General features: G+C 70.1%; 50 protein-coding genes (1 of these 50 cut by a window edge). 26 read left to right on the top strand and 24 right to left on the bottom strand.

What is annotated here, in order from left to right; translation table 11 throughout:
- Window positions 1-316 carry the 3' portion of an AmmeMemoRadiSam system protein B gene (gene amrB / locus IPJ17_03125; protein ID QQR74598.1) on the top strand. Its footprint begins 1,271 nt before the window's first position, so the window shows 316 of its 1,587 coding nt (coding positions 1,272-1,587); its start codon lies off the left edge, out of view; its stop codon occupies window positions 314-316.
- A 68-nt stretch (window positions 317-384) separates the two neighbouring features.
- Entirely contained in the window at window positions 385-2,565 is a 2,181-nt protein-coding gene (locus IPJ17_03120; protein QQR74597.1) for a hypothetical protein, read from the top strand.
- Between the two features lie 28 nt (window positions 2,566-2,593).
- Here IPJ17_03120 and IPJ17_03115 read toward each other — a convergent pair whose 3' ends face one another.
- Entirely contained in the window at window positions 2,594-3,454 is an 861-nt protein-coding gene (locus IPJ17_03115; protein ID QQR74596.1) for a hypothetical protein, read from the bottom strand.
- Between the two features lie 75 nt (window positions 3,455-3,529).
- On the opposite strand from IPJ17_03115, the gene IPJ17_03110 reads away from it, so the two are divergent.
- Complete coding sequence (locus IPJ17_03110) at window positions 3,530-4,039, top strand: heme-binding domain-containing protein (GenBank protein ID QQR74595.1); 510 nt, start codon at window positions 3,530-3,532, stop codon at window positions 4,037-4,039.
- Between the two features lie 21 nt (window positions 4,040-4,060).
- On the opposite strand, the gene IPJ17_03105 is transcribed toward IPJ17_03110, so the two are convergent.
- Window positions 4,061-4,978, bottom strand: a complete 918-nt coding sequence (locus IPJ17_03105) for a pirin family protein (protein QQR74594.1) — start codon at window positions 4,976-4,978, stop codon at window positions 4,061-4,063.
- On the opposite strand from IPJ17_03105, the gene IPJ17_03100 reads away from it, so the two are divergent.
- The 4 genes from IPJ17_03100 (at window position 4,971) to IPJ17_03085 (ending at window position 7,811) form a co-directional block, all read left to right on the top strand.
- The gene (locus IPJ17_03100) at window positions 4,971-5,438 is read left to right on the top strand and encodes a prolyl oligopeptidase family serine peptidase (GenBank protein QQR74593.1); all 468 of its coding nucleotides are present in this window, start codon (window positions 4,971-4,973) and stop codon (window positions 5,436-5,438) included. The two genes, IPJ17_03105 and IPJ17_03100, sit on opposite strands and share 8 nt — an antisense overlap.
- A 151-nt stretch (window positions 5,439-5,589) precedes the next feature.
- The gene (locus tag IPJ17_03095; GenBank protein ID QQR74592.1) at window positions 5,590-6,297 is read left to right on the top strand and encodes a methyltransferase domain-containing protein; all 708 of its coding nucleotides are present in this window, start codon (window positions 5,590-5,592) and stop codon (window positions 6,295-6,297) included.
- 111 nt (window positions 6,298-6,408) lie between these two features.
- Entirely contained in the window at window positions 6,409-6,990 is a 582-nt protein-coding gene (locus IPJ17_03090; protein QQR74591.1) for a metal-dependent hydrolase, read from the top strand.
- Window positions 6,991-7,244: 254 nt separating this feature from the next.
- Complete coding sequence (locus IPJ17_03085) at window positions 7,245-7,811, top strand: hypothetical protein (protein QQR74590.1); 567 nt, start codon at window positions 7,245-7,247, stop codon at window positions 7,809-7,811.
- Window positions 7,812-7,945: 134 nt separating this feature from the next.
- Here IPJ17_03085 and cydB read toward each other — a convergent pair whose 3' ends face one another.
- From cydB to IPJ17_03060, 5 genes are all read right to left on the bottom strand, one after another.
- Entirely contained in the window at window positions 7,946-8,992 is a 1,047-nt protein-coding gene (gene cydB / locus IPJ17_03080) for a cytochrome d ubiquinol oxidase subunit II (GenBank protein QQR74589.1), read from the bottom strand.
- 10 nt (window positions 8,993-9,002) lie between these two features.
- The gene (locus IPJ17_03075; GenBank protein ID QQR74588.1) at window positions 9,003-10,358 is read right to left on the bottom strand and encodes a cytochrome ubiquinol oxidase subunit I; all 1,356 of its coding nucleotides are present in this window, start codon (window positions 10,356-10,358) and stop codon (window positions 9,003-9,005) included.
- Window positions 10,359-10,642: 284 nt separating this feature from the next.
- Window positions 10,643-12,043, bottom strand: a complete 1,401-nt coding sequence (locus tag IPJ17_03070; GenBank protein ID QQR74587.1) for a hypothetical protein — start codon at window positions 12,041-12,043, stop codon at window positions 10,643-10,645.
- Between the two features lie 416 nt (window positions 12,044-12,459).
- The gene (locus tag IPJ17_03065; protein QQR74586.1) at window positions 12,460-13,785 is read right to left on the bottom strand and encodes an amidohydrolase; all 1,326 of its coding nucleotides are present in this window, start codon (window positions 13,783-13,785) and stop codon (window positions 12,460-12,462) included.
- A 444-nt stretch (window positions 13,786-14,229) separates the two neighbouring features.
- Window positions 14,230-15,498 carry a hypothetical protein gene (locus IPJ17_03060; GenBank protein ID QQR74585.1) on the bottom strand — a complete coding sequence of 423 codons (1,269 nt, stop codon included), beginning with the start codon at window positions 15,496-15,498 and terminating at the stop codon, window positions 14,230-14,232.
- Window positions 15,499-15,694: 196 nt separating this feature from the next.
- Between IPJ17_03060 and IPJ17_03055 the strand changes: the two genes are divergently transcribed.
- The 3 genes from IPJ17_03055 to IPJ17_03045 all read left to right on the top strand — a co-directional run bounded on the left by IPJ17_03055 (window position 15,695) and on the right by IPJ17_03045 (window position 19,108).
- Window positions 15,695-16,216 (top strand): hypothetical protein, encoded by a 522-nt coding sequence (locus tag IPJ17_03055; GenBank protein ID QQR74584.1) that lies wholly within the window; start codon window positions 15,695-15,697, stop codon window positions 16,214-16,216.
- A gap of 2 nt (window positions 16,217-16,218) precedes the next feature.
- Window positions 16,219-17,547 carry a PhoH family protein gene (locus IPJ17_03050; protein QQR74583.1) on the top strand — a complete coding sequence of 443 codons (1,329 nt, stop codon included), beginning with the start codon at window positions 16,219-16,221 and terminating at the stop codon, window positions 17,545-17,547.
- 82 nt (window positions 17,548-17,629) lie between these two features.
- On the top strand, window positions 17,630-19,108 hold the full coding sequence (locus tag IPJ17_03045) for a CSLREA domain-containing protein (GenBank protein ID QQR74582.1): 1,479 nt from the start codon (window positions 17,630-17,632) through the stop codon (window positions 19,106-19,108).
- 16 nt (window positions 19,109-19,124) lie between these two features.
- On the opposite strand, the gene IPJ17_03040 is transcribed toward IPJ17_03045, so the two are convergent.
- Window positions 19,125-23,603: a hypothetical protein gene (locus IPJ17_03040; GenBank protein ID QQR74581.1), complete on the bottom strand. Its 4,479-nt coding sequence runs from the start codon at window positions 23,601-23,603 to the stop codon at window positions 19,125-19,127.
- A 157-nt stretch (window positions 23,604-23,760) separates the two neighbouring features.
- On the opposite strand from IPJ17_03040, the gene IPJ17_03035 reads away from it, so the two are divergent.
- Window positions 23,761-24,381, top strand: a complete 621-nt coding sequence (locus IPJ17_03035; protein QQR74580.1) for a sigma-70 family RNA polymerase sigma factor — start codon at window positions 23,761-23,763, stop codon at window positions 24,379-24,381.
- Window positions 24,382-24,487: 106 nt separating this feature from the next.
- Here the strand turns inward: IPJ17_03035 and IPJ17_03030 are convergent, their stop codons facing one another.
- The 9 genes from IPJ17_03030 to IPJ17_02990 form a co-directional block, all read right to left on the bottom strand.
- The gene (locus IPJ17_03030; protein QQR74579.1) at window positions 24,488-24,814 is read right to left on the bottom strand and encodes a hypothetical protein; all 327 of its coding nucleotides are present in this window, start codon (window positions 24,812-24,814) and stop codon (window positions 24,488-24,490) included.
- 130 nt (window positions 24,815-24,944) lie between these two features.
- Window positions 24,945-26,978: a hypothetical protein gene (locus IPJ17_03025; GenBank protein ID QQR74578.1), complete on the bottom strand. Its 2,034-nt coding sequence runs from the start codon at window positions 26,976-26,978 to the stop codon at window positions 24,945-24,947.
- Between the two features lie 189 nt (window positions 26,979-27,167).
- Window positions 27,168-27,791 carry a hypothetical protein gene (locus tag IPJ17_03020; protein ID QQR74577.1) on the bottom strand — a complete coding sequence of 208 codons (624 nt, stop codon included), beginning with the start codon at window positions 27,789-27,791 and terminating at the stop codon, window positions 27,168-27,170.
- A gap of 166 nt (window positions 27,792-27,957) precedes the next feature.
- Window positions 27,958-29,052 (bottom strand): macro domain-containing protein, encoded by a 1,095-nt coding sequence (locus IPJ17_03015; GenBank protein QQR74576.1) that lies wholly within the window; start codon window positions 29,050-29,052, stop codon window positions 27,958-27,960.
- Window positions 29,049-29,702 carry a DUF4433 domain-containing protein gene (locus IPJ17_03010; protein ID QQR74575.1) on the bottom strand — a complete coding sequence of 218 codons (654 nt, stop codon included), beginning with the start codon at window positions 29,700-29,702 and terminating at the stop codon, window positions 29,049-29,051. Before IPJ17_03010 ends, IPJ17_03015 begins: the two co-directional genes overlap by 4 nt.
- Window positions 29,703-29,957: 255 nt before the next feature.
- A complete protein-coding gene (locus IPJ17_03005) occupies window positions 29,958-30,863 on the bottom strand; it encodes an IPTL-CTERM sorting domain-containing protein (protein ID QQR74574.1) in 906 nt (301 codons plus the stop codon).
- Window positions 30,864-30,973: 110 nt separating this feature from the next.
- Window positions 30,974-34,258 (bottom strand): hypothetical protein, encoded by a 3,285-nt coding sequence (locus IPJ17_03000; GenBank protein QQR74573.1) that lies wholly within the window; start codon window positions 34,256-34,258, stop codon window positions 30,974-30,976.
- A gap of 127 nt (window positions 34,259-34,385) precedes the next feature.
- A complete protein-coding gene (locus tag IPJ17_02995; GenBank protein ID QQR74572.1) occupies window positions 34,386-34,676 on the bottom strand; it encodes a DUF433 domain-containing protein in 291 nt (96 codons plus the stop codon).
- A 125-nt stretch (window positions 34,677-34,801) separates the two neighbouring features.
- Entirely contained in the window at window positions 34,802-35,203 is a 402-nt protein-coding gene (locus IPJ17_02990) for a hypothetical protein (protein QQR74571.1), read from the bottom strand.
- 179 nt (window positions 35,204-35,382) lie between these two features.
- Between IPJ17_02990 and IPJ17_02985 the strand changes: the two genes are divergently transcribed.
- Both IPJ17_02985 and IPJ17_02980 read left to right on the top strand, forming a co-directional pair.
- Window positions 35,383-37,674, top strand: coding sequence for a M20/M25/M40 family metallo-hydrolase (locus IPJ17_02985; GenBank protein ID QQR74570.1), 2,292 nt, complete (start codon window positions 35,383-35,385; stop codon window positions 37,672-37,674).
- Between the two features lie 288 nt (window positions 37,675-37,962).
- Entirely contained in the window at window positions 37,963-39,333 is a 1,371-nt protein-coding gene (locus IPJ17_02980; GenBank protein QQR74569.1) for a right-handed parallel beta-helix repeat-containing protein, read from the top strand.
- Window positions 39,334-39,400: 67 nt separating this feature from the next.
- Here IPJ17_02980 and IPJ17_02975 read toward each other — a convergent pair whose 3' ends face one another.
- The 4 genes from IPJ17_02975 to IPJ17_02960 all read right to left on the bottom strand — a co-directional run bounded on the left by IPJ17_02975 (window position 39,401) and on the right by IPJ17_02960 (window position 42,930).
- Complete coding sequence (locus IPJ17_02975; GenBank protein QQR76075.1) at window positions 39,401-40,615, bottom strand: VCBS repeat-containing protein; 1,215 nt, start codon at window positions 40,613-40,615, stop codon at window positions 39,401-39,403.
- Window positions 40,616-40,758: 143 nt separating this feature from the next.
- Window positions 40,759-41,178, bottom strand: coding sequence for an ACT domain-containing protein (locus IPJ17_02970; GenBank protein ID QQR74568.1), 420 nt, complete (start codon window positions 41,176-41,178; stop codon window positions 40,759-40,761).
- Window positions 41,179-41,191: 13 nt separating this feature from the next.
- The gene (gene idi, locus IPJ17_02965; protein QQR74567.1) at window positions 41,192-41,788 is read right to left on the bottom strand and encodes an isopentenyl-diphosphate Delta-isomerase; all 597 of its coding nucleotides are present in this window, start codon (window positions 41,786-41,788) and stop codon (window positions 41,192-41,194) included.
- Between the two features lie 29 nt (window positions 41,789-41,817).
- Entirely contained in the window at window positions 41,818-42,930 is a 1,113-nt protein-coding gene (locus IPJ17_02960) for a DUF2891 domain-containing protein (protein QQR74566.1), read from the bottom strand.
- Window positions 42,931-43,377: 447 nt separating this feature from the next.
- Between IPJ17_02960 and IPJ17_02955 the strand changes: the two genes are divergently transcribed.
- Window positions 43,378-43,680, top strand: a complete 303-nt coding sequence (locus IPJ17_02955) for a hypothetical protein (protein QQR74565.1) — start codon at window positions 43,378-43,380, stop codon at window positions 43,678-43,680.
- Between the two features lie 348 nt (window positions 43,681-44,028).
- The gene (locus IPJ17_02950) at window positions 44,029-45,075 is read left to right on the top strand and encodes a 7-cyano-7-deazaguanine synthase (GenBank protein ID QQR74564.1); all 1,047 of its coding nucleotides are present in this window, start codon (window positions 44,029-44,031) and stop codon (window positions 45,073-45,075) included.
- A 381-nt stretch (window positions 45,076-45,456) separates the two neighbouring features.
- On the opposite strand, the gene IPJ17_02945 is transcribed toward IPJ17_02950, so the two are convergent.
- Entirely contained in the window at window positions 45,457-46,608 is a 1,152-nt protein-coding gene (locus IPJ17_02945) for an IS110 family transposase (protein ID QQR74563.1), read from the bottom strand.
- Between the two features lie 689 nt (window positions 46,609-47,297).
- Between IPJ17_02945 and IPJ17_02940 the strand changes: the two genes are divergently transcribed.
- Window positions 47,298-48,014: a dienelactone hydrolase family protein gene (locus tag IPJ17_02940; GenBank protein QQR74562.1), complete on the top strand. Its 717-nt coding sequence runs from the start codon at window positions 47,298-47,300 to the stop codon at window positions 48,012-48,014.
- Window positions 48,015-48,298: 284 nt separating this feature from the next.
- On the opposite strand, the gene IPJ17_02935 is transcribed toward IPJ17_02940, so the two are convergent.
- Window positions 48,299-48,442 carry a hypothetical protein gene (locus IPJ17_02935; protein ID QQR74561.1) on the bottom strand — a complete coding sequence of 48 codons (144 nt, stop codon included), beginning with the start codon at window positions 48,440-48,442 and terminating at the stop codon, window positions 48,299-48,301.
- Between the two features lie 218 nt (window positions 48,443-48,660).
- On the opposite strand from IPJ17_02935, the gene IPJ17_02930 reads away from it, so the two are divergent.
- Both IPJ17_02930 and IPJ17_02925 read left to right on the top strand, forming a co-directional pair.
- Window positions 48,661-49,446, top strand: a complete 786-nt coding sequence (locus tag IPJ17_02930; GenBank protein QQR74560.1) for a PhzF family phenazine biosynthesis protein — start codon at window positions 48,661-48,663, stop codon at window positions 49,444-49,446.
- A gap of 51 nt (window positions 49,447-49,497) precedes the next feature.
- On the top strand, window positions 49,498-49,974 hold the full coding sequence (locus IPJ17_02925; protein QQR74559.1) for a hypothetical protein: 477 nt from the start codon (window positions 49,498-49,500) through the stop codon (window positions 49,972-49,974).
- Between the two features lie 209 nt (window positions 49,975-50,183).
- Here IPJ17_02925 and IPJ17_02920 read toward each other — a convergent pair whose 3' ends face one another.
- On the bottom strand, window positions 50,184-50,525 hold the full coding sequence (locus tag IPJ17_02920; GenBank protein QQR74558.1) for a hypothetical protein: 342 nt from the start codon (window positions 50,523-50,525) through the stop codon (window positions 50,184-50,186).
- A 319-nt stretch (window positions 50,526-50,844) separates the two neighbouring features.
- Here IPJ17_02920 and IPJ17_02915 point away from each other — a divergent pair, with 319 nt between their 5' ends.
- The 8 genes from IPJ17_02915 (at window position 50,845) to IPJ17_02880 (ending at window position 56,250) form a co-directional block, all read left to right on the top strand.
- The gene (locus IPJ17_02915; GenBank protein ID QQR74557.1) at window positions 50,845-51,210 is read left to right on the top strand and encodes a winged helix-turn-helix transcriptional regulator; all 366 of its coding nucleotides are present in this window, start codon (window positions 50,845-50,847) and stop codon (window positions 51,208-51,210) included.
- On the top strand, window positions 51,188-51,685 hold the full coding sequence (locus tag IPJ17_02910; GenBank protein ID QQR74556.1) for an SRPBCC domain-containing protein: 498 nt from the start codon (window positions 51,188-51,190) through the stop codon (window positions 51,683-51,685). Before IPJ17_02915 ends, IPJ17_02910 begins: the two co-directional genes overlap by 23 nt.
- A 178-nt stretch (window positions 51,686-51,863) precedes the next feature.
- Window positions 51,864-52,322, top strand: coding sequence for a hypothetical protein (locus tag IPJ17_02905; GenBank protein ID QQR74555.1), 459 nt, complete (start codon window positions 51,864-51,866; stop codon window positions 52,320-52,322).
- Between the two features lie 478 nt (window positions 52,323-52,800).
- A complete protein-coding gene (locus tag IPJ17_02900) occupies window positions 52,801-53,199 on the top strand; it encodes a RidA family protein (protein ID QQR74554.1) in 399 nt (132 codons plus the stop codon).
- A gap of 87 nt (window positions 53,200-53,286) precedes the next feature.
- Window positions 53,287-53,832 carry a DUF4256 domain-containing protein gene (locus tag IPJ17_02895; protein QQR74553.1) on the top strand — a complete coding sequence of 182 codons (546 nt, stop codon included), beginning with the start codon at window positions 53,287-53,289 and terminating at the stop codon, window positions 53,830-53,832.
- Between the two features lie 171 nt (window positions 53,833-54,003).
- Window positions 54,004-54,684 (top strand): DUF4386 domain-containing protein, encoded by a 681-nt coding sequence (locus tag IPJ17_02890; protein QQR74552.1) that lies wholly within the window; start codon window positions 54,004-54,006, stop codon window positions 54,682-54,684.
- Between the two features lie 68 nt (window positions 54,685-54,752).
- Window positions 54,753-55,706, top strand: a complete 954-nt coding sequence (locus IPJ17_02885) for a GNAT family N-acetyltransferase (GenBank protein ID QQR76074.1) — start codon at window positions 54,753-54,755, stop codon at window positions 55,704-55,706.
- Between the two features lie 172 nt (window positions 55,707-55,878).
- On the top strand, window positions 55,879-56,250 hold the full coding sequence (locus IPJ17_02880; protein ID QQR74551.1) for a VOC family protein: 372 nt from the start codon (window positions 55,879-55,881) through the stop codon (window positions 56,248-56,250).
- The last annotated feature ends 34 nt before the right edge of the window (window positions 56,251-56,284 follow it).

Raw genomic sequence — 56,284 nt, 5'->3', positions numbered from 1 at the left:
GCTCGAGGATCACCGCTTCCCGCCGGTTCGACCGGACGAGCTCGCCGGGCTCGAGCTCGAGATCTCGGTGCTCTCGCCGTTCACGCCGATCCCCGGCCCGGGAGCGATCGTCGTCGGCCGCGACGGCGTGATGCTCGACCTGGACGGGCATCGCGCGGTCTTCCTGCCGCAGGTCGCCCCGGAGCAGGGGTGGGAGCGCGACGAGATGCTCGGCCACCTCTGCGCGAAGGCGGGTCTGGCGAGCAACTGCTGGCGCCAGGGCGCCAAGCTCTCGACCTTCCGCGCGGAGGTCTTCGGCGAGAAGGGGCCGGGCTGAGCGTCCTCCCGCCAGGCCCGCCGCCGAAGCGCGGCGAAACCGTCGTCGCACTCTTCGCGGTCGGCCTCGTGACGCTGCTCGGCCAGGTCGTCCTGCTGCGCGAGCTGCTCGTCGCTTCGTTCGGCAGCGAGCTGGTGGCGTTGCTTGCCCTGGCGGTGCTGCTCGGCGGCTCGGCCCTCGGGTCGTTCGCCGGCCGGAGATGCGGAGCGGCGCGGGGGGCACACCTGCGGGTCGCCTTCCTCGCCTTCGCGGTCGCGCTGCCTGCCGCGTTGACGCTGGCGCGGCGGTTGCGCCGGCTCTTCGGCGGCACGCCCGGGGCCTACCTGCCGTTCGGCGAGCAGCTCGCCGGCCTCGCCCTCGTGCTGCTCCCGGTCGGCGCACTCGGCGGCCTGCTCTTCGAACGAGCGGCGCGGCTCCATCTTGCCGGTGGGAGCGAGGGAGCACCACCGCGCACGCTCGCCGCGGCCTACGCCGTCGAGAGCGCCGGCGGGCTCGGTGGCGGCGCGCTCGCCACGCTGCTCCTCGCCGCCGGCGCGAGCAATCTCACGACGGCCCTCTTCGCCGCCCTCCTCGCGCTCGTCGCGGTCGGGCTCTCGCCGCGCTCGCCACCGCCTCGCCCGGCGCCCCGGCGAGGCGCGTGGGTCGCGGCCACCGTGCCGCTCGCGGTCGCGCTTCTCGCGGCGCTCGCCCAGTCCGGCGCGCTCGACCGCACCCTCACCGGTTGGAACCATCCGGCGCTCGTCGCGACGCGCGACACGCCGTACGGCCGCGTGAGCGTCACCGCCGCCGGCGGCCAGGTGGTGGTCTACGTCAACGATGCCCTCGCTGGGGAGAGCGAGAGCGTCGCGGCCGAGGAGCTGGCCCATCTCGCCGCGCTCGAGGTGGCGCGGCCCGAGCGCATCCTCCTCTTCGGCGGGGTGGTCGAGGGGTTGGTGCCCGAGCTTCTCGCCCACCATCCACGCGAGCTCCGGGTCGTCGAGGTCGACACCGCGTTGCTCGCCGAGGTGCTGCCGCTCCTGCCGCCGCGAACGCGTGACGCGCTCGCCGACCCAGCCGTGCGTCTCACCCACGCCGATCCGCGCACTGCGCTAGCCGGCCTGGCGGAGGCGGGCGAGCGTTTCGACCTCCTCGTCGTGGCGATGCCGGAGCCCGACTCGGCACAGGCCAACCGCGTCTACACCCGCGAGTTCTTCGCCGCGTGCAACCTTCGCCTCGGCGACGCCGGGGTGCTGGCGCTCCGCCTGCGCGGCAGCGAGAACCTGCTCACCCCGGCGCTCGCGCGGCGCACGGCGAGCATCCGTCGTGCCCTCGCCGCGGTCTTCCCCTCGGTCCTGGCGCTCCCGGGGACGACGACCGTGCTGCTCGCCTCGCGCACCCCCCTCTCGCTCGACCCGGAGCGGCTCGCCTCACGCCTCGCCGAGCGCGGCGTCGCGCCGCGTCTGGTCACGCCTCCCTACCTGCGCTACCTCGTCACCAACGACCGTCGCGAGAGTCTGGAGCGCGAGCTCGCGACGAACCGCGCGCCGGAGAACCGCGACGGGCGGCCGATCTGCTACTCGTACACGCTGCTGCTCTGGCTGGCGCGCTTCGACCCGGCGCTCGCCTGGCTCGAATGGCCCGCCGGGGCAGGCGCGGGGGCGAGCGCGGCGCCGCTCCTCGCGGTCGCCGTCCTGGGGTTGTTCGCGGCAGGGGCCATCCTCTGGGCGCGGCGGCGCGACCGCCGGCGGCGGATGCTCCTCGCCGCGGCCGCCGGCGCTCTCGGCATGCTCCTCGAAGGGGTGCTGATCCTCGCCTACCAGGTCCGTCATGGCGTGCTCTATCAGGATCTCGGCCTTCTCCTCACCGCCTTCATGGCCGGCCTCGCCGTGGGAGCGGCGGGCGTCGCTCGTGCTCGACGCCGGCGCGGGCGGGTCGCGGGATGGGGGCTGATCGCCGGTCTCGTCGTCACCTCGCTTCTCGCCGGGCAGACGCTCTCGCTGCCGACCTGGACGGGTCTGCCGCTCGCCCTCCTGCTGCTCGCCGTCGCGGGTGCAGGAACGGGCGGGCTCTTCGCTTGCGCGAGCGGTGGAAGCGAAGCGGCGGCGGGGGAGATCGGCTCGATCTACGCCGCGGACCTCGGGGGCGGCGCCTGCGGCGCGCTCGCCGGAACGCTCGTCCTCGTGCCGCTCTTCGGTCTCGCGGCGACCGGGCTCCTGCTCGCCGCCGCTGCGCTCGCGCTCGGCCCGCTCCTGGCGGGCTCGGAGGGTTGACGTCGCCCCCGAAGGATGTCGCGACGGCTCAGGTCGCGTGCGGGTCGACCGTCGTCGCGTAACGGTTGTAGACCGCCGTCAGGCCGCAGATGAAGAGCGCCGAGGCGAGGCCGATGGCGGCGTTGAGGTACGGCGGCGCGGTGAGCGCCAGGCGCAGGAAGACGGTCGCCGCCGCGAAGCCGGAGTTGCGGAAGACGACCGGGTAGGTCGAGCTGTAGCGCAGCGAGACGAGCACCAGCAGGATGTCGCTGAAGATCAGCAGGGTGTAGAAGGCGACGAAGAAGTTGTAGCCCTCACCGCCGGTGAGCACGTCGCGCAGATCGTCGGCGGCGATCGCGGCGAAGCAGCCGAGCAGCAGCAACGCCAGCCCCTTCTTCGTCGCCACGAAGTGCTCCCGTTCGTGGGCGTCGGCAGTGATCGGCCGGTGGCGCTGGATGCGGTAGAAGAGCCAGAGCAGGGCGAAGACGGCCAGTGCCCCGAAGGCGTCGGAGGCCATCCGTCCGATCGACGTGCGCACCTCGTCCCAGCCCACCGGCTCGGTGAAGGTGGTGAGCTCCTTGAAGGTCTGGCGCAAGAGGATCAGCGAGAAGATCTCGAACTGCTTGCCGACCGATTCGGACACCGAGTGGGCGAGCGAGAAGACGACGCCGATCACCTCGAAGAGCAGCAGCAAGGTGAAGGCGAGCGAGACGGCGTGGAAGTGGCTTGCCGGGAGCTGGGCGGCGAGCGCGTCGGGCAGCCAGCCCTGGCGGCGTGCCTCGATCGCCGCGAGCGCGGCGGCGAAGGAGGCGACGAGCAGGGAGCCGACGAGGCGCTGCTGGCGCGGGTCGTCCCAGCGCCGTTGCAGGCGATCGAAGAGCGCCACGACGCTCCCTGGAACGAGGTCCATCGCCCTTCAGGATAGCCGCGTTGCGGCGGAATGCAATCGCCGGCACCGGCGCGCCGTCCGATAGGATGGCCGGCCATGAGCAAGCGCACCGCTCTCGTCCTGCTCGGCGCCGTCGCCGCCGCGCTCGTCGCCCTGCAGCTCCTCCCGGTCGACCGCTCGAATCCTCCCGCCAGCGAGACAGTGTCGGCGCCCCCGGCGGTGATGTCGATCCTGCGGCGCGCCTGCTTCGACTGCCATTCGCACGAGACGGTCTGGCCGTCGTACAGCGCCGTCGCGCCGATCTCCTTCCTCGTGGCGCACGACGTCGCCGAGGGGCGCGAGCATCTGAACTTCTCCGCCTGGGATCGCTACGACGAACAGGATCGCGCCAAGCTCCGCCGCAAGGCCTGGAAGGAGGCGGCGCGCGGCGACATGCCGCTCCCCATCTACCTGCCGCTGCACTCGGAGGCGCGGTTGAGCCCCGCCGACGTCGAGCAGCTCCGCCTCTGGGCCGAGGCCGCGCCGTCCGGCGGGGCGGCGGGTGCGAGCGCCGCTGGCGCCGAGCACGACTCCGGAGAGCAGCGCGAGCACGACCGGCACGACTGAGCGCCGGCGCGCCCGCGCCCGTCAGCCGCGCTTGAGGAAGGTCCCCGCCTGCAGCTCGGCGAACGCCGTCTCGAGCTCGGCGCGCGTGTTCATCACGATCGGCCCGTACCAGGCGACCGGCTCCTCGATCGGCTTGCCGGAGACGAGCAGGAAGCGAATCCCTTCCTCGCCTGCCCGCACGACGACCTCGTCGCCGCGGTCGAAGATTACCAGGCTGCGGTTGTCGGCCTCGTCGGCGAGCGCGCGCCCTTCGCCGGCGACGGGCTCACCGACGGCCTCCGTGCGCACCGGGCGCGGCGGCGAGGCGTCGCGGAAGCTGCCGGAGCCGGCGAAGACGTAGGCGAAGGCGTGCAGACCGACGTCGACCGCCAGCCGCTTCGTCCGCCCCGGCGGCACGAAGATGTCGAGATAGCGCGGATCGGCGGCGATGCCGTCGACCGGTCCGGTCTTGCCCCAGAAGGAGCCGCAGAGGATGCGCGCCGTCGTGCCGTCGTCGTCGACGACTTCGGGGATGTCGCCGGCGGCGACGTCCTGGTAGCGCGGCGTCGTCATCTTGAGCGCCGACGGCAGGTTCGCCCAGAGCTGGAAGCCGTGCATCCGTCCGACCGGGTCGCCCTGCGGCATCTCCTGGTGCACGATGCCGCTCCCGGCGGTCATCCACTGCACGTCGCCCGCGCCGATCGCCCCGCGGTTGCCGAGGCTGTCGCCGTGCTCGACGGTGCCGGCGAGCACGTAGGTGATGGTCTCGATCCCGCGATGCGGATGCCACGGAAAGCCGGCGCGATAGCGCTCCGGATCGTCGTTGCGGAAGTCGTCGAAGAGCAGGAACGGATCCGTCTCCGCCGTATCCCCGAACCCGAACGCCCGCCGCAGGTGCACCCCAGCCCCCTCCCGCGTCGGAGTCGCTTGAACCAACCGCTTGACCGGTCGAATGGACATGGAAGACCTCCCGTTGTCGGCTGGCGCCGAGTCTAGGGGGGACGGGGGAGGATGGCTAGGGTGGGAGTGGTGGCAATCTCCGAGTCGGGGTGTCGCGTGTGCGAGGGATAGCCGACCGCGACGATGCGGGTGGCGAATTGAGGAAGCTGCTGCTTCATTCTTGTCGCAGTGCTCGGCCTTGCCGCTGGCACCGGAAGCCTGCTCGCAAGTGAATTCGTCCGGCAGACTCGCGCGAACCTCCCTCACCTTCCTCCTGCACGCCGAAGACGATCCCGTCGACCCGGTTGAGAACTTGCTCGTCTACGATGCGGCGCTCCGCAAGGCCGGCGTTCCCGCGGAGATGCACGTCTTCGTCAATGGTGGACACGCCTTCGGCCTGCGAGCGACCGATGCGCCGATCACGCACTGGACGGGGCTCGTGGAACGGTGGCTCGAGAGCGCGGGCGTATTGTCGAAGTAGAGTGCGACGCAGCGGAACCATCGTCGTCGCGCCCAGCTCTGCCGGTGCATCCTCGGGACATCGGGGACGGCGCGAGGCCCGTCGCGGAGCCTCTGCGGGGCCGGCGTCGGTTCGCTTGAGCTGAAGACGTCTGGCGAAGGAGGAAGGCACGATGCCCGCCGACACGCCCCTCTACTTCCGCCTGTTGTCGCGGTTGCTGCGACCCTTTCCGGACTTCGATTTCGGATTCATCAAGCCAGTCCGGGCACGGGCGGTGGACGCCCTTCATCTTCGCGCCGGCGACCGCGCCCTCGACCTCGGTTGCGGCCCCGGGGGGAGTTTGCCGTTCCTGCGTGCGGCCGTGGGGCCGAGTGGCGAGGCGATCGGAGTGGAGATCAGCGCCCGGGTCGCCGCCCTCGCCACCCGCCGGATCGAGCGCCACGGCTGGACCAATGTGCGAGTGGTGGTGGCGCCTGCCGAGCGGGCGGAGCTTGCGGGAGTGTTCGACGGCGCCCTGATGTTTGCGGCCCCCGACGTCTACGCTTCGGACGCCGCGTGGGCGAACCTGCGACCGGTGCTCCGTCCCGGTGCGCGCGTCGCCTTGTTCGGAGCGAAGACGTCGCGCCGACGCGGTGGCTGGGTGCTGAATGGACTGCTCCGAACGATGATGCCGCGCCTGTCGTTCGCGTCGACCCCTGTTCCCACCGATGCGCCGTGGTCGGCGGTCGCGACCGAGCTCCGCGACATCGAAGTCCGCGAGTACTTCTTCGGCTGGATGTTCCTGGCGACGGGGACGTGGGTGCCGGAAGGGCCCGTCGACGCTGCGAGCGAGTCGCGGCGGCCGGAAGGCGACAGGACCGTCTCCACGGCGAGCGAGTAGCGGGCAGAGCAAGAAGCGAAACGCGAGCGGGCTTCGTAGAACTTGAAGCCGGGAAGGCCGCGCGGCGCTTGGGCCGCCGGCCCGCGGGCCGTCCGAATCCGGCGCGCCGCCGTGAATCCCATCACCCACCTCCTCGCGTCCTGGTCACTCGCCGAAGCCTCGGCTCTCGACGAGCGAGACCGCGCCGTGGTCGCGTGGGTCGGTGCGGCTCCCGACCTCGACGGGCTCGGAGCGCTCGGCGACACGGCTTGTCACCTTCTTGGATGGGCCGATCCCGCGTACTACGGCCGCTTTCACCACGTCGTGCTTCACGGTCTGCCTGCGGCGCTCCTGTTCCCCGTCCTCGGCCTCGCCTTCGCGCGGCGTCGCGTGCGCGCCTTCCTCTGGAGCCTTGCAGTAGTTCACCTGCATCTGGTTGCCGATCTCCTCGGCTCGCGCGGGCCGACAGCCGACGACATCTGGCCGATCCACTACCTCGGACTCTTCTCCGAGGCAGTCACCGTTTCGTGGTCCGGACAATGGGCCCTCAATGCGTGGCCGAATCTCGCCCTCACCTTCGGTCTTCTCGTCTTGGCCTTCGTGCGAGCGACAACGGTCGCACACTCGCCGGTCAGCCTCTTCAGTGACCGGGCGCACAGAGCCTTCGTCGCGGCCGTTCGTGGGCGGTGGCGGCAGATCCAGCGTCGGGTCTAGCGTTGTGCGGGCAGCGCCTCGGTCTGTCGTCCGCTCGGCGGCCGCTGCTTGCCGGAAGTGAGCGATGCTCGTAGGCTCCCCGCGGATTCCCGTTTCCAAAGAGCCGCGCTCCCCTCCGCGACGGCATCGTCACTCCGGATGCCGGGCGAGTCGAAGGGGAAGCGACTCTCCGTGTTGCAGCGGCCCCCTGGGGCGGCCTTCGGTGGCGCCCCTGGACGGCTCACGACGGATGCTTGCCGCCAGGAGAATCGGCCGTGGCTGACGATGCGAAGCTCGAGGCTCTCCTCCACGAGAGCGCCAATCTTCACGAGGCCATCCAGCGTCTCTACGGGGCGATCTACGCTGGCTTCGGCACGGTGATGCCGGCCGCCATCGGTGTCTTCATGGTGGTGACGACACGAGAGCGCGAAACGACCGTCGACCCCGCGGCCGTGAGTCTCATCTTCCTGGCGGCCTACGCGCTGGGTTCCCTTTGGTTGCAGAGTCTCTGGATGGAGCTCTTGGAGCATCTCCGTTACCGCTACCAGGTGCTCTACCCGCTCATCTACGAAGCCAGCGGGCAGCAACACCGACCCAACTTCCTCGCCACCATCACGCCGCGCAGCCTGCGCAGCTGGTTCCCATCCATGCTCTTCCAGGTCGCCGGCTTGGTGTTCGTCATCTGGGTTTGGCACCACTACCTCACCGACCAGCCGACGCCGGCTCGCGTGATCGGGCTGGCGTTCATCGGCCTCGCGGTCGCTGGTGGCGTTGCGGTGCACCTGCACTATGACGCTCTGCAACGGGCGATCGTCAGTGCAGGCACGAAGCCGTCGCGCTGAAGAGCGGCGGACGACCTCCCGCTCGACAGCCGGCGTCGACTGCGAGCCGTTCGACAACCTCTCGCGTCGCTCCCTCACCTCACGCGTGAGAGCCTCCAGGCCGCGATTCGTCTTGGTGCCGAAGCGCCCCCGCCTCAGTAGCCCTCCCCCTCCGCTGCGGCCTGCACGCGGCCGCGGTGGATGCGGAGAAGGATGGCGAAATAGGCGATCGCCAGCAGCAGGCCGACCGGCCACCAGAGGAGACCGAGGGCCAGCGCCCGGGGCGGGGACGAGGCGTTCTGCGCGGTGAGCGAGAAGGCCGGGTCGAGGGTCGAGCGCAGCCAGGTCGGGTAGAGCGAGACGGCGGTCGCGGCGAGCAGGCCGAGGAGGAAGGCGGCCGAGCCGAGGAAGGCGGTGAGGTCGCTCCCCTGGCGCCGTGCCATGGCGCTCGTCGCCAGACCGCCGAGGAAGATCGCCGTGCAGACCCAGGCGAGCGGTCGCGCGGCGAAACCGGTGACGAGCGCCGGGGCGACCGTCGCGGTGGCGATCGAGCTGGCGAGCCAGAGGACGAGCGTCGCCGGGAAGAGCCGGGCGGCGAGCGCGCGGCTGCGCGCGGCCACCGCGGCGTCGCACTTCCAGGCGAGAAAGAGCGCGCCGTGATGGGTGATTGCGGCGAGCGCGGTCACCCCGGCGAGCAGGGTGTACCAGTCGAGGATGCCGAGAGCGCCGCGGGGCGAGAAGGAGTCGAAGAGCGGCAGCGCGAAGTAGCCGTCGGCACCGAGCGGCACGCCACGCAGCACGTTGCCGAGCGCGGCGCCGAGGAGTACCGGGGCGAGCGTCGAGGCGAGCGCGAAGGCGCCGTCCCAGAACGAGCGCCACATCCGGTCGTCGACGTGCGAGCGGAGCTCGATGGCGATGCCGCGCAGGATGAGCGTCCAGAGCAGGAGGAAGATCGCGAGGTAGAAGCCGGAGAGCCCCGAGGCGAGGACCTTGGGGAAGGCGAGGAAGAGCACGCCGCCGCCGGCGAGCAGCCAGACCTCGTTGCCGTCCCAGAACGGGCCGATCGCGGCGAGCACCTGCCGTCGCTCGCGGTCGTCACGGGCGACGAAGAGATGCGCCGCGCCGGCTCCGAAGTCGAAGCCGTCGAGGACGACGTAGAGGGTGAGCGTCAGCGCGGCGAAGGCGAACCAGAGCGCTTGCATGGCGAGCTCCTCAGCTCTGGCCCGGCGCCGGAGCGTCGAGGGCGTGCGGACGGTGAGGGCCGTGGCCGACCTCGCGGGCAACGAGCGAGAGGAAGAGCAGCCCGAGCACGAGGTAGAGACCGGCGAAGCCCAGCGTGGTGAAGAGCGTCGTGCCGCCGTGCACCGTCGGCGAGCCGCCCTCGGCGGTGCGCATCAGTCCGTAGACCAGCCAGGGCTGTCGGCCGAGCTCGGCGGTGAGCCAGCCGGCCGTGTTGGCGATGAAGGGGAACGGGAAGGTGAAGGCGAGGATCCAGAGGAGCCACCGGTTCGTTGCCAGTCGACCGCGCCAGAGCAGGAGTGTGGCAAGCCCGGAGAGCGCGATGAGGAGGGTCCCCAGCCCGACCATGATGTGGAAGGCGTAGTAGAGCAGCTCGATGTTCGTCGGCCAGTCGCCTTCGGGGAAGGCGTCGAGCCCGCGCACGTTCGCCGAGAAGTCGCCGTAGGCGATGAAGGAGAGGACCGACGGCAGCTCGATCGGGTTGTCGAGCTTGCGCGCCGCGAGATTCGGCTGGCCGATCATGGCGAGCGGCGCGTGCGTCCCGCTGGCGAAGCGGCCCTCCATCGCGGCGAGGGTCACTGGCTGGTGAGCGGCGACGAGGCGACCCTGCTCGTGTCCGGTCGGCATCGCTACCAGAAGCGAGGCGACGAGCGCCGCGCCGACACCGGTGGCGAGCGAGACGCGAGCGACCGCCGCGTGCTCGCCGCGCAGTGTCCAATAGGCGCCGAGAGCGGCCATGACGAAGGCGCCGGTGGCGGTGGCGCCCATCATCGTGTGCGCGTACTGCGCGAGCCCCCAGGGGTTGAGCAGATAGGCGCCGAGATCGGCGATGGCGAAGGTGCCGTCGGGGCCCACCGCGTAGCCGACCGGGTGCTGCATGAAGGCGTTGGTGGTGACGATGAAATAGCCGGAGAGCCAGCTTCCCACCCACAACGCCACGGCGGCGAGGAAGTGCCGCCGGCGGCCGAGGCGGCGCTCCCCCCAGACCAGCAGGGCAAGGAAGCTCGACTCGAGGAAGAAGGCGAAGATCCCCTCCATCGCCAGCGTCTGTCCGATCACGGCGCCGGTCCTGGCCGAGAAGCCAGCCCAGTTCGTGCCGAACTGGAACTCCATCGGAATCCCGGTCACCACCCCCATGGCGAAGGAGAGACCGAAGATGCGGATCCAGAAGCGCGCGGCGTCGTCCCACACCGGCTTGCCGGTGCGCAGGCCGATCGACTTCAAGACGACGATGAGCAGCGCGAGCCCCATCGAGAGTTGCGGGAAGAGGTAGTGATACGTGATGGTGAAGCCGAACTGCAGGCGATGCCAGAACAGTGGGTCGCTCAACGCGAAGACCTCCGGGCAGCGACGGCTGCCGCGAGGTCATTCTCCTCCCGATCGTGTCGGAGCGCGCGACCGATCCTCGAGAACGGATCCGCGACCCCGTCCCTCGTGCGGTACCGGTCGTGCCTCCTTCGCGCCGGCGAGGCCGCCGGCAGCGCAAATATTGCGGGCGCTGGAGAAGGCGTGCAAGCCGAAGACAGTTTCGACCTTCTGTTCAGCAACGACACCTTCCCGCGGTATCCGCCGTTGCCGGTCGACGCGCGATCGCCTCGAGCGGCCGGAAGATCTCACCAGGCGTCGGTCGAGCCGCTCTCGAACGCATCGGAGAAGATCCTGTTGAGCTTGAGGCGGATCGCCGCGAGCGCGGTGCCTTGGTCGTTCTCGGCGACGCCGCCGACGAGCAGGCGTCCGTCCCCGATGAACGCCGCCCTCTGACCGAGGTCGTCCCGCTGAGCGTCCGTGGAGCCGAGATCGAACGGCACGAGGAGCGATCCCCCCGTGCCGAAGCTCGGATCGAGCGGGTCGATTCCGGTCGGGAGGACGCGTGCCACCAGAAGGTCGGTGTGCGACCGGTTGGGCGCCGCCATGCTTCCGACCAGCAGAACGGTGCGATCACCGAGCACCTGCATTGCGGTGAGGTGCTTCTCGGCGGCCACGTCACCCAGGCTCATCGCGGTTTCGCCGTTGACGCCGAAGTCCGGATCGTTGAACCCGTCGGGCAGCATGCGCCGAAAGTAGAAATCGAAGGCCGCTGCGGCCTGTTGTCGTCCGAAGCCCGCCAGGACGCTTCCGTCCGCGAACGTCGCCAGTTGGGTGCTTCCCTTCGGGTAGGCGTCTGGAAGGGCAGTGAAGCCCGTGAGATGAAAGCCGAGATCGAGAGCTCCGCCAGCGAGGAAGCGCGAGATGGTGGGCGTGCCGGTCAGAGCATCGAACCGGCGGCCGGAAACGAGGATGCGATCCTGGAGATCGATCGCGAGATCGTCGGCCCAATCCGGCTGGCCGACTCCTCCGAACGGCGGGTCGAACAGCACCCCGCCACCGCCAGCGAACGTCGGATCGAGGACGCCCGCCGCCGTGAAGCGCTGCACCAGGAGGTCGCGCCCGTTCCCGCTGCCGTAGGTCGACAGGACGACCACCTTGCCGTCCGACTGGTAGGCGACCGCCGCCGGTGTGACCGGCTGAGCGAAATCGAGAATGAGCGGCGCGCCGCCGTTCCAGGTCGGGTCGGGGGTGCAGTCCGGCAGGTAGCGGAGAACGAGGCCCTGGTACTCCGCGTTGCCGAGCGGGCCATCGCGGTAGCCCACGATCGTCGGCTTGCCGCCCGGTCCCATGGCGAGGTCGGTGACGAATTCGTTGTACGGGCTGGCGCCGTCGAGCGGCGGGATCGGGCACTCGACGCCCGGTCCGGAGTCTGGAACGGAGCGCAAGAAGATGTCGAAATCGTCGCCGGCCAACGAGTAGGAGTAGGCGATGAAGGTCCGCTCCGGTGCGGCGGCATGACCGATCCCGCCGACCAGAAACTCCTCGGGGTCGTTCGACAGCGTCAGACTGTAGCGGCCCGCGCTCTGGAAGGCGGGGTCGAGCGATCCATCGGCTGTGACGTCGGTCGCCGCCGCGATCAGTCCGATGGCAAAGAGGGCGAGGGCGGCCGACGAGCGGCGGCCGAAGCAGAACAGACGAGGAACCATGGCGAGCACCTCCGCGGATTCCTGGCGGGAAGCCGTGTCGAGATCGGCTCGGCCGAAGCCGAGAGCGGTGAGCTGAACGCCGGGAACACCCGCGGCGTCGTGGCCCTCCGGGTGGGTGCGGGGGCCACGCTTCTCGAGTAGCGGTCAGAAGAAGCGCTCGATCATCCAAACGCGCACGGCGCGGCGAAGCGAACAACGCTTTTCAACGCCGGATCGATCTCCGAGCGGTCGCCGTCTTCAGCGGGATCGCCCGGGAGCCGAAGCAACGCCTCTGCTGTGGCCACGGAGCGCTCGGCTCGGTCGCCTGCCCGACGACGCCCGCGGCCTCGCCGTCGAAGGGATGGCTGCGGTCGGCGGGTGCGCTCCGCTTGCGCAGCGCGACTCGCCGGGCCGGGCCGCGGCGGTCCGGCCCGTGGCTACTTGCGCGCCGCGGCGTTCGCGCCGCTGAGATAGTCCGCAGCCAGGTGCGCCAGGGCGCGCACGCCAGTGGGGAGGGCGGCCTCGTCGACGAAGAAGCGCGGCGAGTGGTTGCTCGCGGCGCCCTTGACGTCGGCGGCGGGGGTGACGCCGAGATCGAGGAAGAGGCCGGGGACGTGGCGGGCGAAGAAGGAGAAGTCCTCGGCGGCCATGATCTTCAGGTTCTCGCCGACGTGTCCGGGGGCGACGCGATCGAGCGTCGGTCGCATACGTGCCGCGAGGGCGGGGTCGTTCACGGTCACGGGGTAGCCGGGCTCGATCGTCACCTTGGCGGTGGCGCCGTGCGCGGCGGCGATGTTCGTCGCGAGAAGCGTGAGGTCGGCGTGGACCTGGGTGCGCATCCCCTCGTCGAAGGTGCGGATCGTGCCGACGAGCCGCGCGCGGTCGGGAATGATGTTGTTGCGCACGCCCGACTCGAACTGACCGACCGTCACCACGGCCGGCTCGCGCCGCAGGTCGAGACGGCGGGAGACGAGCGTCTGCAATGCGGTGACGATCTCGCTGCCGGTGACGATCGGGTCGATGCTGTCCCACGGCATCGACCCGTGCGCCTGGCGGCCTTCGACGACGATCTCGAAACGATCGGCCGCGGCCAGCATCGGTCCGGAGCGGTAGAGCAGCTCGCCGGTCGGCACGCCGGCGAAGACGTGCAACCCGAAGATCGCCTCGACCTTCGGCTCGTCGAGGACCCCCTCGCGCAGCATCAGCTCGGCGCCGGCCGGCGCGCGATCGGCGGGAACGCCCTCCTCGGCAGGCTGGAAGAGGAGGACGACCTTGCCCGGGAGCCGCGAACGCAGCCCGGCGAGCACTTCGGCGACGCCGAGCAGCATGGCGGTGTGGGCGTCGTGGCCGCAGGCGTGCATCACCGGCACGCTCTTGCCTTCGTAGTTGCTGATCACGCGGCTGGCGAAAGGGAGGTCGACCTCTTCCTTCACCGGCAGCGCGTCCATGTCGGCGCGCAGCGCGACGACCGGGCCGGGCAGCGCCCCTGCGATCACCGCGACGACGCCGTGGCGCGCCACACCGGTGCGTGGCGAGAGTCCCATCTCGCGGAGGCGCGCGGCGACGAACGCCGCGGTCTCGACCTCCTGGTCGGAGAGCTCGGGGTGCGCGTGCAGGTAGCGGCGCCACTCGACGACGCGTGCCTCGACCGCGGCGGCGCGCTGGTCGATCGCGGTGCCGAGCGGAGAGGGCTCGAGGGCGTGAATGCTCCCGGTGAGGAGGAACGGAGCGGAACAGAGCAGCGTGGCGAGCGTTCGGCGCATGCGAAGGTCTCCTCGGGTGGGGTCGCATTGTACCGGTCGCCGCGACGACTCCCCCGCCGCGGGTCCTGTCCGGCCGGCTTCCCGTCTCCGTGCTCGCCCGGGACAACGTTCCATGAGTCGGCCGCAGTTCCCGATCCGTGCTGCGCGCGGGGACGGGAGCCCTCCGTCCGGCCACCCGCGGCCCCCCGCCCGATGGAGCCCTCGAGCAGCGACGGTGGGGGCAGGGTCGGAGGTGTCTTCTCCGGAGCGGGTGGCGCATCTCCGGAGGGGCCCATCGACCATCGGGGGTTGGGCGGGGAGCCCGTCGATGGGACGGCCGGAAAAGCGACGGGTCCCGAGGAGGAGAAGACATCGCCGACCCGGGCGGGCGCGCCCCCGTGGGTCCCGTTCAGCAGACTTCCCGCTTCCGTGCTCGCCCGGGATGACCTCTCGCCGAGTTTGGAATCAGAAGGTGAAACGAAGCTCCGACCGCAGCGAGCGACCGGAAGGTTCCGGTGCGCCGACCCGCGCGGCGGCGGGGCGCTCGGCCTCAAGGTCGAGGACCTCCACGGCCACTCGCCAGCGCTCGCCGAGTCGCACGAGCGCGGCGGCGGTCCAGCCGGAGCCGTGCTCGCGGTTGTCGTCGAGCGGGAGGCGGTCTTCGTCGCGAACGGTGAAGCGGTCGTAGCGGACCGTACAGCGCGTCGGTCCCCACTCGCGCGTCAGGAGCGCATAGAAGGCCGTGAAGGCGATGTCGACCTGCGCGCGCGCCACGCCGGAAGGGGCGCCCATGCGGCTCGTGCCGTGGCCCCACTCCGTCACCAGACGAAGGCCGCCGGGCAGACCGGCGTCGAGGCCGAGCCAGTCGAATCCCGTGTCCCACGCGTACTCGTCGCCGTGCAGCGCGCGGTCGCCGCGATTGCGCCAGGAGGTCGCCTGGAGTCGCAGCCCGCCGGCTCCGAGGTCGGGTGCCGACCAGACTGCGCGGCCGGCAAACCCCGGTCGGCCGTCGAGGTCGCGTTGGAACGGCTGCGTGCCGTGCCGGCTCTGGCTCGGGAAGCGCTCGGCCGCTCCGGGAAAGGGTGGCAGCGGGAGATACCTGGCGAACGGGGTGGGGCGATCGTGGAGCGCGAAGCCGCGCCAGGCGAGGAGCACTCCCGCGGTGTCGTTGCCTTCGAAGAGCGTCGCGCCGAAGGCGACGCGGTGATCGTCGGCGAAGGTCCGCGACCAGATGGCGTCGAGCCCGAGCGGGCGCACCTCCTCGCCGATCCAAGTGTTGAGCGCCGAGAGCGTCAACGTGTACGGCGAGCTCCAGAGCGGCTCGACGTTCTCGCGCGAAGCGGGAAGGAAGAACTCTCCGGCCCGCAGCGCGAGCTCGTGGCCTTCGCCGAAACCGCGGTGGAGCTCGGCGAACGCTTCGAGCAGCCCGGATCCCGCCGAGCTCGCGCCGGCGTCGCCGGTGTGGGCCACGCCGTGGACGAAGAGTCGCCATCCGACCGCCGGCTCGAAGTCGAGAGCGAGCCGTCCCTCGGCGAGGGCGGACGGGTCGCTGGTCCCGGTGGGTCGTCGGCCCCCGCCGAGCTTGCCGAAGCCGGAGTCCAGCCACGAGGGCGTGGCATCGAACGAGCGACCTTCGAGACGCACGAAGCCGAGCAGGCGCGGAGCCTCGGCACGGGCACCGACGGCGACGAGGAGGAGGACGGCGGAGACGATCGAGCGACGGAGGATGGGCAAGGGAGCGCTCCTGTCGCGCAGCACACTATCGCGGAGGGTTCGCGCCGTTAGAATGAGCCCGTGCCCCTCCGCCCCCGGACCGTGCGCGCGACCACTCTCGAAGCGTGTGACGACGCGACCTGCGACCGGGCTTTCTGGGAGACCGTGCCGCCCGCCGAGCGGGTGGCCTGGGTCTTCGAACTCTCTCGCCGTGTCCATGAGCTCGCCGGAAAGCTCCCCCCTCCCGGACAGGGACGCCCTCGATCTGCTGCGTGCCTTCGCGGCGCGTGAGGTGCGCTACCTGCTCGTCGGTGCGCACGCTCACGCCTACTACGGCCCGCCGCGCGCCACGGCGGATCTCGACCTCTTCATCGAGCCGTCGCCGGAGAACGCGGCGCGCATCGCCATGGCGCTCGCCGACTTCGGCCTGCCGACCGGCGAGCTCGACCTCACGCTCCTCGCCGTGCCCGGCGCCCTGCTGCAGATGGGCGAGCCGCCCTGGCGCATCGATCTCAACACCGAGCTCACCGGGATCACCTTCGCCGAAGGCTGGGAAGGCCATCCCACGGTGCGGCTCGCCGACGTCGACGTGCCGGTCATCGCCTGGGAGGCGCTGGTGAAGAACAAGCGCGCCACCGGGCGGCCGAAGGACCTTCTCGACCTCGCGCTCCTCGGCGTGCCGGTGGGCGCCGCGAGCGACCTCGAGGTCGATTCCGCAGACCCTTCTCTCCAGGGGTGAGCATGAGCGCCGATTCGCGCAAGATCTTCGTCCTCGACACCTCGGTCATCCTCTACGACGCCACGGCGATCTACAACTTCGAAGAGCACGACGTGGCGGTGCCGATCACCGTGCTCGAGGAGCTCGACCACTTCAAGAAGGGCGACAACGTCGTCAACCTGCAGGCGCGCGAGTTCATCCGCCAGCTCGACAAGATCTCCGAGAGCGACATGCTCTCGCGCTGGGTGCCGCTCGACGGCTCCGAGATGGGCCGCTTCCGCGTCCTCGCCGAGGAGAAGGCGACGCTCGACGCGCGCAGCGTCTTCGGCTCCGGCAAGAACGACCACCGCATCCTCAACGCGACCTTGGCGCTGCTCGAGGCCGAGCCGGGGCGCGAGGTCATCCTGGTCTCGAAGGACATGAACCTGAGGGTCAAGGCCCGGTCGCTCAACCTGCGCGCCGAGGACTACGAGAGCGTCGGCGTCGACGACCTCGAGCACCTCTACCGCGGACGCACCGAGCTCGAGCTCGACGACGCCTCGGCGATCCAGAGCCTCTTCGAGCACGGCGCGATCTCCGCCGAGAGCGCCGGCATCGCCGCCCCGGTGGCGAACCACTACTACATCCTGCGCAGCGCCCAGAGCTCGGCGCTCGCCTGCTACAACCCGGCCACCGAGCGCCTCGAGCGGGTGCTCAAGGCGAGCGCCTACGGCATCAAGCCGCGCAACGCCGAACAGACCTTCGCGCTGCACGCCATCATGAGCCCGGACGTGCCGCTGGTCACCCTCACCGGCAAGGCGGGAACGGGCAAGACCCTGCTCGCCCTCGCCGGGGCGCTCGAGCAGCGGCGGCGCTTCCGCCAGATCTACCTCGCTCGCCCGCTCGTGCCGCTGTCGAACCGCGACATCGGCTACCTGCCCGGCGACATCAAGTCGAAGATCAGTCCCTACATGCAGCCGTTGTGGGACAACCTCAACGTCATCAAGCATCAGTACGACGAGAAGTCGGCCGAGTTCAAGAAGCTCGACGAGCTCGTCGAGTCGGAGAAGCTCCACATCACCCCGCTCGCCTACATCCGCGGGCGGAGCTTCTCCAACATCATGTTCATCGTCGACGAGGCCCAGAACCTGACGCCGCACGAGGTGCGGACGATCATCACCCGCGCCGGCGAGGGGACGAAGATGGTCTTCGCCGGCGACATCTTCCAGATCGACACCCCCTACCTCGACGCCCGCTCGAACGGCCTCTCCTTCCTCATCGACCGGATCCAGGGCCAGCACCTTTACGCCCACGTGAACCTCGACAAGGGCGAGCGCTCCGAGCTCGCCAACCTGGCGAGCAAGCTGCTCTAGGGGCGTCGCCCCCAACCGCCGCGCGGGACGATGTCCGCTGCGGCGCCGTGATGGCGCCATCCGGGGCAGGAGGATCTGCCCGATGAGCCCTGTGTTCGCCCGGAGTGCGCTCCCACGACCCTTCCGCCCGAGACTGATCGGCCGCCTTGTGGCGGCCCTGATCGGGATGCTCGCCGCGCCGCTCGCCGGCGCGACGATCCCGGTGACCCTCGCCGCGGACACCGACGTCGACGACGGCCAGTGCACGCTGCGCGAGGCCATCCTTGCCGCCAACACCGACGCCGCCTACCATGGCTGCCCGGCGGGAGCCGGGCCGGATCGGATCGTGTTTTCGGTCGCTACGCCGGCGACGATCGCTCTCTCGGCAGGCCTTCCGTTCGTCCTCGACACCCTTCTGCTTCGCGGCCCCGGGGCGGACCTGCTGACCATCGACGGTCAGGGGAGCTTCCGTCTGCTCGCCTTCGAGCCGGTGTCGCCGAACGGCTGGCTCGGGGTCGAAGACCTGACGCTCGCGCACGGGCTCGCGGAGTCCGGCGGCGCGGTCGACCTCGGCCACGGCGGCAGCGGCCGCTTCGCTCGAGTCGTCTTCCTCGAGAACACCTCGAGCAACTCAGGGGGCGCGCTCCGAGTAGCCGGGGCGACACGCGCCGAGCTGGACGACTGTTGGCTCTCCGGGAACATCGCGCTCGGGCCGGCCGGGGGCGGCGGGGTGCTGGTGCATGCAGGCGCCGAGCTCGCGGTCGACCGCTCGGCGCTGACGGACAACGTGGCGGCGCACGTCAACGGTTCCGGCGGCGGCCTGATGATCAACAACGCGAAGCTCACCCTCACTCGTAGCACCGTGGCGCGGAACTCGGCGTACGCCCGCGGCGGAGGGCTCTCTCTGTACACCCCCTTGACGCTCGGGTCCTTCGCGGAGGCGGTGGTTCACGATTCGACGATCGCGCGCAACACCGCCGACATCGATGCGACGGGCTCGAGCGACGATGGCGGCGGCATCGCCTTCTCCGGCGACAGCTGCGGCAACCCGGTCTGCAGCCGCCTCGAGCTACGCAACTCGATCGTCGCCGACAACGCCGACAACGGGGCCATCGTTCTGCCTGACTTCGCCGTCCTGGCGGGAGAGCCCGAGATCGCGACGGTCAGCCTTGGCTTCAACCTGATCGGCTCGAACGCCGGCGTCACCACCCGCTTCGTCCCCGGCTCGCCGAACCTCGCCGCAGACTACGTCGGCACCGAAGCCGCGCCCCTTGCCCCGGCCCTCAACTCCCTGGCCCTCTATGGCGGCGCGACGCCGAGCCTGCGACCTCGCCTCGACCCGCCGTCGCCGGCGATCGACCACGGCTACTGCCCGGGGTCTCCTGGCGACCAGCGGGACGCGGGAAGCGCGGCCACCCGGCTCCGCCCGTTCGACGTCGATACCGTCGTCGATGGGCCGGGGAGCGACGGCTGCGACATCGGCGCCCACGAGCGGAGCGCCGACGCCGCGGTGGAGAACGCGCTGTTCGGCAATGGCTTCGAGGTCGCCGCCACGCTCCTCTGGAGCGCCGAATCGCCCTGAGGCCGACGGCCAGCCGCTACTCCGCGCGCACCGAGCAATCGGCCGGCAGCTCGAATCGCGCCTGTCCGTACTCGAGCTCCCAGGCGCCGGACGGGAGCCGGCGCACTCGGACGACCGGCTCCGGCACGGCCTCGGTGGTCGCCACCGCGGTGCGGCACCAGGTGTCGCGGCCGAGCGACAGTCGCACCCGCAGCGAGCCGATCGCTCCACCCCGTCCGAGCGCCAGGCGGGCGATCTCGGCGCCATCCGATTCGGCGAGGAGGGCGACCGACGAGGTTCCCTGGGTCGCCGGCGCTTCGCCGAAGAGGTCGACCGGCGCGTAGACCGCCTCGCCGATCCCGTCGCTCACCCAGCCGGGAAGCGGCAGAGCGAGCGAGGAGCGGGCGCCGAGCGCGTCGAGCGCGCTGTCGTCGAGCTCCGGGAGCGCTTCGAGCGCGCCGCGGCCGGCGTCCCAGCCGGAGAGGTCGCCGGACTCGAAGCCGTCCTCGGAGATCTGCAACGCGTCGTCGTCGGTGATCGTGCCGGTCCCGAGGGCATCGGTGATCGTCGCGTTGGTCGGCGACGAAAGGTTGAGCGTGAAGGTCTCGTTCGCCTCCTCGAGGGTGTCGCCGGCGACGGCGACGTTGACGACCTGGGACGTTTGGCCGGCGGTGAAGGTCAGCGTCGCCGCGGCGAGGGCCGAGTAGTCACCGGGGGCGGTCGCCGTGCCGTTGGCGGTCGTTCGCGAGACGGTGACGCTCTGTCCGGAAGCCACGGAGAGCGAGACGGTGAAGGCACAGTTGACCGTGCCGGAGTTGCCCTCGGTGACGGTGCAGTCGGAGACGGAGAGCGTCGGTGCTGCGTCGTCGTCGGTGATCGTGCCGACTCCCGTGCCGTCGAGGATCGTGGCGTTGACGGGCGTCGAGAGGTTCAGCGTGAAGGTCTCGTTCGGCTCGTCGAGCGTGTCGCCGGCGACCGCGACGTTGACCACCTTCGAGGTCTCGCCGGGATTGAAAGTGATCGTCGCCGCGGCGAGGGCCGTGTAGTCGCCGGGGGCGACGGCGGTGCCGTTGGCGGTGGCACGCGAGACGGTCACCGTCTGACCCGAAGCCGCCGAGAGCGAGACGGTGAAGGCACAGTTGACCGTGCCGAAGTTGCCCTCGGTGACGGTGCAGTCGGAGACGGAGAGGGTCGGTGCTGCGTCGTCGTCGGTGATCGTGCCGACTCCCGTGCCGTCGAGGATCGTGGCGTTGACGGGCGTCGAGAGGTTCAGCGTGAAGGTCTCGTTCGGCTCGTCGAGCGTGTCGCCGGCGACGGCGACGTTGACGACCTGGGACGTTTGGCCGGCGGTGAAGGTCAGCGTCGCCGCGGCGAGGGCCGTGTAGTCACCGGGGGCGACGGCGGTGCCGTTGGCGGTGGCACGCGAGACGGTCACCGTCTGTCCCGAAGCCGCCGAGAGCGAGACGGTGAAGGCACAGTTGACCGTGCCGGAGTTGCCCTCGGTGACGGTGCAGTCGGAGACGGAGAGGGTCGGCGTCGCGTCGTCGTCGGTGATCGTCCCGATGCCCGTTCCGTCGGCGATCGTGGCGTTGACGGGCGACGAGAGGTTCAGCGTGAAGGTCTCGTTCGGCTCGTCGAGCGTGTCGCCGGCGACGGCGACGTTGACCACCTTCGAGGTCTCGCCGGGATTGAAAGTGATCGTCGCCGCGGCGAGGGCCGTGTAGTCGCCGGGGGCGGTCGCCGTGCCGTTGGCGGTCGTTCGCGAGACGGTGACGCTCTGTCCGGAAGCCGCCGAGAGCGAGACGGTGAAGGCACAGTTGACCGTGCCGGAGTTGCCCTCGGTGACGGTGCAGTCGGAGACGGAGAGGGTCGGCGTCGCGTCGTCGTCGGTGATCGTCCCGATGCCCGTTCCGTCGGCGATCGTGGCGTTGACGGGCGACGAGAGGTTGAGCGAGAAGGTCTCGTTGGCTTCGTCCAGCGTGTCGCCGACGACGGCGACGTTGACGACCTTCGCGGTCTCGCCGGGGTTGAAGGTGAGCGTCGCCGCGGCGAGCGCGGTGTAGTCGCCGGGGGCGACGGCCGTGCCGTTGGCCGTGGCGCGAGAGACCGTGATCGTCTGGGCAGAACTGGCCGACAGGCTCACGGAGAAGGCGCAGTTGACGGTCCCGGCATTGCCTTCGGTCACCGTGCAGTTCGAGACGGAGAGCGTCGGGGCCGCATCGTCGTCGAGGATCGTGGCCTGCCCCTGGCTGTCGGCCACGGTGGCGCCGACGACGCTCGAGACGTTGAGCAGGAAGGTCTCGTTGGCCTCGTCGAGGGTGTCGCCGACGACGTTGACCTCGATCGTGCCGCTGGTCTGTCCGGCTCCGATCCAGGCGCCGGTGCCGCTGCTGGCCTCGTAGTCCGCCGGCGTGGTCGCGGTGCCGTTGGCGGTGGCCCAGGAGTAGGTGACGTCTCCGAGCGGGGCGGCGCTCAGCGTGACCGGGAAGCTTGCGACGGTCGTTCCCGCGTTCCCCTCGGTCACCGAGACGTTGCCCACCGAGAGTGCCGGCGTGCCGTCGACCACCTTGGCGGCGAAGCCATTGCTGCCACCGGTGATGCAGGCCTGGAAGGCGCCCGGCGTCGAGGGGAAGAACTCGCCGGAGAGGCTGCGGCCGACGACGTAGGCCGCGCCCGTGGAATCGACACGGACCGCCTGGCCCGAGTCCTCGTAGCCGGTGTTGCCAAGATGGACCGAATAGATGATCGAGGTGAAGGTGTTGGCGATCTTCAGGAGAAAGACGTCCGCCGACCCGCCGCCATCCGTGCCCGTGATGTAGACCTCTCCCTGCGGTCCCAGGGCCACGCCTTCGGCGTCGATCAGGTAGTCGGCTCCCAGGTAAGTCGAAGCGACGAACGACGCCGAGCCGGCCGAGTCGAGGATGGTGAGAAACCCGTCCCAGTACCCTCCCCAGGTCGGGAAGATGGCATTGCCGGTGACTGGAAAGTCCCCGGATTGGGAGGTGCCGACGAGGTAGGCGCGGCTGCCGGCGTCGACGGCGAGATCGAATCCGTAGTCGGCGCCGCTGCCGCCGAACGTCCGGCTGTAGACGACGCTCGAGGCGGCGGCGTTGAGCTTCGTGACGAAGGCATCCCCGGCCCAGTCGTTGTCGTCCGAGCGCCCACCGACGTAGATCGCGTTGTTCGGCCCGAGCGCCACGGCGTAGGCCTGCTGGTCGCGCGGTCCACCGAGGTAGGTGGAAGAGAGGAGGGTGCCGGTCGACGAGTAGCGGCGCACGAACGCGTCGTTCATGCCACCGATGGTGGGCTGCACCGCATTGAGCACCGGGAAGTCGCTGGACCCGGTCGTGCCGACCACGACCGCGTTGCCGCTGGTGTCGATCGCCACTTCGGCGCCCCGGTCGTGGTAGCTGCCACCGAAGATGCTGGAGAAGGCGAATCCGCCGGTGGCACTGAGCTTCATGAGGTAGGCCTGACAGGGCGAGTAGTCCGCCGGGCAGGTCGAGCCGGTGACGAACGCCTCGCCCGCGGAGCTCACTGCCACCCCGGAAGCAGACTGATGGTCGGCGTTGTTGCCGGCGTAGGTGGAGTAGACGAGATCGCTCCCGTCGGCGTTGAGCTTCGAAACGAAGACCTCCTCCCCGCCGCCGTACCCGTGGATCGGGTTGCGCGTCGGAAAGTCGGCCGAGGTCGTCGTGCCGACGACGTAGATCGCGCCGGTCGCGTCGACGGCCAGGTCGTAGGCGGCGTCGTCGGCGGTGCCGGCCAGGCAGGTCGAGTAGGAGAAGACCGGGTCGATGACCAGCGGCAGAGCCGGGTCGTGGTCGCCGAGGACGAACGTGGCGCGCCCGCCCGGCAGCATTCGATAGTCGGCGGTCACCGTTCGCCGCCCCGCCGCCGCTTCCTGGAACGCCACCGGCGGCTGGAAGACCACCTCGGTGCCGCAGACGCCGATGCGCAGCTCGCCCGCGCTGCCGACCGAGAGGTCGCTCGCCCCGTCGAGCTCGAGCACCGGTGGCGTGGCGCTCTGGCCAGGTGCGAGCTCGAGGTCGTATTCGAGCTGACCTTCGCGGCCGTAGAAGAGCAGGTCGACGCCGTCGAGCAGGTCGGTGTAGCGCACACGCCCGAAGTGGTCGGCCTCGCCACTGGTGCGCGGCGAGCCGTCGAGGTGGATGTAGCGACTCTTGCCGGCGAGCAACTGCTCGCCGAAAGCCGGGGCGAACGGCTGTGCACCTTCGAAGCGCATGGTCAACGCGCAGGTGCCGCGATCGCCGGCGCCCTGGAAGGCGAAGACCGCTTCACCCCCGGCGAGAAAGAGGGTGTAGCCCGGCCCACGGGCCAGGAAGTCGACCTCGGGCGCGCTCTGCCCCAGGTTCCGCTCGAAGGCGAGCGGCAGCTCGAGATGCCGCGCGGACGTCGCCGGAGCGGCTCCCGCCGGCGGCGAGAGAGCGAAGGCGGCGACAAGGCCGGTCAGGGCCTGGACGGCGGAACGACGGATGGCACGCGAGAACGACATGACGGCTCCCCTTGCGAGGTCCGTCGTGCCGGGCGACCCATCCACCGGTCCGCGAACCCCTCCCTGACCAGGAAACGCGCAGGAACCGGGCGGAACCCCTCATGTCGTCCGGTCGGGTTCGGGGGTCCGCGCGGTGCGCTGCTAGGATTTCCGGCCCGTGACGACCGACAGCGCTCCTCCGGGAGCCGACTCCGGCGAGGTCACCGGCCTGCTCCAGGAGTGGAGCGCCGGCGATGCCGCCGCGCTCGAGCAACTGGCGCCGCTGATCTACGCCGAGCTGCGGCGCCTGGCGCGGCGCGCCATGGGGCGCGAGCGCCAGGACCACACCCTCGAGGCGACCGCGCTCGCCCACGAGGCGTTCGTGCGCCTGCTGCCGCAGCAGGCGATCACCTGGCAGAATCGCGCCCACTTCTTCGCCATCGCGGCGCGCATGATGCACCGCGTGCTCACCGACTACGCGCGGCAGCGTTCGGCCCAGCGCCGCCCGCCGCCGTCGGCCAAGGTCAGCCTGACCGGCGTCGCCGGGGATTTCGGCGCCGGCCCCGATGTCGAAGCGCTGGCGGTGCACCAGGTGCTCGAGCAATTGGCGGCGCTCGACGCGCGCCAGGCCGAGATCGTCCAACTGCGCTTCTTCGGCGGCCTCACCAACGAGGAGATCGCCCACGTGCTCGAGCTTTCGGTGGCGACCGTCGAGCGCGATTGGCGCTTCGCCCGAGCCTGGATGCGGCGCGAGCTGGCGCGGCGCCCGGGCGGCACCGAGCCTCCGGGCCAGCGATAGGGCGACCGCTCGGCGCTCGCCCGGTGGGCGCGTCAGCCGGATCCGGGACGCGAAGAGAGTCGGGGACGGGCGGAGCTCGGGCGATCCGTCCCCGAAGCGGGTCCGGTCAGGGACGTCTCGCCGACCTCGGCGAAAGGTCGCCGCCGTCGAAGCCGTCGGACAAGATGCCACAGGCGGAGGTGGGTGTCGGTCTGCCGCCGACGACGAGATCGACGCCGGAGGCCTTCGCGCCGCCGCGTGCGTCGAGACCGCTGGCGTAGCAGAGCGCCGAGGTCGCCGTCGTCGCGTCGATGCGGAGTGCGTCGAGCACCGCGTCGGTGGCCGCACCGCGGACCGAGACGGAGCCGGCGATCGTCGTGCTGGCCGGCGCGCGCGGCGCGGTCGGAGCGGTCGAGCCGTCATTCCCCTCCGCTGCCTGCCAGCGGCGGAGCACGTCGAGCGCCTCGGCGACCTCCTCCGCCGCTGCCCGCCGCGCCAGAGGCGGCGGACAGGACCAAGGGAAACAGGATGAGCAGCGGCGCGGGGAAGCGAGCGGACGATCTCGAGGTCGTCGGGCCGGGCTCCTACAGCACCCACCCCGCCAGCGTTCCGCTCTCGAAGCCGTCGGAGAAGAGCACCGCGTCGACGATGGTGAAGTTCGCGTTGGAGAGGTCGAAGAAGATGTTGCCGTTGCAGGCGACCTTGATCCGGGCGGTCGTCGTGTCGGGGACGGTGACGTTCACGGTCGCGTTGCCGTCGTTCGGCGTCGCGGTCGCCAAGGTCCACGGGAAGGTGAGCCCGCCGTCGGTCGAGAGCAGGATGTCGACCGCGCTGCAGTTCACCGGAGCGGTGTCCGTGCCGGCGACGTTCCAGCCCACGTTGTGGGGGCCGACGCCGCTCCAGGTGATCGCCGTGTTCGGGTCGGTGACGAGGAAGGGCCCGGAGGCGGCGATGGTGATCGCCATGAAGTCGCTGGCGAAGGCACCGGCGGGGTTGGCGTTGTCGCGCACGGTGAGGCGGAAGTCGAGCTGCGGCCGTCCGGAGAACGGCAGGAGCTCGCCGATCGTCGAGGTGTTGTTCACCAGGTCCGAGACCTTGGGGAAGATCCGCGTCGGGCTGCTCGTCGGCTCGAACGAACGGAGGATCGGCGCGTCGCCCACCGGGCTCGCCGGCACGCCGGCGGCGCCGAGATCCCACTCCTCCCAGTCGTAGGTGAGCGGATCGCCGTTGGTGTCGGTGCCGCTGCCGGTGAGAGCGAACGGAGTTCCATAGGGGATCGTGTAGTCGGCCCCGGCGTTGGCCGTCGGCAGCTCGTTGACGGCGGTGATCGGCACGGCGCAGGTGTTGCCGCTGCTGGTGCGGCTGAACGAGACGATCTCGTCGAGGCTCACGGCGTGGAAGTAGGCGTCGCTGTGCGGCTGCAGGTCGCTCGAGGCGCCGCAGATGCCGGCGTAGGCCATGATCGTCGACCCGCTCCCCGGCTCGTAGGCGGTCGTCGCGTTGCGGTTGCCGCCGCCGCAGTTGCTGGTGTTGCCGTTGAAGGTGTGGTTGCCGCCCCACTGGTGACCCATCTCGTGGGCGACGTAGTCGATGTAGAACGGGTCCCCGAGCGGGCTGGGCAGTCCGGTCACGCCGCGTGCCTTGTTGCTGCCGCACGGGCCGCGCAGCGTGGCGATGCCGCCGCCGCCGGTGGAGAAGACATGGCCGATGTCGAAGTTGGCGTTGCCGAGGACGGTGTTGAGGTTGTTCGCGTTCTGCACCAGCATCGTCGAGCCGTTGTTGTTGGTGTAGGGGTCGCTGGTGCCGTCGAGGTAGATCACCAGGTCGTTGTTGGCAACGAGGATCATGCGGATGGCGACCTCGTCCTCGTAGACCTGATTGACGCGGTTCATCGCGGTGACCATCTCGGCGAGCACGCACGGCTTGGTCGGGCCGGCGCCGCAGACGGCGACCGAGTACTCGCCGGTGGAGGCGAGCGCCAGGCGATAGGTGCGCAGGTTCGGACCGGCCGCTTCCGGGCTCGCGGGCGAGGCGACGAGCGGCGATGCGTCCTCGTCCCCGCGCACGCCGCAGGTCCACGTTTCGCCCGTGGGTCGCACGAGGTCGGCCTTGCGATACACCCGATAGTCCTCGAGGTCGCCGCGCTCCAGGGGGTCGACGAAGAACGTCCCGCGTGCCGTGCGCACCATGGCGTGGAAGCCGTGCGGCGTCCAGTCAGCGCGTCCGGTGAGGGCGTCCCCGCCGGCGCCGATCAACCGGAAGGTGCGGATCTCGGGATAGCGGGCGGCGAGCTCGGGGGCCATCACCGGCGAGTCGACGACGCGAAAGCGCAGTATCCCGCCGTCGGGGTCGGGGATCGGCAGCTCGAGCTCGGCGAGGCCGCGCGGGGCGTCCATCTCCGCGGGCGCGGCGGCGAGCAGAGCGGTGAGCGCGGCGCGATCGAGCCGCACGACGCGCGCCGCGCGCGGCTGCGCCTCCCGCTCTCCGGCCGCGGTGCTCACGGCCGAGGGCAGGTCCTCCCAGAGGTCCGGCGCGGCGGCGCGCGCGGAGCCGGCTCCTCCGACGAAAGCGAACAGCGTGATCAGTGACAGCGCGAGTGGCATCCGTCGGTTCGACATGGTCGATGTCTTTCCCGCCGCCAGGGCGGTGGCGACGACGTGCTGTCGCGGCCCGCGGCGTGGTCGTCAGTGGAACGGGCAGATGGACGGAGCGGTCGCAGACTGCCCGACGGCGAGGTCGATCGAGAGGGTCGATCTCGAATCTCTGCGAGCGATGCTAGCCCAACCCGCGACCGGCGGATGCCGGGGCTACTCGGCGTGCGGCGGCGGGGCGACCGGAGCGAGCTGAGACTTCCAGTCGAGCTCGTAGTCGGGGGGGATGCTCGTGCCGGCCAGCCGCGCCAGGGCGCGACCGGCGATGCCGATCGCTGCGCGACGACGAAAGTCGGGCTCGCCCGCGTCGACGGTGACGATCATCAGGAAGCGCCCGGCGTGGGCGTGGAGCTGCGACACCGAGCCGCCGGCCCAGACGGCGCCCTCGCCGAGTCCCGGAATCGCCTCGACCGGTCGCCGGGCGAGACGGCTCAAGAAATCGAGGCTGGCGGCGAAGAGCGCCGCGCCACGCTCCGGCGACTCCTGCCGCCGCAGCTCGAGCGAGACGACGAGCGTCGGGTTCGCCTCGCCGTAAGCGTAGACGCAGCGCGCGAACTCGGGAGACGGCGAGTCGATCGCCGCCTGCGCCGGCTGCACGGCGAGGCCGCCGAGCACGTGCTGCACCTCGGCAAGCGGCGCGAGATCGCACGGCTCCAGCGTGCCCGGCCGCACCGGCGCCGGCGTCGCCGCAGCCTTCGCCGGCACCCGCAAAGGCTCCCGGCAGGCCCCGGTGGCGAGAAGGAAGAAGGCGGCGGCGAGGAGGAGCTTCGATTCGCGCATGAACCGGATGCTATCGCGGCGGCTGAGAGCGATCGGCAACAGAACTACGAGAGAGATGGTCCGATGACCTGCCTCCCTCCGTTCCGGAATCACAATCAGCGCTCGTCAGCGGGAACCGAAGCGGCAAGGACCGGTGCCGCAAGTCCGCGACCAGTGGCTCGCGGCCTCAGGCCAGAAACGCCTGGGGAGACGTCGGCTCGGTGGCCAGGAGTCGTTCGAGCGCGAGGCGGAGCGAACGGTCGTCGAAGATCCTGAGCTTGCGCGCTCCCGCAGCCTTGCCGCCGGGCCAGGCAGCCAATCCATCTCTCAGGTCGCCGACCTCGGGACGCCGCCCTTCGCGGTGAAGCAGCCAGTCCACCGTGGCCAGGAGCTCCATTCCAAATGGTGATTCGAAGCCCTCGATCCGCTTCGCGGTCCGCTCCAGCGCCAGCCGGTACGAGGCGGCTTCGGTATTCAAGTAGAGCGCGACGCGGTCCCGGCGCGACTCGTCGAAAGCGATCGTGTCCAAAGGACTGGCATCGGCGAGGCGCACCTCGCAGTGAAGGTAGCTGCCGTCCAAACCGTTGAGGAGGTGGCGGAGGCGGTCGGCATAGGGCCCGTAGAGGTTGGCCTTGAACTCGAGCCTCAGCGGATCGGCGAGACCAGCGGCCCGGGTTTCTCGCCCGAGGAACCAGGCGAGCTTCTGGATCTCCAGGACCGAGCAAGGGAACCCGAGCACCCAGTACCGGCGCACCAGCTCGGCCACCAACGCACGCGCCGGAGTGAGCTGTTCGAGACCCTTGCGTTTCGCGACGTTCTGGTAGTCGCTGGTCGGCTCGTGAACGATGATGTCGACGCCCGGAAGATCCCCCAGCGCAACCTCGATTCGAGGGCGCACCTCCGACCAGTCGAGGCCGCCGTTGCCGCAGCCGAGTGGCGGAAGAGCGATCGAACGGACCTTGAGGTCGGCGATGACTCGGCGCAAGTCCGTCAACCCGCTCTCGATCCACTCGAGCCGTGACCGACCGCGCCAGTGCTCCTTGGTCGGGAAGTTGACGATCCACCGGGGGCCGTCGCCGAGGCGGGGGCGCTCCGTAACGAACATTCTGCCGGTCACGACCCCACCGTTTCGCACCGCCAGTTGGTAGGCGCGGAAGTTCTCGGGGAAGGCTTCTTTGAACATCAAAGCGATTCCCTTGCCCATCACGCCGGCAGTATTGACGGTGTTGACCAGTGCCTCGGCATCGGTCTCGATGAGATTCCCTTGAGCGAATCGGATCATTCGAAGTACCAGTCGGGGCGGACCGCGACTGTCAGCGCCGTCCTCGCTTCCGCGACGAGCCGGTCCACATCCTGTTTCGTGGCCTCAGTGTAGCAGGCGAGCCCGAGGAGGCCGCTGAGGGGAAGAGCCTCATGGACGAGAGCCTCGGCCTGGTATCGGTCGAATCTGCCTGGGTCGTCCGGGTCTTTCCTGAAGTCGCGGGTCTTCAGGAGATCGAAGTCGACCCGGGACAGATCGGCGAGGTCCGAGTAGAAGCGCGCACCCTCCCGAAGCGCGTGGATGTCCGAGAACACAGCCTGGCCACCTACCTCCTGAACTCTCGAAAGCGACGAAACGAGGAAGAGGATCTCGTCGCGATTCCTCTTCGGCACGCCCCTTCCCGTGATGATGTTGAAGAGCATGACCGACCAAGGAGTGAAGTAGAACGGGATGTAGTCCGCGAGGACGCCTCCGGGAGCGGTCGTCACGGTCTTGGAGCGCCTTCTGCCGATGACGTCGGGATTCCCGATGCTCACCCACGCCACACCACCTTCGGCGCGGTTCGGGCAGACGAGGCCCTGTCGGAGGATCGCCGGGAAGTTGTCCCGGTGCACGATCCGGAAGATCCTCGCCTTCCACGGGTCTAGCAGCTCGGCAGGAGGAACAGGCATAGGTCTGGCTCGACTCTCCTTGAGTCCGAACGAGAGAGTCTAGCTCTGTGATGTGCCCCCAAGGCCTTCCTCGAGTGCAGACCCTCTCCTCCGAGAACGCCAGGCACCAGGAGACCGACTCCCGAGATCGGTTCTCTGTTCCACGGTAGGGCGTGCTCAACCGCCAGACGCGAGGGCCGAGACGAAGCACCCCGCCGGCACCGGCGACGCAAGGTCGACGCCCAGCGGGTCGAGCACAAGCGGCGAAGAAACGGTTCAGCGGCGCCGCAGCAGGGCGACGGCGGCGCCGCCGAGGAGGGCGGTGAGCAGGGCGAGCCCGACCTCTGAGACGGTGGGGATCTCGAGCACCGACGGGGCGGGCCCGGCGGGCGCGAAGGCGAGGCCGCTCAGGGCCGGCGCGCCGGTCCCGCTGCCGATCGGCGTCGCGAGGCCGGTCGTGCGGCTGACGGCGACCAGCGGGGCTCCCCCGCCGCCTTCGCCCGGGGCGCTGCTGGCGCCGCCGTAGAGCACGCCGTCGGGGCCGAGCTCGATCCCGCCGAGGGGGATGCCGGTCGGGCCGATCGGCGTCGTGGCGCCCGTGGCGAGATCGACGGTGAACAGCTCGTCGCTTCCCGAAACACCGTCCGGTGGCAGCGTGGTCGTCGAACCCACGCCGTACATCGTCCCGGTGCCGGCGTCCCAGGCAAGGCCACGCACCGGGCTGTAGCCCATCGCGCCGAGGATGGCGAGCGCGCCCGTCGTCTGGTTCACGGTCACGAGATAGGTCGGAGGAATACCCTCGCCGCCGCCGGTCGAGAAGAAGGCGCCGTAGAGCACGTTGCCGACGAACTCGAGGCCGTTGACCGCTCCGGGGTCATGGTGGCCGACGAGCGTTTCCGCGCAGCCGTCCGGGTTGATCTGGATGATGTTGGCGGAACCCTGGCCGGTGGCGCCGAAGAGTGCACCATCCGCCCGGTACTCGATTTCGGTGACGGGACCGAGGCTACCCAGCGCGCAGCGCGGCGTGCCACCGCCCGTCCCCGGGTCGATGGAGATCAGCGAGTTTCCCTGATTGCCGGTCGAACCGAGCAGGGAGCCGGGGGCGACCGGCTGAGCGTAGACAGCGGGAGCGGCGAAGAGAAAAGGCAGCACGAGCTGCCGAGCGAGACGCGCGATCGACATCGAGTCCTCCAGGAACGGCGATTGGTTGGGCAGCGCACGCTACCACAGCCACTCGCGAACGGAGCGCCGACTCGGGGGGTCGGTTAAGCGCGCGGGATCGCTCGAGGTCCTTAACCCTCCGGCCCCGCAAACACGAACCCCGGCTCGTCGAGGTAGCCCTGCTCCTTGACCTCTTCGCCCTGGAAGAGGGCGAAGGAGGGGAGGCCGGGGGTGTAGGCCTTGGTCATCTCGTGGAGCGCGAAGGCGGAGTTGCCGGCGAAGACGTAGACGAGGCGGTCCTTGGCGAAGGGGCTCGGCAGGGCGAAGAAGAGCCCTTCGTCGGAGCGACCGTGCAGCGTGCCGCGGTAGCGGAACCAGCCGTCTCCGAGCTCGACGGGGGCCCGACCTCCAGCTTGGCTGCCGAGCGCGGCGAGCGTGCGGGCGACGAGCGCGTTGTCGCGCGGGCCGCCGAGCAGCACGAGATCGCGGCTGGCGAGCTGCGCTTCGCTCACCTCGGCCTCGGAGACGACCGGCACGAGCTGCTCGGTGAAGGCGTCGGCAAGCGTCGTCTGGAAGCGCAAGGCGAGCGTGCGCTGCGCCTCGTCGGCGCGCGAGGTGCCATGGACGACGAGCGTCTCGCCCCAGCGCTCGGTGATGTGCGGCCAAGCGGCCCAGCGCTGACGCGCCACCGGGATGTCGGCGCCGGGATCGAAGACGACGCGCACCGGTCTTTCCGGCACCGTGAACGTCGCCGTCGAGTGCACACCGTCGAGGTGCAGCGGGTAGCGGGTGCGCGCCTTGGCGGTCTCGATCTCGACGCTGCTCTCGAGCGCGTAGACGTTGTCGCTCGGCTGCTCGACGGTGACCGTCACCTGCCAGCCGCCCTTCTTCTTCGCATAGCGAACCTCCGGGCGCGGCGCTGGGAAGCCGGTGCGCTCGAGCCAGGGGGCGAGGCGCGCGGAAAGGTCCTTGCCGGTCGTCTCGCGCGCCACGGCGAGGAAGTCGGCGGTCGTGACGGCGTGGTCGCTCTTGCCGCCGAAGCGCTCGTGCAAGGCGCGCATTGTCGCGAGGAACGGCTCGTCGCCGAGCGCCAGGCGCAACTGATGGAGCGCGAAGGTGCCCTTGACGCGCGCCACCCGATAGGGCGCGTAGCGCGTGTACGAGCGCTCGGCCTTCTCGGCGGGGAGATCTTCCTCGCGTGCCAGCGTGGCGACCAGCAGGACGTTCTGGCGCGCCAGCGCGGCGGCGAGCGCCGGCGCGGCCTTGTCTTCCTTCTCCGGCAGGTCGTGGAGGATCTGCCAGTAGCCGGCGGTGCCGGAGGCGAGCCAGTGGTCGGCGGCGCTCGCCGGGAAGAGCGTCCCCTGCCAGAGCTTCTTGGCCTCGACGCCGAGCCGTCCCTTCACCCCGGCGAGGTCGAGCTTCGGGGTATCAGAGCTCTTTTCGGAGCTTTTCTCGGCGCTCTTCTCGAACGGAGCGAAGCGGCCGTCTGCCTTCGCCGCGGCGAGCTTGTCGGCGAGCCAGATCGGCGTCACCGCGGTGTAGCCGAGCGTCAGGTGCGGGCGGGCGTTCGGCAGGTCGGGCATCCGTCGATTGTTCTTGGCCGGGAACTTCTCGCGCAGCGTCACCTTCCCCTGGTGGGCCCAGAAGACGAGCTTCTCGGCCATCTCCGAGGTGGTGATCTTGCCGTCGCAGGCGTGCGACAGGTTGATCGGCGAGGTGGCGAAGAGACGCGCGAGAGACGGCGCGTCGATCTTCCCCTTCTCGCGCTGGTAGTAGGCGTTGAAGGCGAGGTCGCGGTTCCACGGCGCGAAGACCGGGTCGTACGGTGCGCCGTTCGGCTGGAAGGCGTACTCGCTGCGCACCTCGCCGTCGCGCGCGTTGTTGTTGGCCCAGAGGAACCCTTCGGTGCCGAACGGGTTCTCGCCCGAGCGCCAGAGCTTCTTCTTCGCCGTGCCGAGCAGGCAGATGGCCGTTTCGCCGGTCTTCACGTCGGCCATCGGCCAGTCATTCGTGTACATCCCGTTGTTGCGCTCGGCGAGAATGCCGACCACCTCGTCGATCGAGCGGCCGTACTGCACGGCGCGGCGGATGCGGTCGCTCATCGGCACGCCGTCGGGGTTCCACGGCGTCTGCGCGACGGTCGTCTCGCCGATCACGAGGCCGGCGCCGTTCATGTAGAAGTCGGTTCCGGAGTGGATGCCGCCGGGGAAGGTCTGGAAGACGATCCGTTCGCCCGTCGTCGGCACGAGGTCGAGCAGGACGTTGAAGTGCACCCCGGTGTAGCCGGCCCACATGAAGATCTGCCCGAAGACGACGCGGCCGTCGGCGGTGGCCGAACCGGTCGCCGCGACCGCCGAGCACTTGTGCGTGCCCTCGGGGATCGCCAGCTCCTCTTCGGCGGTCAGGAAGCTGCGGCCGGTGAGCGCGTGCGGCAGCACGGCGAGGCCAGTCTTCAGATAGTCGACGTCGATCGACGAATTGATCGTCACGATGTCGAGGAAATCGAGCGGCTTGCCCTCGAACGTCGCCCCTCCCTTGGCCGCGCCGTCGGCGATGCCGCGCATCTCGGTGAGCAGCTCTTCGGAAAAGCCGCGCAGCATCGTGGCGTCGGCGAGCGTGCGCAGTGCGGCCCAGCCGCCCGCCGGATCCTTGCCGTTGGCCACCTGGGCGAGCTTGGCGAGATACGCCGCGATCTCCTCGGCCAGCAGGTAGCCGTGTTGATAACCGCGGGCGTACGGCTCGCCCTCGACGTGCAGGAGGATCCAGCCCCCCTGCTCGGTGCGGAACCCCTTGTCGGCCCAGCGCACGGTTTCGAGCGGCACGAAGTCGGCGACGTCCTCGACCTTCTCGAGGGTGAGGTCGTCGAACCAGGCCGTGCCGGTGGCGTTGCCGTTCCAGCCGAGCGCGACGCGCACGCGGTCCTCGGCGCGCGTGGCGACGAAGGTCATCGTCACCTCGCTCCAGTCGCGCGTGCCGGCGAACGCCGTCGAGTGGTTGGTGAAGGGGAACGACTGCATGGCGAGCGTCGCCGGGACCGCCGTGGGGTAACGGGTGAGCGGATCGGCGGCGACCCCTTCGGTCTTCACCCAGGCGCGCAGGCGGTAGACCGCGCCGACCTCGAGCCGCACCGGCGGCGAGAGCAGCGTGGCAGTGGCAGGAGCGGCGTTGCGGAGGCGCAGGCTCGCCGCGCCGCCGTGGCGTGTCGCGACGTCGCGCGTCACGCTGACGGCGCCGCGGGGCTCGACTCCGTCGACGGTCCAACCCGCGAGCGGTCCCGTGTCGGAGACCTCCTCGAATCCGCCGGCGGGAAGCGGCACGGGGACGGGAGGGGCAGGCGGCGTGGCTCCGGTCGTCGTGGCGAGGACGGCGTTGGCCGAGAGAACGAGCGCGGCGAGCGACAGACGGAAGTTGGGCATCGAGGGCTCCCGGAGGGATCGCAGGGTGGCCGGCGGGGGACGAGAATCGTCGCCGGACCGGCGAAGCATGGCACGGCCCGGGCTACACCGCTCCCTCCGGCGGCGGAACGGCCGGAAGGCGGGGGGTCTAGTGAACGCCGGCGAGATCCGCCGGGGGATCGCCGGCCGGCGGCTCGGCCGTCTCGGTCGGCACCGGGGCGACGAGGCCGAGTCGCTCGCGCCGGTCACGCCGTGCGAGGTCGGCGGCGTAGGCCAGGGCGGCGAGGACCGCGGTGCGCGACAGATCGGGGTAGCTGCGCAGCAGCGCCTCGACGGGCACGCCGGCGGCCAGATTGTCGAGGACGACCGAAACCGGCAGTCCGCATCCGCGAATGCGTGCCAGGCCCTGGCCGATCTCGATGAGCTCCATCCAGTTCATCGTGAGGATTCCGTCCAGGGGAAGTTTACGGAACCGCCCACCCGAATGTCACGGGCCCCGGACCGCCGGGTGGCGATCCGGGGCGTTCCCTCCCCCGGGCGGAGCCCGGGAACGCCGGCGGGCCCTCAGGTGCGAGGGATGATCGCGCCGAGGACGATGCCGCCGAGCACCGAGTCGATCATGCCGATCCCGCCCCAGCACCAGGAAAGGTGGTAGGGGAAGCCCTCGAGCACCAACGGGTTGTAGAAGCCCATGAAGAAGATGGCGAGGCCGAAGAAGAAGCCGAAGGTCGCACCCCCCTTCCAGCCGGCGGCCCAGGCACTGCGCGTCCGCGCGAAGAGGATGGCGATGCAGAGGCTCACCACCACCGAGACGAAGGCGAACATCGCCGGGTTGGCGGCGGTCTTGGTGAAGACCGCGTACTTCTTGTACGCCTCGGCCAGGATCATCCCGTGCTGCACGAAGTCGGCGAGGTTGGTGACGATGCCGGCGGCGACGCCACCGGCGAGGACACGCGTCCAGTTCATGGCACCCTCCTTGGCCCGGGGCGGAGGATCCGTCCCGGCGATGGCCTGCGATCGAATGGCGCCAAGCTAGCGCACCGCGAGCCACTCGACAACGCCGCGCGGCGGCAAGTCGGAGCCTCGCGATACGCTTGGTCTTCGTCGGACCCACCCTTTCCGGTGTCTCCGCAGGAGCCATCCCGATGCCGCTCGTCGACCTGCCGCTCCGCTCCTCTGACGACCCCGCACCGCGGCGAACCGCCCGGGCGGCGATCCTCCTGTCGACCCTCTGCCTCGCCTTCGTCGTGGCGCGCTCGCGGCCGCCCGCTGCGGTGGGCGCCGACGCCCCGGCCGATCGCTTCTCGGCGGCCCGGGCAAGGGCGACGCTCGAGCGACTGCTCGGCGACGGCAGCCCCCATCCGGCGGGAAGCCCGGCGGCCGAGGCGTTCCGCCAGCGGCTTCAGGCCGAGTTGCGGGGCCTCGGCCTCGAGCCGACGGTCGAGCGTGCCTGGGCCTGCAGCCCGGAGGGAGCGTGCGCCGACACGGTCAACCTGCTCGCCCGGCTGCCGGGCGGGGGCGACGCGCCGGCGGTGTTGCTCGTCGCCCACACCGACTCCGTGGCGGCGGGTCCCGGAGCGGCCGACGACGGCGCGGGCGTCGTCGTCCTTCTGGAGACGGCCCGCGCCCTGCTCGCCGCCCCGCCGGGAGCGCGGCCGGTCGCCCTCCTCTTCACCGACGCCGAAGAGGCTGGCCTGCTCGGGGCGCAGGCCTTCGTCGACGCACGCGGCGGCGGGCGACTCGCGCGCGAGGTCGCCGTCGTCCTGAACGTCGAAGCGCGCGGTGCGGCGGGGCTCGATCACCTCTTCGAAACCGGCGAGGAGAACGCCGGGCTGATCCGACAGGCCGGGCGGGCGCTGCCGCGCCCCTCGGCGAGCTCGCTCTTCTACGAGATCTACCGGCGCCTGCCGAACGACACCGACTTCTCGATCTTCCGGCGCGCCGGCGTGGCCGGGCTGAACTTCGCTTTCATCGGCGAGCCGCTGCGCTATCACACCCCGCGCGACGAGCCCCGCCTGCTCGACGCCGGCACCCTGCAGCACCAGGGCGACCACCTCCTCGCCGCGGCGCGCGCGCTCGCGCGTGTCGAGAGCCTGGCCCCGGGTCCGGGGCGGCGGGTTTTCTTCGACCTGCTCGGCTTCACCCTGATCTCGTGGCCGGAGCCCTGGTCGCTCGCCCTCGCCGGTGCCGGGCTGCTGCTCGTGCTGCTCGCCGGCGGGCGCCGGGGGGCGCTCGGGGTCGGCGGTCTGGTGCTCGGACTGTTCGCGCTGCTGTTGCCGGTCGCCCTCGCTGCCGGGGCGGGCTGGGCGCTTCACGCCCTGCTCGGCCGACTCGGGGCCTTCCCGTACTCGTGGGTCGCCGATCTCACCGTGCCGACGCTCGCCTTCGCGGCGCTCGGGGCGCTCGCGGCGCACGCCTCGCGCCTCTTCCGCCGGGTCGATGCCTGGTCGTTGTGGAGCGGGCTCTGGCTCGGCTGGGGGCTCGCCGCGCTGGCGCTCGCCCGCCTCGCCCCCGGGGCGTCGCACCTGGCGATCGTGCCGCTGCTCGCCGCCGGACTCACCGGCCTCGTCGGGTCGTCCGACCGTTCGGTGTCTCCGGGAGCGGTCGTCGTGCTCGCGCCGCTCGTCGCCGCTGCGGCACTCTGGCTGCCGCTTGCCTGGACGCTGCCGACCGCCATGGGGATGGTCACCCTTGCCGGTGTCGCGGCGATCGTGGCGCTGGCGCTGAGCCCGGCGGCCGGCGCGCTCGCCGTCGTGCCCGCCGCGAGCGCGGCGCGAGCGCTCGCGCTCGTCTGCGTGCTCGGCGCGGTGGCGACGCTCACTCTGCCCCGCTTCACCGCCGAGCGCCCGCAGCCCGCGTCGCTGCGTCTCGTCGAGACGGCGGCGGAGAGCGGTGCGACGGCGCTCTGGGCGCTCGATCCGCCGTCGACGCCGCTGCCCGACGCCCTCGGCGCGCTGGCCTCGTTCACCCGCCGCACGGTAATGCCCTGGTCGCGGAGCGAGAGCTTCACCGCGCCGGCGCCGGCGGCGGCGCTGCCGCCGCCCGAGCTCGAGCGACTGGCCGAGTCGAGCGCCGGCGACGGCCGCCGGCTGCACCTGCGCCTGCGTTCGCCGCGCGGCGCGACCCGGGCCGCGCTCTGGCTGCCGCCGGAGATCGACCTGCGCGCGGCGAAGGTCGCCGGCGTTCCGGTGCCTGCCGCGAGCGGGCGACTCCCCGGCGCGCCGCGACGCGGGCGCCTTTTGATCGTCGCGACGCTGCCCGCCGAGGGGGTCGAGGTCGAGCTCGAGCTCGGCGCGCAGCCGGGCGAAGCGGCCCTGCTCGACGCCTCGCCCGGTCTGCCGGAGGCCGGCAAGCCTCTCGCCGCTGCGCGGGGCGCGTCGGCGGTGCCGATCGGCCTCGGCGACTCGACCTGGGTGATCCGGAAGCTGATGCTCTAGCCCGTGGTTCTCCCCTCGCTCCTGCTGCGGCGTCGGCTCTGGCCGCGTCTGCGGCGCTGCGTTGGGCCTGCGGCGATCGCTGGCTCAGCCCTGGCGCCCGGTCGGCCGGCTCGGCGCACGGTTCGGTCCGCCTGCGCCGGCCTGGGTCGCGACGCTTTGCAGCCGCAGCCGCCTGTGCCGCTTCGCGACGGACCGGGGTGGAAGGCCCGGGCTCCAGCGCTGTTGCCCGGTTGACAGTCTCCCTGCGCCGGAGCCCCTAGGCTCGGGGCACGACAAGGGAGGACGGCGATGGGAGAACGGCCAGCGGTCGAGGTGTCGATCTCCAGGGCGTGGGCAAGGCGGGTCGCTTGCGCCCTGGCGCTCGCGGTGCCTTCGGCGGGCGTCGCCGCGACCTACCACGTCGCTCCGCCTCCCGCCGGCAGCGACGCCAACCCGGGCACGCAGGCCGCGCCGTGGGCGACGCTCCAGCACGCCGCCGACACCGTGGGGCCGGGCGATACGGTGCTCGTCCATGCCGGCAACTTCGTCGGCTTCCATCTCTCGACGTCGGGGACGCTGGCGCAGCCGATCGTCTTTCGCGCCGCGACGGGCGAGGTCGCGGCGATCACCGCCGACAACGCGCAGACCCCCGACGGCATCAACCTCGAAGGGGCGAGCTACGTGACCCTCGAGGGGTTCCGGGTCAACGGACGGACGCGCGCCGGCATCCGCGCCGTGCTCTGTCGCGGTGTGAGGATCCGCGGCAACCTCGCCGACCAGAACGGTCGCTGGGGGATCTTCACCGGCTGCTGCGAGGACCTGACGATCGAGGACAACGAGGCCTCCCGCTCGGGGCTCGAGCACGGCATCTACGTGTCGAACTCGGGCGACCGCCCGATCGTGCGCGGCAACTACCTCTGGGGCAACAACGCCAACGGCCTGCACATGAACGGCGACCTCTCGGTCGACTGCGACGGTTTCGTGCCGACCGACGGCGTCATCTCCAACGCGCTCGTCGAAGGCAACGTGATCTCGGGCAACGGCGTGGCCGGCGGCTCGGGGATCAACGGCGACGGCGTGCAGAGCTCGCTTTTCCGCAACAACCTGATCTTCGATTCGCACGCCTCCGGCATCTCGCTCTACCAGATCGACGGCGGGCAACCGTCGACCGGCAACCGGGTCGAGCACAACACCGTCGTCGTGGCGAGCAACGGCCGCTGGGCGCTCAACATCCAGGACGGCTCGTCCGGCAACACGGTGCGCAACAACACCTTCTGGAGCGACCACGGCGTGCGCGGTGCGATGAACGTCTGCGCGACCTGCCTTGCCGGATTCGTCAGCGACCGCAACGCCGTCGAAGACCGCTTCACCCTCGACGACGGCGACTCGACGCTCACCCTCGCCCAGTGGCGCACGGCGACCGGCCAGGACGCGAGCTCGTTCGTCGCGACGCCGGCGGCGCTCTTCGTCGCGCCCGCCTCGGGCGACTTCCACCTGCGGGCCGGCAGCCCGGCGCTCGACGCCGGCCTCCCGCTCGCCGACCTCGGCGCCGACCTCGAAGGGACGCCCCGCCCGATCGGCAATGGCTGGGACATCGGCGCCTACGAAGGCCTCACCCTCCTCTTCGCCGACGGCTTCGAGCCCGGCGCGACCAGCCGCTGGTCAGCGCGGCGGCCGTAGGGGGCGGGCGCCCGTACAAGCCGACAAGCGCGGTTGCCGGCACTCGGCTCGAGCCGAGTTGCGTCGATCAGAGCGCGTGCGACGGGCGGCGGAGCAGCAGGAACGCCGCGACCGCGAGCAGGCCAACCAGAGTCGCGAGACCCGTGCGGTCGAGTGTCGGAATCTCGACCACGCTGCAGCCTCGGTTGAGGTAGACCTCGACCGTGTCGCGAAGGTTGTAGTCCTGCCGGACGACATCGACCCAGCCGTTGCCGTCGACGTCGGCGGCGAGCACGCTGCTGGAACCTGCCGGCACCGGCCAACTCACCGAAGGCTCGAACAGGGTCGGGCTGAGGCCGCGGAGGATCCGGAGTTCGCCGCCCAGCGTTTCGTAAGCGAGGTCGTAATGCCCATCGCGATCGAAATCCGCGATGGCGACGGCACTCTGAATGTCTGGCGCCGGGAGACTGGCCGCCTCGACGAACGAGCCGTTGACGCTGAACAGGACTCTCACGGACCCGCCGGCGCGGTCCGTTCCGACGAGGTCGAGGTCTCCATCTCCATCGAGATCAATCGCGGGTCCGAAGGCGGGGCTGAAACCCAGGTTGGTCGTGACTGCCGGGCCAAACCCGGTGCCATTCAAGTTGGGGTAGACGCGGATGGCCGGGATCGACAGGAAGAACGCAGCAATGTCGGGTGCCGAATCGCCCGTGAGCTCCCCTGCCACGATCCCCGGAATGAAGTCAGAGACTCCCGTGACGATTTCCTCGCCGAGGGTGAATCCACCCGCGCCGTCGCCCATGAGAAGCTGAATATGGATCGACCCAGGGCCGGCGGAAAGGGCAAGGTCTGCGGAACCGTCCCGATCAAAGTCAGCAGATCGAATTCCCCCCGCCATCGCTCCGAACGGCAGGTTCTGCGGCGGAGCGAACAGGCCGCCCCCGATGCCGAGGGCCGACGCGTGATCGCCGGTGTCTGAGATCGCTGCCAGATCCAGGATCGCGTTGCCATCGAAGTCGGCCGTCTCGCTCCCAAGCGGCAGAGTTACCGGAATCTCCGATAGCGGTGTCAGCGAGCCGTCCTCGTCAGCCTGCAGAACGCGAACCCGGTCATGGAAGTAGTCGGATGCAACAAGGTCGGCCCGACCGTCTCCGGTCATGTCCTGAACCGAGTTGGCGAAGGCGCCTCCGGTCGGAGAGCTCACCGCCGGGTCGAACCGCATTGAACACACCTGACCTTCGGCCAGGCCAGCCGAGAGCAGGAGAACGAACGACGAGAGGGCAAGCGTCTGTGGGGTCTTCATGAGTTGCGACTGTACACCTCGATCCCCCCGCCGACCCCACCCGATCGCGCGGGTGAGCGGAGGTGCGAAGCCCGGCTCCTCCGCCCGCCACGGGCGTCAGGCCGTGCCGCGAGGCAACGAACGGCGCGCCTCCAGCCGGTGGGCTAGCTGCGCAGCCCGAGCGCGCGGAGCGCCGCGATCGCCCGTTCGGTTTGGGCTTCCTGAACGAGGAGCGAGTCGCGGGTGAAGGTCGAGCAGGCGAGGACGTCGATTCCGGCGGTGGCGAGGGCGGAGGTCAGGCGGGCGAGGAAGCCGACGCAGTAGAACGGGTTGGCGCAGTCGATCGCGAGCAGTACCCAGGCGTCGGGGTTGCGCTCGAGGACCTCGCAGTCGGCGAGGTGCTCGGGGCGGGTGATGACGGTCGTCTCGAGCTCGTCGCGGGTGACGATCAGGTGGCGCGTGGCGTCGCCCACGCCGGCACAGCGGGCGACGACGTAGACCCCGGGGACGCGGTGCAGCCGGCTGCGACGCAGGACGTCCTCGGTCGTCGGCGGGACGTCGGGCAGCTCGGGCAGCTCGGGCATGGTCGGAGGGCGCTCAGCGCGCGCCGTCGGTGTCGAGCCAGGCGCGGAAGGCCGGCGCCGCCGCGAGGAGGCGGATCTCCTCGCGGCACCAGGGCGACCAGGGCGTCGGGTCGGCAGTGAGCTCGGCGAGAAACTCCTCCCAGACGACCCAGCGCAGCTCGGCGATCTCTTCCGGGTCGGGCCGTGGCTCGACGCCCGCGGGCAGGCGAGCCACCAGCACCGGGCAGAGCTCGTTCTCCTCGACCCCGTCGCGCGAGGCGCGATAGCGGTAGTCGGGGAGCATCACGCAGAGCGCGGCGACCCTGTCGAGCCCGAGCTCGTCGCGCAGCCGGCGGCGCGCCGCGAGCTCGACCGGCTCGCCGAGGGCGGGGTGGCCGCAGCAGGAGTTCGACCAGACGAGCGGCCAGGTGACCTTCGCGGCGGCGCGTCGCTGGGCGAGGACGCGCCGGGCGCCGTCGAAGAGGAAGAGCGAGAAGCCGCGGTGGAGCGGCGTCGTAGCGCCGTGGACCGAGTGCTTCGGTGCCACGCCGAGCACGCGGTCGTGCTCGTCGACCAGGACGACGTGCTCTTCGACCAGAACGACGTGCTCGTCGTGGCGGCTCTCGTGCACGGCGGCGGAGCCTAGCAGGTCGTCGGCGCTCACCGCGCCCCGGGCGACGCGAGCCCGCGACCGGTGGTGAGGTAGACGGCGAACGTGCCGAGCCAGTGGCCGCCCTCGTAGTGCTCGCCGGTGACTCGCGGCAGCGCCTCGGCGCGGTGGCGCGCCGCCGCGGCGGCGAGCGCTGGACGACGCGGGTCGCCGGCGGGCAGCCCGGCGGCGATCCCCTCGAGCATCCAGGCACGGGAGAGGTTGAGCCCGTCGAGATGGGCGAGCTTCGGGTCGCTCGGGTCGGTGACGATGCCCGGCGCGAGCCAGTCCCCGCGCCCGTCCCGCGGCAGGCCGGGGAGAAAGCCCGAGAGCCACGTGGCGAACTCCGCCGGCGCGAGCACCCGCCGCACGACGTCGGCTTCGGCGAGGCACGGGGAGAGGAAGTCGTGCCCGGAGGGCTCGTAGCCGAGCGGGCAGTCGCGATCGCCGAGGTAGAAGCGGCGCACGCTCGTCTCGAAGATCGCGCCGGACGGATCGCCCTTGGCGCGCGCCCAGTCGAGCGCCAGGCCGAGAGCGAAGGCGGTGTTGTCGTGCTCGCCGACGCGGATCGGGAAGGTGAGCTTGGGCAGCCACTCGACCAGCCGGCGCGCGGCGATCGTCTCGAGCGGCGCGATTGCCGCCGACCAGGCGCGTGCCTCGGGCGTCTCCCATTCGCGCAGCTCGGCGCCGAGCTGCAGGAGCCAGGCGAGGCCGTACGGCCGCTCGAAGGAGACGCGCCCGGCGCCCTCGAGGTAACGCGCCTCGCCGGCAAGTCGCGCCGCCGTCAGGTTCGCGCCGAGGGCGGCGCGCGCCGTCGCGGCATACGGCGCCTCCGGGTGCAGCCGCGCGAGGCGCGCGAGCAGCCAGTGCCCGTGCACGGCGGAGTGCCAGTCGAAGCAGCCATAGAACGCCGGCGTCAGCTCCCGCGGCGGCTTGGCGTCGGCGTCGCTCTGCATCACGTGGGCGATCTTGTTCGGGTACTCCTGCTGCACGCAGGCGAGCGCCAGCGCGGCGAAGCGCGCGCCAGGATCGCCGGCGGGAGCCGCCTCGCTCGCCGCGGCGGGGAGGCGAACGAGGGTGAGGAGGGCGAAGAGCAGCGACGAGCCGAGAGCGCGACGGGTCATGCGGCGAGCATAGTGCCCGGCGGGCGGCGTGCGCCAACGATGGGCTTCCGTCTCGCCGTCATCCGCGCTGCGAGGGACGGGTGTTCGCTCTGATCGGGAAAGCTCCGCTCAGGAATCCGCATTGCGCGGTCGGGAGTAGACATCGCGCGCCACGATTGACGCTCACTCCTCGGTTGCCTACACTGCCGGCGCCCTGTCTGGTCAAGAGATGTCGTCTCGGCCCGTTACGCCTGTCGGCCGTTGCCACGCGGCGCCAAGTGTTGCCGCACCCGGCGGTCGGCAAGAGAGTCCAGGTGGCTCGAAATCGGGCCGGGTGGTTCGGCGGAAGTCCCTGGTCCTTCTTGCTCGAGCCGTTGCGGGCGAAGCCAGGGTACCGCAGTCCGATTGCCCGTCAGTCCTTCGCCGCATCGAGATCGTTCAACGCACGCCTTCGCCCGGAGAGGAACCATGACGTACACCCAGGAGCAGCTCGAGCAGTTCAAGAGCACGTTTGCCCTCCGTCGTCGTCGCCAGTGGATCGCGGTGGTCCCGGCGCTCCTTGCTGCGGTCCTGATCGGCACGGCGAACGAGGCCACGGGCAAGACCCTCGGTGGCGTGCCGCTCTCCTATGCTCTGCCCGCTGCGTTCGTGGCGATCATCGGCGTCCTTCTCTTCTCGCTGAAGAACTGGCGCTGCCCTGCCTGCGACGGCTATCTTGGCAAGGCGATCAGCCCGAGGTTCTGCGCCCGCTGCGGAACGCCGCTTCAGTAGGCACTGGCGGCAGCTTTCGCGTCGGGGCGTGTGCCTCGCGGGCGAGACGCCTTCGGCGCGGGAGACACGTCGTCCGAGCCTGAGCCGCCCTCGCGATTTCGACAGGGCCGCGCGCCGCTTTGCCAGAGAAGCCGGGCGAAGCAGTCCTGCCGTGCCCGCGCGTGACTGGGCGCAGCAAGCGGACCTCCCTCGGCACTCACTTCCTCGAGAGGAGCCACGACCTCCGGACAGTCCAGGAGCTCCTGGGGCCACCGCCAGGTCACCACCACCATGATCTACACCCACGTCCTGAACCGCGGCGACCTCGGCATGCGCAGCCCCGCGGATGACCTTTGAAGCTTCGGTGTCATGCGGCGCTACACGCCACGCTTGACATTCGCCTGCCCGCTCCCTAGACTGCCCGCAAGCAAGCAAGCAAGCAAGCAAGCAAGCAAGCAAGCAAGCAAGCAAGCAAGCAAGCAAGCAAGCCAGCCAGCCAGCCATGCGACTTCTCACCCCGCCCGCCGCCCCGTGCCCGTCGGTGTTACACGGCAAGAAGTGCCGCGTTTGCCGATTCGCGCTCGAGACGGGATGGGGTCGAATACAGCGTTAGCCCGACAGGACGTTCAGGCAGGACCACTATCGGGACAGGAGGATTGCGTTCCGGTTCGCCAAACCAATCAGGCAGGTAAATACTGGGCGCTCTGCCGCCCAAGAGCACAGCAATCCGAAGGAGGCATCATGCCAGGAGTCGCATACGAATCCGTCCATCTACTTTCTGGAGGGCTCGACTCGGCCGTCATGATCTACCAGGCCACCCGCGAAGGGCAAAGGGTCCGAGCGCTCTACTTTGATATGGGGACTTTCCCTACGAATCAAGAACTGCATTCCGTGAAAGCAATCACATTTGACCTGGGCGTTCCACTCGAAATCGTCGATGTGAAAGGCATCATTCCCTTGGTCCGCGGCTATCTACCCGAAGGCGCGATAGGGCCAGACGAGGCAGACATGAAGGATCTGGAAGCGTTGGTAGTTCCGGCGTCCGGCTTCCCTATCCTACTGAGCGTAGCTCTCTACTACGCGCAACTGACCAAGATCGAGACGATCAGTGTTGCCGTCTTGAAGGAGCAAGCCCAGGCACGCCCGCGAATGCGGGAGTTCTTTGAGGCATTTCCACAGGTGGCAAACCTCGTAAATTTCGAGGGTGGCGCAGTTCCCCGATTTCAGACACCCTTCATTGACAAACGAAAGACCGACGTAGTTTCACTGGGCAGCGAAATCGGAGCACGCTTTGGCGACACGTGGACCTGCCGACTTGGAGGGCCCGTCCACTGCGGAACATGCAGCGCGTGCAGACATCGCAAACGCGCGTTTGATGAGGCGGGCGTTGCCGACGCCGTCACGTTTGCGCAATAAGTCGGCGGGGCGCAAGCCACTGAGCGGGCTTCTATGAAGAACGTCCTGTCAAGTAGCTCCCTCTCCGGGGCTGGTCGAGTTCTTCGCTAGTCGGTCCTCCGGTTCGGGTTGTAGTGTTCGAGCGTCGACTGGCCGCTTCCGCTGACGGGCAGGATCAGGTCCTGCCTCGACCTTCTATCCGTGCGGCCTCGGGGGCCGTCACCGAATCCTCTGTTCGCTGCAAGACGCAGCCGAGTGGAAGCGCTGGTGGGAGCTGCCCCATCTAACACGCGGTTCCCGAAGGAAACCCGCCGGCATTGCACGGGCAGGTCCACCAGTCGATCGTTCATGGGTTCACCGAGGGACGCTGTGGGTGATGGCGTCCTAGCCGGTCCCTTTGCTTCAGGCCGGCTTCAGCTTGGCGCCGGCCGGGATCTCGCCGAAGGTGACGAAGCGCCAGAGGGCGATCAAGAGCTTGCGGGCGAGCGCGACGATGCCGATCTTGCGTAGCCGCGAGCCGCCCTTGCCGAAGCGTTTCTGGTACCAGCGTGCGAGAGCGCTGCGGGGCTGGAAGCGCAGCCACCCCCAGGCGATCTCGATGGCGAGATAGCGGACGCTGCGGATGCCCGCCTTGCTGATGCCCTGCTCGCGCTCGGTGTCGCCGCTGGTGAATGGGGTCGGCGTGAGCCCGGCGAGAGCACCGACTTGGCGACGATTGCGCAGGTCACGCCAGGAGAATAGCTCGTGCGCGAGGAGCCTCGCCGAGTTGGGCCCGATCGCACGCAGACGCGTGAGCAAAGCGGCCTGCTCGCTCGCCTTGGTGTCGGCCAGGGTGAGGGCGTGACGCCGCTCGGCCTCGAGTTCGAGGATGCGACGGTGGAGCACGCCGAGGCGCTCCAGCTCGCTCGCGAGGCGTCGGGCAAGACCCAACAGCAGCGGCTTACCCGCCCAGGTACGCAGCGCGGCGAGATCCAGGTCGGAGTGGACGGTCTCGACACGGAGGCCTTGGCCCGCCAGAAGCCCGCGCACGCGGTTGATGAGCCGGGTCCGATCGTCCTTTGCGGTGCAGAGCTCGCGATGAAGCGGACGTGCGTCCTCCTGCTCGGGGGTCGGCACGCGCACCGCGGCGAGCACCCGGCGACCTCCGAGATCGTAGCGGACCAGGAGGTCGGCGAGCGCGGCGGCGTCCAAGCGATCGGTCTTGGCCCGCCGGCGCCGTCGATTGACTTCGATCGACGCGGAGTCGACGACGACGTTGACGACGCCGATCGAAGTCAGCGCGCGATGGACCCAGAAGCCCTCGCGACCGGCCTCGTAGCACGAGAGAACGCGACACTTGGCCGCGAGCGCGAGGACCTTGCGAGCGCGAGCGATCTCCTCGCGCAGGCGGGCGAGGTCGCCGGCGGGCACCGATCGGATCTGCGCCTTGACGGCGAGACCCGAGGTGAAGGCGAGCTTCCACTCGCGGTGCGACAGCTCGAGCGCCAGGTAGAGCGTGCTCGCGGCGGAACGGGTGGTGAGCGTAGACTCAGGCCGGGACGATTCCTTGCGCATGACCTTCTCCTTTCGCTGTCAACGATCAGGAAAGAGTGTGCCAGGAACGTCCCTCATAGGATCTAACACGCCGTATCTGGACTCCTCCCGCAAGTACCCCTGCACGAGTCGATGACGTTGGTCAGGACTGAAGTCGTATCTTCGGCCTCTGAGCGGAGCGTGTGGAGCCGGGCCAGGATGACATCCGCGCGCGGGGAGCCAGTCGCTTGCACCGGCCCCGGAGGCCAGAAGAGTTATCGGCTCACTCCCCGCGTCGGTCGTACCCGAATCGTCATGGATGTCGTGCGCTGCGCAGCTTGCTGCGGGTTGACGGTGTCATGCAGCCATCGGTCTCACCTCGAAGTGGGCGTCTCGCCTAGCCACTGTGCCCCGCGGCTCAAGCGCCGGCGAAGTCGAGCCGGCCCCGGCCGGGTCGCCACCGGGACCTCGAAGGCGCTCTTTGCTAGGTCGACGGCGACCATCGTAGGCTCGTTCACGGACTCCTCGTTTCCAGGGAGCATGCGCTCATGACTCCGACGACTGTGGCACGCGAGATGCCGATCGAGTCGAGGGAGGAGTCCATCTCATCATTGCAGCGGACGGCAGCGACGGCCCAAGGCCGGCCCTGCCGCCGCTGAACTCCATAGCCGTTGGGCGTGCATGATCCGACATTCGGAGCTGCATCGATGAAGAGACTAGTAGCACTCCTCGTGGGTATGCTCATCAGCGACGCAGCCGTCGCCGCCGACAAAGTGACGAAGGAGAGGATCACCCTTGGTGGAGTCGAACGGGTCTACTACTTGGCGATGCCGTCCGAGCTGAAGCCGGGCGAGACGCTCCCTCTTCTCCTGGCGTTTCACGGCTCGGGGCGCGATGGCGACTCGGTCGTGGAGAAGTGGGCCAGGATCGCTCGCAAGGAGCGCCTGGTCGTCGTCGGCCTCGACGCGCTCGACCACGAGCAATGGCAGATCCCGCAAGACGGACCGGGCCCGGTGTACGAGCTCGTCGAGGCCCTGAGGCAGCGGCTGCCGATCGACCCATCACGCATGTACCTCTTCGGTCATTCCGCCGGTGCGGTGTTCGCCCTTCGGTTGGTGCTCCTTGAGTCCGAGTACTTCGCCGCAGCTGCCGTTCATGCGGGCTCCTTTCGCACAGACGGCGACTACGCCACCATCCGGTTGGCAAAACGCAAGGCACCAGTCATGGTCATCTCGGGTGACCGTGATCAGTTCTTCCCCGTCGGGTCGGTCCATGCCACGATCCAGGCCCTCAAGGATGCCGGCATTCCTGCGCAGGTCGAGATCATGAAGGGCCACGATCACTGGTACTACACGCTGGCCACGTCAATCAACGCCGGTGCGTGGGAGTTCCTGAAGGGCCAAAAGCTGCCGTCGGAACCTCGCTACGAGGCGTACATTTTTCGGTAAATGGTTGCGCGCCTGACCCTTCGTATCAGGACTCCTACCGCAAGCACCAATGCACGAGTCGATGACGTTGGTCAGGACTGCAGTCGTATCTTCGGCCTCTGAGCGGAGCGTGTGGGGCTCCGGGCCAGGATGAGATCCGCGCGCGGGGAGGCAATCGCTCGCACCGGCCCCGCAGGCCAGAGTAGTTATCGGCTCCTTCCCCGCGTCGGTCGTACCGGAATCGTCATGGATGTCGTGCGCTGCGCAGCTTGCTGCGGGTTGACGGTGTCATGCAGCCATCGGTCTCACCTCGAAGCGGGTGTCGCGCGTGGCCACCGCGCCACGCGGCTCAGGCGCCGGCGAGGTCGCACCTGCCCCGGCCGCATGAACACCGCCGCCTCGAAGACGCTCTTTGCCGGGTCGACGGCGACCATCGTAGGCTCGTTCACGGACTCCTCCTTTCGAGGGAGCATGCGCTCATGACTCCGACGACTGTGGCAGGCGAGATGCCGATCGAGTCGAGGGAGGAGTCCGTCTCCTCGCTGCGGGGAACCGGCCATCCCGTCGCGGCTGCAATCGTCGCCTCCCGTCGGCCGGGTCGCTGAGCTCGGGTCGTCAGGCTGTGCCAGACCCCGAGAAACCGGGCTATTCCCCATCGAGGCTCGCCATGAAGATCCCCTACTTCCACGTCGACGCCTTCGCGGGGGAGCCCTTCCGCGGGAATCCCGCGGGGGTGTGCCTGCTCGACCACTGGTTGCCCGACGAGCTCATGAAGCGGATCGCGATGGAGAACCGCCACTCCGAGACCGCCTTCGTCGTGGAGGAGAGCGGCGCGCTCCACCTGCGCTGGTTCACGCCGGTAGAAGAGGTCCAGCTCTGCGGCCATGCCACGCTGGCCACCGCGCACGTCTTCTTCACGAAGAGAGGGTTTCCCGGGAATCCTCTCCGGTTCGAGACCGCGAGCGGCCCGCTGACCGTCAGCCGGGAAGGCCCGCTGCTGGTGCTGGACCTGCCCTCCCTCCCGACCGAGCCCTGCGAGGTTCCAGCGGCCCTCGTCCGAGCCTTGGGCAAGCCTCCCGTGGAGGCTCGCCGGGCGCGGGCCTATCTCGCCCTGCTTGCCTCGGAGGAGGAGGTGCGGGACCTCCAGCCCGATCTCGAGTCCGTGGAGGAGCTCGACGCCGCTGGTCTCATCGTCACGGCGCCCGGGCAGACGGTGGATTTCGTCTCTCGCTACTTCGCGCCAAGACTCGGCGTTCCCGAGGATCCCGTGACGGGCTCGGCCCACTGCGCGCTCGTCCCGTACTGGGCGGCGCGGCTCGACCGGACGCGCTTGGAAGCCCGGCAGCTGTCCGCGCGCGGCGGAGCGCTCCGCTGCGAGCTGCGGGGCGACCGCGTCCGGATCGGCGGCCAAGCTGTGAGCTACCTCGACGGCGTGATCGAGATCGAAGGCTAGTGGCCGAACCTGGGCGTGCTGGGGACTCGCTGTTCTCTCCACGGATGCCGGATGTTCCTCCTCGTCACCGCGCCGATGAACCGAGCCCTCTACGCGGCCATCGCTCTCGCGATGCTCGGAATATCAACCGGCTGCGGCGACGACCTCTGCGCGAACACGGTCATCGCCGAACGGAAGTCGCCCGACGGCACGCGGACCGCGTTCCTCTTCGAGCGCGACTGCGGTGCAACGACGGACTTCACCACCCAAGTCTCGGTACTTCGCGCCGAGAGTCTCCCGGAAGATGCCGGGAACGTGTTCGTAGCGGACTCGGATCACGGTGCAGCTCCACGCGCGCCTTGGGGTGGGCCGCCGGCTGAAATTCGCTGGGTCGAAGATGGGATGCTCGAGGTCCGCTACCCTCGAAATGCGCGCACCCACAAGAAGGTCGAGGCAATCGATGGCGTCTCGATCCGATACTCGTTTCTTGGCGCGGACAAGAGGCCGAACTTCGACTCCTCCCACGAGCGCCTCCCCACGAACCGGTGACGCGGGGCAGGACCGTATTCGCATCCTCGGCCTCTGAGGGGAGCGTGTGGGGCTCGGGGCCAGGAGGAAGTCCGCGCGCCGAGAGCGAGATGCCGGGCGAGTCCCGGAAGGAGCTCATCTCATCGCGGGTGCAAGCGGTGGAGCTTCGCGTGCCCACCGCTCAGCTCATGCTCCGACAGGTGCCACCGCCGAACCCGAGTGCGCCGCGCTCAGGATTCCGGATCGAACCCGATCTCGCGCACCTCCTGTGCGCAGCGACAGCTCTTGGCGAAGCGCGCGGCCCAGGCGAGCGCTTCCTCGCGGGAGGCCACCTCGAGGATGGAAAAACCACCCAGAACCGCCTTGGTCTCCGGCACGGGTCCCCACGAGACGGCGCCGTCGGTCGCCACGATCGTCGCCTGCTGACGGAGCACCCCCGCGCCGAAGACCCAGACCCCGGCGTCCTTGGCGTCCCGCACCACGGCGTGCGCGGCTTCGCCGACCGCCGGCAGCTCCGCTTCGGGAATGTGGTCCATCGAGCCGTCGTCGAAGGAAATGAGGTAGCGAGGCATCTCGAGGCTCCTTCTCTCGGAGGTCCGTTCGTCGCCGGTCGCGAAGGCGGCTCGCGAAGTGCGTCGCCTCGTACCAACTCTCCGGCGGCGGAAGACCTCCAACTCTAGACGGCGCGAGCGCTGGCGCGCCATGTCCAATCGACGGCTGGTTCCTCGCTGCCGAGGAAGAGCTCCCGCGAGTCCAGCCTCGAGTGTCCTTTCGAGAGTGCCCTTGTCGGGATGATCGCGGCGTCGTCGCTCCTCGCTTCCCGGTCTCGTTTCACCGCGACCGGAAGGTCGCGCTTGCATCTCGCGCCGGACTTGTTCCATACTGCACCATATGGTTCAGTATTCGGCCGGCCACTTCGACACCGCCTTCGCCGCGATCTCGGACGCCACCCGGCGCGGCGTCCTCGAGCGGCTCGCGCGCTCGGATGCGTCGATCACGGACCTCGCCGACAAGTTCCAGATGACCTTGACCGGCATGAAGAAGCACGTCGGCGTCCTGGAGCGGGCCGGGCTCGTCACCACCGAGAAGATCGGACGCGTGCGCACCTGCCGGCTCGGCCAGTGCCGGCTCGAGGAAGAGGCGGCGTGGATCGCGAAGTACCACCAACTCTGGGCCGCGCGTTTCGACGCGTTGGACCAGGTGATCGAGGACCTGAAACGCAAGGAGAAGCGCGATGGACGCAAGAAGAGGAAGTGAGCCTTCGCCGACGAAGCAGGTCACCGTCGAACGGACGTCCGACTGCGAGCTCGTCGTCACGCGCACCTTCGACGCGCCGGCGCGCCTCGTGTTCGAGGCGTGGACGCGCGCGGATCTCTTTCAGCAGTGGTGGCTGCCGAAGTCGATGGACATGAAGCTCGAGTCGATCGAGATGGATGTGCGCCCGGGGGGCCAGTACCGCCTCGGGTTCGGCGGCGGCATGGAGTTCTTCGGCCGATATCTGGAGGTGATCCCGCCGGTGCGTCTGGTGTGGACCAACGAAGAGAGCGGTGACGCCGGGCCGGTCACCACCGTGACCTTCGAGGAGAGGGACGGCAAGACGCTCCTGGTGCTGCGCGAGCTCTATCCTTCGAAGGAAGCGCTCGATGCGGCCGGCACTGGAGCGTCGGAGGTGATGCCGGAGACGTTCCAGCAACTCGATGAGCTGCTCGCTCGGAGGCCGGCTGGAGACTGACGACGCCGGAGCGCTCGCGAATGGCGACCATCGAAGCGCCCGAGGCTCGGCGCAGGGTCTGGACTCCGGGACGGCCGTCGGCTCGCCCCTCGTTCCTGCCGCCGCCGCGCTTGCGCGGCGCGGCGGAGTGAGGCTGTGGGCGCGCAGGTCGACTCCGCATCCGCCCGGTAGCCCTCCGATGACCCTCGTCCTCGCCGCATCTGCATGGCTCTCGGCCTTCCTGGTCGTCGTCACCATTGCGCTTCTTGCAGTCCCGACCACGCCGGCCGAGCTTGCGCTCTGGCGGCGCCTTCGCACGGCACGCGTCCGACGATGGCTCACGCGTCGCCGTCACGTGTCGGAGCCCCTCGACGCCGAGACCACACCTCAGGTCGCCCGCAAGAACCTCCGCTGGCACCTCGCGCTCACGACGCTCTTCTCCGCGCAGCTCGCGATCGCGGCCGCCTCGGAGCGGGTCTGGTGGCGCCCGCTGGCTCTGCTGCTGGTGCTCCCGTCGATCGCCTACTTCGCCGGCAGCCTCGTCCAGCGCCAGAAGGTCGCCATCCTTCGTTCACGCCGCGACCCAAGACGTTCCGACCCCTCCGAGTCGGGCGACTCTCTCGTTCGGCGGCGCTCGACGCGGCCCTCGTCTCGCTGACACGGGCACCGCCTCCCGAGGCTCCTGCGCCGAGTGGCTGCGAACCTCGGCGTCCGCGGACCGGCGGCTTTGGCCCCAGGGGTCCGCCACCGGTCGACCCGGGGACCTTCGATGGCCCACGAGGCCGATCTCCAGATCGAGGCCGCCTTCGGACTCCGGGAGTCGGTTCTGCGGTGCCCCTGCGTCCTCGCGCCGAGAGTCGCTTGCCGGCACCGACCTCGCTCCCTGGAACTGTTAGATGATCGAGGCCACCCTCGCGGACGCCTTCCGACCAGGAGCAATGCGCTCGCCGAACCGAAGAGGGGGGGGAGCTCCAGAGGGCGATCGGGTCGAGCGAGAGCGCAACGCATCCTTGGCGCGGACGGGCTCGGCGTCGATCGCGCGGTCGGTGCGGAACGGCATGGGGCCCGCCGAGCGGCGCGAATCGGTCGGGGGTCGCGCGGGGCGTCTGGTCGAACCAACGGGAGGGAGATTCAGAATGCGAAATCGCCGGACCGTTTCCTCGGGAAGCCCCTACGAGCCGCTCCTGGGGCTCTCGCGCGCGGTACGCATCGAGAACGTCGTCTCGGTGGCCGGCACGGCGCCCCTCGGGCCGGATGGCCGCACCGTCGGTGGAAACGACCCCGCCGCGCAGGCGCGACGGTGCTTCGAGATCTCGAAAGCGGCGCTCGAGAGCCTCGGCGCAAGCCTCGAAGACGTGATCAGAACGCGGATTCTCCTGACTCGGATCGACGACTGGCGCGCCGTCGCCCAAGTTCACGGCGAGTTCTTCGCGGCGATCCGGCCGGCGTGCACCATGGTCCAGGTGGTGCGGTTCATCGACCCGGAGTGGCTCGTCGAGACCGAAGTCGACGCCGTCGTGACCTCGGCGACGTGAGGCTCGACCCGTGGCCGATCGCCATGGCGACGACGTACTCCAACTCGCCTTGCAGCCTACCCCTCTCCCCGGGAGCTCCGCCCAGCCATGAACGCCGACAAGCAGGACGACCTGCTCCAGGTCGTGAAGACCCGGTTCGAGAAGAGCATGCACCGCCACGAGGGTGTTCTCTGGTCGCACGTTCAGGACGCGTTGCTGAGCCGACCCGGGGCCATGGCGTCACTGCAGGCGATGGAGGCCACCGGCGGGGAGCCGGACGTCGTCGCCGAGCCAGCGTCGCGCGGCGGCTTCGCGTTCTACGACTGTGCGGCCGAAAGCCCGACCGGGCGCCGCAGCCTCTGCTATGACGCGGCGGCGCTCGCCTCGCGGCAGGAACACAAGCCGAAGGGCAGCGCCCTGGAGATGGCGGATGCGATGGGGATCACCCTCCTCACCGAGGAGCAGTACCGCTTCCTTCAGACGTTCGGGGCTCTGGACGCGAAGACGTCGAGCTGGGTGAAGACACCCGAGGAGGTTCGAGTCCTCGGCGGCGCGCTCTTCGGCGATCGCCGCTTCGGCCGGGTGTTCGTCTATCACAACGGCGCCGAGTCGTACTACGCCGCTCGCGGCTTCCGCGGCCGACTGGCCCTCTGAGCCCGGCTGCACTCGCGCGGGCGCGTCGGCGCACGCGCGGCGGGTGAGGTCGAGCCCCTTGTCGGCGACTTCCTGCGAGGGACGCTGAACTCGAACGCTCGTCGCCGCGTATACGCTCCCATGGCGGCGTCGACACCCCCCACCCTCATTTCGGCCCGAATCGCCGGCGCGATGTACCTCGCGATCATCGGCCTCGGTCTCTTCGGCGAGCTCTTCGTCCGCGGCGCGCTCGTCGTCGCCGGCAATCCTGTCGCGACGGCGGACAAGCTGCTCGGCTCGGAGCTGCTCTGGCGCCTCGGCATCGCCGGGGACCTGCTGATGCACGTGCTCGATGTGCCCTTGATCGTCTTCTTCTACCTGCTTCTTCGGCCGGTCAGCCATCCCCTCGCGCTGCTCGCGACCGTCTTCAATGTCGTCCAGACCTCCACGCTGGTGATCAACAAGCTCTCGCTCCTCAGTGCGCTGTCGCTGGTCGAGGCCTCGGCACGCACCCCGGCGGCGTTCGATGCCCGAGCCCTCGCCTTCCAGGCGATCGACCTTCACGGCCACGGCTTCGCCCTCGGCCTCGTCTTCTTCGGCATGACCTGTCTCGTTCGGGGATACCTGATCGTCAAGTCCAGGTACGTACCGCGCCTCCTCGGGCTCCTGCTCGTCGCTGCCGGGGGAAGCTATCTGCTCAACAGCTTCGCCCTGCTGCTGTCCCCGCCCCTGGCGGCGAAGCTCTTTCCCGCCGTGCTCCTGCCGGCGTTCGTCGGAGAGCTGGCCTTGACGGTGTGGCTGCTGCTCGCCGACGAACGGCTGCTCCAGAAGCGGTTCGCGGTCGCGAGCTCGGCGGGGGAGGCGGGAAGATGACGCTCGAAATGTCGCTGCGGAAACACCTGCGCAAGCCCTCTTCGTCTCGGCTCCGTGGCCGGCTGCCGATGGAGGGCGTCATCTCGCCGGCGGGCACCGCTTTCCGGGGAGCAGGCGTTCGTGACTCTGACCACGGTGGCACGCTCCAGGCCGGACGAGTCGAAGGAGGAGCTCACCTCGTCGTCTCAGCAGACCAACCGATCGGCCTTCGCCGCTCGCTCGCGCCGCTGATCTCCACTTCCGTCGCGCCGATCCGGCAGACAGGAGGATCGAGAGCGGAAGAGGTTCGCCGCGTTCGCGGGGCGGGTCACGGTCGCGCATGTCGTCACCTACATCGGCGTGGGTGCCCTCGCCTATCCGCTGCTGACGCGAGAGCTCTTCGAAGGAACGGCCGCTCTGGCCAACCAGGTGATGCGCACGCCGGCCGGCTCGGGCACGATCGAGGGCTGGCTGATCCTGCGCCCCGAATTCACCACGCCGGACGTCGTCGTCAAGGCGATGAGCGAGGGCTTCGTGCAAGGGCTCGCTCTCTCGGCAGGGGTCGCGCGGTGGATCCTGTCGCTGCCCGGAGCGGCGACGGGACAGCTCGCGACGGCCGGAGCGGGTGGTTCGACCGTGCCCTGAACCGGAACGGCGCCGCGAGGCCGACCTCGGCCGCGCCGGCAGGCTCGCGCGGCGGTCGGGCGCCGACCCGCGAGGGCTCCCTCTGTTTCGGCGTCTACGACGGCACGCGGCAGGTGGGCTTCGCGCGGGTGATCACCGACGGCGCGACCTTCGCCTACCTCGCCGACGTCTTCGTGCTCGAGTCGCATCGCGGCCGGGGGCTGGCGGTGCGCTTGATGGATGCCGTGATCGCCCACCCTCGGCTGCAGGGGCTCCGGCGGTGGGTCCTGGCCACCCAGGACGCCCACGGGCTCTACGCGAAGTACGGGTTCACGGCGCTCGCGGCCCCCGATCGATTCATGGAGCGTCACGACCCGACGGTCTACGGTGCGGCGACCGAACGTCCTCCCGAGAGGTGAGGTCGCGGGAAGGAACGCCCGGAGAGCGTGCCGAGACCGATCGGCAGACCCGTTCGATCCCACGCGCGCCGCAAGGCTCCGTCCAGCGAGCGGCAGTCGTTCGAGGGCCGGGGGGCCGCCGGAGCTCTGTGCCGCGCGGTGACGCGCTGGGCGGCGCCCTTAGAATCGCCACATGCCCGTCATCGGCTCTCGTGAGGAGCTCCGGGCGCAGGGTGTCCTCGAGGTCGTCGTCCCCGATCTCCGGACGGCGCTCGACTTCTATCGTGCCCTCGGCTTCACCGTCGAGCGCGAGACCGCCTCGTTCGTCACGCTCCGCTGGGACAGCACCCTGCTCTTCATCGCCGAGAACGCAGCTGCCACCCATGCCCCTCGCTGGGCAAGCCTTCGACTCGTCGTCGCCGATGTCGACGCGGTGTGGGCCCGCGTCACCCAGCTGCAACTGCCGATCGGGACTCCCATCGCCGACCGTGCCTACGGTCTGCGCGACTTCACGGTGAAGGACCCGGCCGGTTTCGAAATCCGCTTCGCCCAGGTCATCGACTGACGCGAGTCGTGTCGGTCGTCGGCGTCGGACAGAA

This window comes from Holophagales bacterium (assembly GCA_016699405.1).
Classification (GTDB): domain Bacteria; phylum Acidobacteriota; class Thermoanaerobaculia; order Multivoradales; family JAGPDF01; genus JAAYLR01.
The sequence above is the reverse complement of the archived record's forward strand: the minus strand, read 5'-3'. Positions and strand labels throughout refer to the sequence as shown.

Excerpts from the sequence above, each read along its gene's own strand:
- IPJ17_02950 (QQR74564.1), top strand. The coding sequence starts at position 44,029 with ATGCGGCGCTACACGCCACGCTTGACATTCGCCTGCCCGCTCCCTAGA.
- IPJ17_03020 (QQR74577.1), bottom strand. The coding sequence starts at position 27,791 with ATGCGCGAATCGAAGCTCCTCCTCGCCGCCGCCTTCTTCCTTCTCGCC.
- IPJ17_03100 (QQR74593.1), top strand. The coding sequence starts at position 4,971 with ATGGACATGGAAGACCTCCCGTTGTCGGCTGGCGCCGAGTCTAGGGGG.
- cydB (QQR74589.1), bottom strand. The coding sequence starts at position 8,992 with ATGCAAGCGCTCTGGTTCGCCTTCGCCGCGCTGACGCTCACCCTCTAC.
- IPJ17_02945 (QQR74563.1), bottom strand. The coding sequence starts at position 46,608 with ATGCGCAAGGAATCGTCCCGGCCTGAGTCTACGCTCACCACCCGTTCC.
- IPJ17_03105 (QQR74594.1), bottom strand. The coding sequence starts at position 4,978 with ATGTCCATTCGACCGGTCAAGCGGTTGGTTCAAGCGACTCCGACGCGG.
- IPJ17_03015 (QQR74576.1), bottom strand. The coding sequence starts at position 29,052 with ATGATCCGATTCGCTCAAGGGAATCTCATCGAGACCGATGCCGAGGCA.
- IPJ17_03045 (QQR74582.1), top strand. The coding sequence starts at position 17,630 with ATGAGCCCTGTGTTCGCCCGGAGTGCGCTCCCACGACCCTTCCGCCCG.
- IPJ17_02980 (QQR74569.1), top strand. The coding sequence starts at position 37,963 with ATGGGAGAACGGCCAGCGGTCGAGGTGTCGATCTCCAGGGCGTGGGCA.
- IPJ17_02995 (QQR74572.1), bottom strand. The coding sequence starts at position 34,676 with ATGAACTGGATGGAGCTCATCGAGATCGGCCAGGGCCTGGCACGCATT.
- IPJ17_03110 (QQR74595.1), top strand. The coding sequence starts at position 3,530 with ATGAGCAAGCGCACCGCTCTCGTCCTGCTCGGCGCCGTCGCCGCCGCG.
- IPJ17_02925 (QQR74559.1), top strand. The coding sequence starts at position 49,498 with ATGTTCCTCCTCGTCACCGCGCCGATGAACCGAGCCCTCTACGCGGCC.
- IPJ17_03050 (QQR74583.1), top strand. The coding sequence starts at position 16,219 with ATGAGCGCCGATTCGCGCAAGATCTTCGTCCTCGACACCTCGGTCATC.
- IPJ17_03040 (QQR74581.1), bottom strand. The coding sequence starts at position 23,603 with ATGTCGTTCTCGCGTGCCATCCGTCGTTCCGCCGTCCAGGCCCTGACC.
- IPJ17_02890 (QQR74552.1), top strand. The coding sequence starts at position 54,004 with ATGTACCTCGCGATCATCGGCCTCGGTCTCTTCGGCGAGCTCTTCGTC.
- IPJ17_02990 (QQR74571.1), bottom strand. The coding sequence starts at position 35,203 with ATGAACTGGACGCGTGTCCTCGCCGGTGGCGTCGCCGCCGGCATCGTC.
- IPJ17_02960 (QQR74566.1), bottom strand. The coding sequence starts at position 42,930 with ATGACCCGTCGCGCTCTCGGCTCGTCGCTGCTCTTCGCCCTCCTCACC.
- IPJ17_03065 (QQR74586.1), bottom strand. The coding sequence starts at position 13,785 with ATGCGCCGAACGCTCGCCACGCTGCTCTGTTCCGCTCCGTTCCTCCTC.
- IPJ17_03000 (QQR74573.1), bottom strand. The coding sequence starts at position 34,258 with ATGCCCAACTTCCGTCTGTCGCTCGCCGCGCTCGTTCTCTCGGCCAAC.
- IPJ17_02885 (QQR76074.1), top strand. The coding sequence starts at position 54,753 with ATGGAGGGCGTCATCTCGCCGGCGGGCACCGCTTTCCGGGGAGCAGGC.
- IPJ17_02880 (QQR74551.1), top strand. The coding sequence starts at position 55,879 with ATGCCCGTCATCGGCTCTCGTGAGGAGCTCCGGGCGCAGGGTGTCCTC.
- IPJ17_02915 (QQR74557.1), top strand. The coding sequence starts at position 50,845 with ATGGTTCAGTATTCGGCCGGCCACTTCGACACCGCCTTCGCCGCGATC.
- IPJ17_02985 (QQR74570.1), top strand. The coding sequence starts at position 35,383 with ATGCCGCTCGTCGACCTGCCGCTCCGCTCCTCTGACGACCCCGCACCG.
- IPJ17_02905 (QQR74555.1), top strand. The coding sequence starts at position 51,864 with ATGACCCTCGTCCTCGCCGCATCTGCATGGCTCTCGGCCTTCCTGGTC.
- IPJ17_03025 (QQR74578.1), bottom strand. The coding sequence starts at position 26,978 with ATGTCGAACCGACGGATGCCACTCGCGCTGTCACTGATCACGCTGTTC.
- IPJ17_02895 (QQR74553.1), top strand. The coding sequence starts at position 53,287 with ATGAACGCCGACAAGCAGGACGACCTGCTCCAGGTCGTGAAGACCCGG.
- IPJ17_02975 (QQR76075.1), bottom strand. The coding sequence starts at position 40,615 with ATGAAGACCCCACAGACGCTTGCCCTCTCGTCGTTCGTTCTCCTGCTC.
- IPJ17_03005 (QQR74574.1), bottom strand. The coding sequence starts at position 30,863 with ATGTCGATCGCGCGTCTCGCTCGGCAGCTCGTGCTGCCTTTTCTCTTC.
- IPJ17_02900 (QQR74554.1), top strand. The coding sequence starts at position 52,801 with ATGCGAAATCGCCGGACCGTTTCCTCGGGAAGCCCCTACGAGCCGCTC.
- IPJ17_02970 (QQR74568.1), bottom strand. The coding sequence starts at position 41,178 with ATGCCCGAGCTGCCCGAGCTGCCCGACGTCCCGCCGACGACCGAGGAC.
- IPJ17_03070 (QQR74587.1), bottom strand. The coding sequence starts at position 12,043 with ATGGTTCCTCGTCTGTTCTGCTTCGGCCGCCGCTCGTCGGCCGCCCTC.
- IPJ17_02930 (QQR74560.1), top strand. The coding sequence starts at position 48,661 with ATGAAGATCCCCTACTTCCACGTCGACGCCTTCGCGGGGGAGCCCTTC.
- IPJ17_03055 (QQR74584.1), top strand. The coding sequence starts at position 15,695 with ATGAGCTCGCCGGAAAGCTCCCCCCTCCCGGACAGGGACGCCCTCGAT.
- IPJ17_03095 (QQR74592.1), top strand. The coding sequence starts at position 5,590 with ATGCCCGCCGACACGCCCCTCTACTTCCGCCTGTTGTCGCGGTTGCTG.
- IPJ17_02920 (QQR74558.1), bottom strand. The coding sequence starts at position 50,525 with ATGCCTCGCTACCTCATTTCCTTCGACGACGGCTCGATGGACCACATT.
- IPJ17_02955 (QQR74565.1), top strand. The coding sequence starts at position 43,378 with ATGACGTACACCCAGGAGCAGCTCGAGCAGTTCAAGAGCACGTTTGCC.
- IPJ17_02910 (QQR74556.1), top strand. The coding sequence starts at position 51,188 with ATGGACGCAAGAAGAGGAAGTGAGCCTTCGCCGACGAAGCAGGTCACC.
- IPJ17_03010 (QQR74575.1), bottom strand. The coding sequence starts at position 29,702 with ATGCCTGTTCCTCCTGCCGAGCTGCTAGACCCGTGGAAGGCGAGGATC.
- IPJ17_03115 (QQR74596.1), bottom strand. The coding sequence starts at position 3,454 with ATGGACCTCGTTCCAGGGAGCGTCGTGGCGCTCTTCGATCGCCTGCAA.